The sequence below is a fragment of the Cytobacillus sp. EB106-05-05-XG126 genome (assembly GCF_058791715.1).
Genome location: NZ_JBYTDU010000003.1, coordinates 95,380 through 153,050, shown reverse-complemented (window position 1 = coordinate 153,050; position 57,671 = coordinate 95,380). Strand labels below are relative to the sequence as shown.

The window sequence follows — 57,671 nt, the reverse complement described above, 5'->3', positions numbered from 1 at the left end:
ATTCAACTGTTCAGTAGTCATATCCAAATCTAAATTATTTTTCACAATATCCAGAATGGCTGGACTTTTGATGATCACATTGTAGGTATTGATCAGCTGCAGATTGGTTTGAATTTCACCCGGATTGTAGACTGGCTGATCGTCTTTGGCCTGATTGACTAAGAACTGAGTAGAAGATTGATAGATAGGGGTTAAAAAATAAAAACTGACAATTCCGCTTACTAATACTGCAACAAAAGTTATGGAAAGAATCAGCAGCAGCCTTTTTCGTAAGGTTTGCAGCAATTCTTTCAGACTGATTGTTTCCTCCATGATTTCCTCCTGTATAGTGATAAAGGTAAAACAAAAATATTATAGCACAGTTTCTTACCTTTTTTGGCTAATACTGACAAAAAATAAAAGAAACCACCGAATTATGTAAGATTCCGTGATTTTTTTCTCTCTCTTTTTCTGCGACTCTCTTATTTTAACCATAAACTGTAACATTTTTGTAGCCTTTTTGTAATATTGGAAGGAATTACAACTTATTAGTCGAACCTTGTCAAGAGATGTTGAAAAATGGTAGGAATTTGGGATAATCTAGTTTATCATTATATAAGCATTCATACCTGTATTTATATTTCTTAGGAGGGAGCAACATGAAAGCATTTATTACCTTCTTATTGGCTGCCTGCTGTGTTTTTATATTAATAGCCGGAAATTTGCATTGGCAGAAAAAGATTGCTGGCAGTGCTGGACCAGAAAGTCCGCCTGCAGCTGAAAGCGAATCTGCAGAACCAGCCGATCCCGAACGAGATAGAATATTCAGTTTAGCAGCCAACTGGCCGGAAAGCAGCCGGAAGCAGCTTGAAAAAGCGGTGGATGAACAACGTGCTTTTACCATTACCATCCTCGGATCTAAATCACTTGGAGAAGGATCTGATTCCTGGCCGGAACTTTTAAAGACAGAGCTCCAGTCTGCGTACGGGAAAGATCTAATTGAAACTAATTCTCTTTCCTATGACATGACTTCAAATCAATTTGTTAATCAAAACATGGAAGAGCTTCTCAACAACCCTGGCGATTTGATTCTCTTTGAACCTTTCACCTTGAATGATAATGGTGAAGTTGGAACGAAAGCAGGACTGGAAAACCTTGCTTACGTTATGGCTGAAGTGAAAAGCAAACATCCGGACAGCACGTTTATCCTGCAGCCTCCTCATCCACTATACGATACGATCTACTATCCTAAAGATGTGGAAGAGCTGAAGGAATATAGTGAAGAAAACTCGATCCCTTATCTGGATCACTGGACTGCCTGGCCAGAGCTGGATGATCCTGAAATGAAAGAGTATCTATCCTCTGACAACAGCCAGCCAAGCAAAAAAGGCCATCGTATATGGGCTGACTATTTAATAGAGTATTTTATCCATAAAGAGTAGTCATCTAGACTAAGCCGGTTCGAACCGGTTTAGTCTAATTTGTTATATGAATATGCAGATTTCCATCTAATAATTTATTCTCCACTTCAAAAGAATCCAATATCTCCCCCAGCGGAAGGCCTTTAATCTCTCTTTTTTCAAAAAAGGCAGCTTTGTCTATTTTCAAACTCTCCTGTTTCACATCTATACTTTTGCCATTGAAAGCAACTTGCATTGATTTTCCGCTATTTTCTTTTACATCCATGTTTAAATAATCTCTTACAAACTTATAATCCACATATAGCTCTCCACCATAATAAAAGAAGAAATCCCTGTACGAATAAGTCTCACTCTTTGTTGGATCTTCCTCCACTTTTGATAGATACTGATCTGTTTTCACATTGGCTTTATATGCATTCAGGATGCTTTTTTTCTCCGTAATGGCATAATTATTGATTTTCCTGCCTTCCGGCGCATTCACAAGATTATTCACATCGAAATAGTAAATAAATTTAACGCGCGGATATAATTCAGGAAGGTGTTTATACATCCGGGTTATCTTTTCTACAGCGAATTCATCATGATGCTTCCCATCTGTCACGGTGTAATTGGTTACCCCGAATTCTCCAATGACAATCGGTTTTTTATGGCTATAGGTATTATAGACATAGTCCAATAAACGCAGCGGGTCTTCAAAATCTGACTTTTCTTCGATCTTATCATTATGATAGAAGACGTTATAAATATTGACGCCAACATAGTCGACATACTCATCACCCGGATAGAATTCATCTATCGTTGATTCCGGCATAGTGAAGACATTCCAGAGCATCATGACGTTAGGGGCTTCCTTCTCCATCACATCATGGACCAATTTCCACTTCTCGATGTATTGCTCGGAATGACCGGAATAAAACGTCCAGGTTCCATTCATTTCACTGGCGTAGCGCAAAAGAATCGGGACCTTTAGTTCACCTGCATCCTTTGCGAACTGTCTTAAATACTCATCATCCTTTACTTCTTCCAGGCCGTTATTCGGCTCCCATGCCACCTGCGGGAACCCGCCTGCTGCTATGACCTCTTCAGCCCACTCCTTAGGGAACGGCTTTCCATATCCGACATATTTGAAGTAGGAAGCATGTGTTTTCCCTGTAAGCTTGTTGAAGGTATTCATGCTTGTATCGATATATTCATCCTGCAAAACATAACCGCCCAGGTAAATCCCGCTTCTCGGTTCATATTTTTCAGAAGGAACATTTTCTTTATGTACAAAAATGGTTGAGCCCAATTCCTGGTCATGAGCCTTTTTTGCTTGCTCCTCCGGACTCTTGATAGAGACCGTATTCGTTTGTTTATCATAAAAAAATCCCATTTGAAATCCTAGGTATTTTTCGACAGACACCTCAGGAATATAGGCTGTGCCGTCAATTATTTCATATCCGCACAGCTTATCCTTTGTCAGACTGCACTCTTGAATAAATCCATTGTCATATGTCAGCTTTTTATCTTCATAGCGAATGGTAAGCTGATTCTCTTCTTCCACTGTTTTCACTGATGTAATAACTTCTAAATCAGGCAGGGAAATATAGAGAGTGCCGTTCTTTTCACCAAGAGGGTGAAGTAATTTATAATGATTGCCGTCATACACCACACTGTCGGAATAACCACCTTTAAGCTCTTCGCTGTTTTGTTTGATTCTATTCCAAATTTCAGCAGGCTCTATAATCACGATTCCAAATAGGATAACGATGAAAAATGCGGTCACAACCGAGAGTACTAGCTTTCGTTTCGACATTCTTTAAAATCCTTTCTTTACAAGTAATTGATCAAAAGGCTTACGGGTATTCTGCTTACCCTCATTCTACCAATGTGCCTGATGAACCGCTGTAAAGATTCTGTTAATTTATAGCAAATGTTTGTAAATAGGATGTTTCAATGCTGTTATCTTTATTCACCAAGGGTCGCGCACCGAAGACTTCTTTCAGTTTTTTTCCTATCAAAGTGAACACAAAAAAGAGAAAAGGCCTCTGCCTTTCCCCTTTCATTTATTATCTCTTCTTCACTGTTATTTTTACCGACTTCCCGGTATTGCCTGCCTTGTCTTTAGCATACACATAAAGGATTTTTCCTGTTTTCTGTTTGGCTATCTTTACAGAAAAGCTGCCTGATTTGGCCGCTTTAGCAGAACCAATTACTTTGGTGCCAGCTTTAACATATACCGTGGAATAAGCTTCAGCTTTTCCGGTAACTTTTGTTGATGAAGATGTGACCTTATTAACGGAAGGCGTTTTAGGCGGTGTTTTGTCCTTTACCGTGATTTTTGCTGCCTTGCTTGTGTTGTCCGCCTTATCCTTTGCCGTTACATATAGAACGGTACCAGCTTTTTGAGCCGATTTGATTGCGACTGTGAACTTTCCATCTTTAGCAGCTGTAGCTGTACCCAGTATAGAGCTTCCTTTTTTCACAGTTATCCTGGACCCTGCTTCTGCTGTTCCTGTAATTTTTTTATCAGAGTCCTTCATTGAATTTACTTTTGGTGCGGCTGGAGCTGTTTTATCTATTACCGTTACTTTAGTGGTTTTGCTTACATTACCGGCTTTATCTGCCGCTGTCAAACTCAGTACTGTGCCGGCTTTTTGAGCCGATTTTAAACTTACTGTGAATTTTCCGGACTTATCTGCAGTCGCCGTGCCGAGTGTACTGCTTCCTTTTTTGACTGCCACTTTGGAACCGGCTTCTGCTTTTCCAGTTATCTTTTTGTCATAATCTTTTACAGGATCTGCCTTTGGCGCTGCCGGGGCTGTTTTATCTATTACCGTCACATTAGCCGCTTTACTCACATTGCCAGCTTTATCAGCGGCTGTAATTGTTAAGACCGTTCCTGCCTTTTCAGCAGCTTTTAAAGCTACACTAAACTTTCCGTCACTTCCTGCTGCAGCCGTGCCCAGGACGGATGAGCCTTTTTTCACGGTCACTATTGAGCCCGCTTCTGCCTGACCTGTCACCTTTTTATCATAGTCTCTTACAGGATCTACTTTAGGTGTCGCTGGCTCAGTTGTATCCTCTTCTTCACCCACAAAGGTATATGTAATATCCGCCCCTTTGTCCACTGGAATCTCGCTTGATGCCTGGGTAACAATAGCACCGCCACCCCTTAAATAGGTAGATGTTCCTGAATATAACCGCGGCTGCAGCGCATTAAAAGCCTGCTCGCCTTTAAATCCATATTGTCCGTCCTGCTGCTTCAAAAGAAGCGCTCCACGGAAATTTGTCATCGTTTTCCCGAATGTAAGTGACGGATCCACATATTTCTTCATGACATTTTCTACTGCCTTATAGTCATTATTGGAATCCTTCAAAATTTCTTTAAAAATGGCATTGCCTTTGTTCGCCTGATATTTTACATACTGTCCAAATAAATAGGATAGTGAATAGTTAGCAAGCGTGTCGCCGTCATAGTCCCAATACAGGAGTGAGTGTCCTCTGGCAATTGAATTGGAATAGTTGTAATAATCAATTCTGTCAGTCAGCGGCTGTCCTGTGTACACTTGTTCTGCCGCCATGGCCAAGGCTTCATCAAGCCAGATATCCATGCCGTCTTCATCGCCTTCAATAAAGACATTCTGGTTGAAGTTGACCATATGCTGAAATTCGTGAGCCAGCGTTTCATAGGAAGCTGAAGGATCTTTTGCTGCACCAGTTCCCATTAGCGGATAGGTATCCACATAGAAGATCTCTGATTGATTTGAATACTGAATATTATACAGGTCCCCTGGATAGAAATATCCGGCTATATAACCTCCGCTTCCATTAAATCCATCCTGTATATCATAAGCAAGAATATTAATTTTCCCGTCCCCATTTACGTCCGATTCACCTGAGAAATGGTTCGTAATGACGGGATGAATGCCTGCATCAAACTCTTTGCCAAGATCTTCAGCCTGCTTTTGTGTCAGCTGGCTATTATTTACCCACACATTCGCTTTTGACCCGGAATAGAGCAGGGTTGCATTTATCTGGTAATCCGCATAGGAGGAAAAGTCGTACACCCAGAAATACTTTGATTGTCCCAGCTGATAAGCAGATCTTTTACTTTTATAGCTTCCCAGCTGCTTCCCTCTATTCTTCCTCACATCAAAGGGCTTCTTTACATCCAGTCTGTATGCATCCTGCTTCAGTTTTTTATTGGAAGCATATTTATCATTATTGATGGAGAACTGCCCCGTGCTTTGATAGGAATCCGCTAAAACGGATTCATTGCTGATGATGGTATATTTGTTCGAGGATCCTTCCTCTTCACCTTTATAGAAAGGATTTTTTACTTTTAACAAGAAGACATCTGAATAGTATTCTGAATAAACACTTTCAGAAACACCCATACGCATATAAATGTATGGCTGTTCTGCAAAATAGGATTTATCAATATATGACTCCAAATAAGCGTTCTGAATACCGTACAAATCATAGTCTACAGACCCCAGGAACGCAAAGCTGTCATTTTCTTCTTCATAAAATTCAAGGGAGACAATGGAATCTTTTGAATAATAAGCAGATGATTGATAATAGAATTCAAGCATCATTTTGGAATCGTTATATTCCATGACACCTTCAAACCAGATATGATGAAATGAATTCCAGCTATCCAGTAATGTACCAGCATAATCGCCAGGTTCCATTAAAGGAAAATCATCTTTTGTTACTGATTTAATATCTTTTGAGGCCTCTTTAACCTTTTTCGGAGCTCCTTCTTTATGGATCGTTTCCTTCAGACGGCCGGCTTTGGCCGTATTCTCTTTCTCCACTCCCAAAACTGTGATGGGCTGGAATGCCAGAAGCAATACCAGCAACAGGCATATCACACTTTTAAACTGACTCATCTCTTTTCCTCCGCTATTCAAATTCTATCACTCTACTCACTTTCAAATTAGTAGAATATGTATATTATATAGGGATATTTATCTAATGGATGTCGAAAAATAGGAATGTGAAAAAATTTTTTCTATAAAAAAAGTCCCCCTTATTAAGGAGACTCTGAATATCCCTTTATCTTTTGGATACGAGATGGGCAACCAGGATGTATCTTTGTGGTGCATCACCAATAAAATCAAATGGGTAGCAGGTTGTAACCGTCAGCATGGCACGCGGTTTAGGGACAATGACTGTCCTGTCGTCCGCATCCACAATCCGTACTTTATTGACACGGTACTCAAAGGTTCCGGCCTTTGTGGTTACTTCCAGAATATCGCCTTCGCCTACTTCACCCAGCCTTCTGAAGACCGTATCTCTATGACCGGAAAGGACAGAGTTATCTTTTTCCCCCGGCATCACACTGCCGGCATAATGCCCTACGCCTTTTTCAAGCTCATCTTCATCTGTTCCATGGATAATCGGCAGAACGGATTTGATTTTCGGGATGTACAGCTCACCGATTTCCTCTCCAATTTCCGGTTTATCCGGATATAAAACATCTTTTTCTTCTTCCACTTTTACCGCAGCAGAGACTTCTTTTTTTAGCTCCATTTCTCGTTCAGGCGCATTCATCTTATAAGAGATATACCCTTTTCCAACTTTATAGACGCTTGTCGTTGTAAACCAAACTCCCAGCACAATTAAGCTCAAACTAAAGAAAAGAAGAAGCAGCCGCTTTCTGTGGCTGACTTCTCTATTCTTTCGGCTTTTCTCCCGCCTCATATTATCTTTCCCTTACTCTGCGGAATAATGTCGTGCCGATCATAATACCCAGCAGTCCAAGCACCCCATACATAAGATTGTTTGAAGCTGTATTTGGCAGCTTTCCGCCTTTTACTGTTTTGTTTTCAGAAGAAGGCTTTTTCACCTTTTCTACTTTTTCGGCCGCATTTGTAATATCTTTTCCTGTTTCTTTAATTAAATCCGAATCAAACATTTCACCTGTGATAATAAGATCTGCCAGGAAATCGCCGGCCAGATTATAAATGCTGATTTTCAGCTTGGCATTAATCAATTCCTTCATATTCACAAGCTCAAGGAGGGTCAGGTTCTTTTCAGTATCTTTCGTAATCAGAGTATACTCTGCTTTTACCTGATAAATGGATAGCAGTTCATCAAAGATTGACAGCAATTCCTCTATCTGTTCGGAACTCAGTTCCCCTGTCTCGTCGAACTCTCCAATAGCCATCATTCTATAAGACAATTCCTCCATCCGCTCCATGGTCTCAGGGCTCAAAAGGTCATCTTCTATTGAAATGAGGTGATTCTTCAATCTCTCAATCTCTTCATCTGTTAAGTCAAACTCGGCTTTGAAAACTTCTAATAGTTCCAGGATCATATCCTCGTCGACAAACTCATCTGTCGTATAGAAAAACACGCTTTCCTCAAGGTCACCGACAAAAATGTAATCTTCCAGTTCCTCACCAAATTCTGCAAGCAAGCTTCTTAAAGACTCTTCAGTTAACTCATAATCATCATAGATAAATTGAATGTTGCTTAAATCAGCTTTGATTACTTCGCCAAGAGAATCACTTAGTTCTTGTACAGAATCATAATCTTCAACAGATTCATCATACATCGAAAGAACCATTTCAATGTCTTCCTTCGTAACTTCAAAACCCCTAGTTGCGCTAATGTCACTTAGATACTGCTGAAATTCTTCCTCAAATTCTGGACTCTGAGCTGAAGCGACAGGGCTGAACAAACTGAAAATTAAGACTAAAACTGATAAAAAAACGCCTAATTTCCTCATAATCTTCCTCATTTCACCATTTTTTCAATACTTCTATATTATATTTCCTGTTCCTATTTTTTACAATAAACAATTTAAGAGATTTAAATTGTCATTGAACTTCTGATGAAAACAATTTATATTTATTACAGATTCAGGAAATTAGGAGGGATCATTTTGAAAAAATTGTTATCAGCCATCATTACACTATGCCTTTTAGCCTCACTGTCTTTTAGCCCGGCAGCTTCCGCGAAAACTGCCAAAATCAAGACATATAAAAATTGCACAGAGCTAAATAAGGACTATAAAGGCGGAGTAGCCCGGACTGCGGGCATTAAAAATAAAGGCGGAAAAACCAAATATAAACCGTATGTATCAGCAAAACTCTACGATGCGAACAAGTCAAAAGACCGGGATAAGGACAAAATTGCCTGCGAACGATAACAAAAAGGGAAGCAGCCAGCTGCTTCCTCTCTGGGCAAAACAGTCTTGAGGCTTAACTTCTTTATTGCATCCGCCCAGCACTGCCAAGAATAGAATAGAAATAAGTAAAATCAACCATCTCTTCATGGTAATCCCTCGTTACTGCATTTCACCATTTATATTGAGAGCGATTCCATTCCTAACCCATTTATCTAAATAAAATTTATTCTAACTTAATGATAAGCTGAAGTTCTAAAGCTGCTTAACCTGCCGCTGCAGCATACTTGATTAGTTTTGTCTTGGAAAGATTAATAAGCAGCGGCAAATACAAGCAAGGTGAATTATTAGTGTGATATGTCAAGAAAGTCATCTAAAACAACTACTGAATGTTTTTTTGAAACTTTAAAGAGGTTATCGAGGCATTCTTTTTTTATACGATCGTGGCATGTGAAGTCATAACGAATTTCCTTTTCTAACTGTGAAACAATTCTTGCAAGGCGCTTTTTTTATTTTTTGTTCAAAATACTCAACCGTTCTGAATAAATGACTCAAATGGCTCACCTCCCTTGTTATGTTTATAGGCTATTTCCCTTGAAAAGGCATTCAAACAATAACTTTTATCTGTCAGTATTTAAATTCCATAAGTTTAAAAAAATTCCATAATAGTCTAGTTTCTCAAGAAACATTTAGGTATAATAGTCTAGTAATTATTACCTATTATCTTTTTAGAAGCTAAAAGTATGGAGGTGAAAGAATGGCAAAAGTATTATTGAAAAACCAAGGTGGTGTAGTGAAAGAGCTGAAGGTTGGATTTTCGTGGACTACATTCTTCTTTGGCGGCTGGGTCGCTATGTTTAGAGGACAGTGGGGAGAAGTGGCAAAGTGGTTCTTTTTAAATCCTATTACACTTGGTATATGGGGCTTGGCTCAATGCTGGACCACTAATAAAAAAACAGTTGTCAGCTTTATTGAAAAAGGATATGAGCCAGCCACTGACAACGATAAAGCTTTATTGGTTCAGAAACAAATTGTTGCATGATCTCATACTCAAATGAGCAAGATAAAGAGGATTAATCAATACATATTTGCTGTAAAATCCTATTCTATTGAATAGGATTTTCTTGATAGTTGAAACTTCAACGAGAGTTGGAACAGGGGGTACAATATGAAATATTGTAAAGAATGCGGTAAACAGCTGAAGGAGGGAGCGCAGTTCTGCGGTGAATGCGGAACTAGTTATTCTTCAAACCAGAAACAAGATTCCAGCACTAGAGTCACTAATTCTGTAAAATCCAAACCTATGGATAAAAAAACAAAGAGAATTATAGCTGCGGCCGGCGTTGCCCTCATCATTCTTTTTGGGGGATATAAAGCTGGAGAAGCATTGACTTCACATAACAGGCTTATTGAAAAATTTGAAAATGCACTGCTGGAAAAAGACGAAAAGGCAATATCCAAGCTGCTGACCTCTAACGATAAAAAGCTGGAGATTAATGAAAAATCTGTAAGTGGATTTATTGCTTATATTGAGAAAAACCCAGATCGAATAGAAGAGATTATACAAGGTCTTGAGAGTCAAGCAAAACTGATGGAGCAGCAGAATAATTCAAACAAGAACGAGCAGACAATGGCTGAAGAATTTTCCCCAGACAATATGGTGAATCTTGAGAAGGATGGAAAAATACTTTTCTATGATAAATTCGAGATTAACATCCCATCTGTCTATTTAAATCTTTCAACTAATTATAAAGACACGGAATTATTCGTGGATGGAAAGAAAGTTGGAAAGTCTTCAAACGCTGATTTTGAAAAGACTTTTGGACCTTATCTTCCTGGTATTTATAAGATTGAAGCCAAGTTAAAAACTGACTTTGTAGAGCTTACAACAGAGGAAGAAGTATTACTTAGCGGCTTTGACAATAAGGAATCAATTGGTTTGTACTTAGAGGGTGAAGACGTCACTGTCTATTTTGATGGTGATGATACCACCAGCCTTAAAGGGAAACTATTTATTAATGGTGAGGATGTTGGGGTTAACCCCTTTCAAGAGTCTACATTCGGACCTGTACTGACTGATGGTTCTATGAATCTCGAAGTGGAAGCAGAACTGCCTTGGGGAAAAATAAAAACTGCGAAGATTCCAATTGATACTAATGAAATACAAATAAATTTAGCAAACAATGAAAACTTCCAAAAGACCTTAATGGATACAGTTGTTTCCGGAGCTAAAGAACGACTGGAAGCATACACGAGCGGAGATATAGAAAAATACTCTGCCGCTTCTCCTTCTGAAAAGGATAGTCTTCAGGTAAAGGTTGATGAAGCTAAGGAATATGATATAAGTTTTAAAGGGAAATATTTAGGCTCTGCTTTTGATTTAAACTCTTTTTCCGTCTATTCTGAAGAGGGGAAATGGAAGGCGCAGCTGTCTGTAAATGAGAAGTATCAATCTGATGAATATTACGCAGGTGAGTCTCCAGATATGCAGAATAGTGAAGAGTATGTGGACTATACTTTAGTTTTTGATGATAAGGCTGAGAAATGGCTTGTAGACGGCAGATATTCTGCCTGGAGCTTTAATGATGAGCATATTAAAGAGTTTAAAGAAAAGAAGCCCAAGGAATATGTAACTAAGTGGGGAAATTCCACTGCCGCTTCTGCGACTGCCTCTAGTAATGAGGGAACTTCAGAAGAGGTAACCAAGTTAATGGACAACTACTTAAATCAATTGGTTTCCGCCATTAACAGCAATCAATTTGATTCCGTCTCTCCCTATCTTGCAGCTGACAGCCAGCTGTATAAAGACCAAAAGGCGCTTGTAGAAAGATTGGGTGAAAAAGGCACAACCGAGGAGCTGCTTGACTATCAAGTCAGTAATTATTCCCAGGAGGGCAGCGAAACTATTATTTATACTTGGGAGAAAATCAAAATTAATTACGCTGATGGCACTTCCGATACAAAAGAATATAATTGGAAATATACAGCAGTGTATAATGCTGATAATGAACTAGTATTAACTAATTTAGAAGCAGAATAATATGAAGAAGAGCTTGGTCAATCGACCAAGCTCTTCTTCATTAAAAACCGCCAAATAATCCGAGTAAATCAGAGAAAGCATCTTTCAGAGCATTAAATAGCATATCCCCCATAATGGCAATTGCAATAAAAGTTAATACATATGTAATTAAGGAACCATAGATTACATCTACTCCGTCCACATTGCTTTTTTTAAAAGAAGCAATGACTAGAGGAGGAACCATGAAAATTGACCCCACGAAACCAAGGAGTAAGAATAAGAAAAACAATTTCACTTTTAGAATTGACATAATAAGGGCAATAGCCAAGATTGCAACAAAAGGTATTAAGAAAGAACCAAAACGGGCAACAACTTCCTTGAAAGATACATTAATACGTCCGAGTTTGATTGATGCAAAGGTAAATACAGCAACTAACATGATGAAAATCGCATAAGCAAATGCAGGCTTAATCACAACATCAGTGAAAGGAGGATTAATTTGCATTTCTTCCCCAAAGAAACCAGCGCTCAAACTGTTCATATCCGCCAAAATACCCTTTAAAGCAAAATATAACATTAGAGGAATTAGAAAAGAATACAGGAGAATTGTAATCAGGCCGTTAATAAAATGTTCTGACCCTACTGCTTGTGAACTTGCGTAAGGTTTTTTGATTACCTCCATGAAGTACCCAAAATACATTTTTGAAATATTTTTGGTGGATTCTATGTATTTATTAGACTGACCTGGGGACAATGCACTTGAAGCTGTATTTTCTACTGCAGCAGCACTTTCAGTCCTTCCCCCGCCAGTTAGCGATGATCCACAGTTTTCACAAAACCTACCTCCTTCATTTGTATGAGAACAATTAGAACAAATCATTAAAAACTCCCTTTCTTTAAGAAAATAGTCATAGGATTATAGCACTATAATTATAATATAACTTTCCCATTTATGGTAATTTTTTTATAGAACTTGGAGTTTTTAATTGAAAGAGTACAATTTTCGAGTTGTTTGCATGCCAAAAAATAAAAAAGCGGGATTTACCCGCTTTTAGATAATACCTCTATTATTAATGCTCAGAAGGAATGCCCATTGTTGAATATGCCGGACTATGTTCGGAAGGAATACCAGCTAACTCAATCGTTTTGCCAACACTATGTTCTGATGGGATGCCAGCTAACTCTACAGGCTTGACAACACTATGCTCTGATGGAATGCCAGCCTCCTGGTTCCCTGCGAAAGATGCTCCAGCCCCAATTACCCCTAATGCCAATGCTCCGGCCAAAATTATTTTTTTCACGACATTGACTCCTCTCTCATTCATAATTTATTGAATATTTCTATATTAACATTTATTGAGTAATTTTTCCATTTCCGATTCGACAATTTGGATAAATTTATCATTTTTTTGCAGCTTCAGGATATAAATAGCTTTTTGAAGAAACTCTATTCCCTTTTCTTTATTGCCAAGTTTTATATGATTCTCTCCGCTTTGATAGTGCAGATTGGCAAACAGATATTGGATTTCTTCATGTATGCAAATATCAATTCCCTTTTGGCAATATACAAGGGATTCCTGGAATTCCCCTACCTCTGTCAAGGCCTGGGATAACCCAAATAGGATCCTGACTTTCCCTCTGCTTTCAAGGATATGCGGCAGCTTTTCCAAATCATTAAGTGCCTTTTTGAACATCGATATGGCTTCCTCATAGAGATTCATATCTTTATATAAAATAGCGATGCTTGCTAATATTTCGACTTCTCTTTCCGATAAGTTGACCCTTTTTTCATTTGTAAGGTCCAAAGCGCCGTGCAATAATTGGATCGCTTTATCAAAATCATTTTCAAGATAAAAAACGCAGATCCCCTGGTGCCAGACCAGGAATTGCTTCAGCATGACAGGCTGAAAAAGGGGATTATCCAGTTCCTTTTGAACAATTTCATAGATGGCCTTATAATTCCAATTCCGCTTGTGCTTATTAATAATTTGCATAACAGCTGTAGAATAATTTATGGTAGACTTCGAGGCAATATTAAAGAAGTACGTAAGATCAATATTCATTTTATTTGCTAATTGATTCAGCGTTTCCAGACTTGGATACGCTTTCTCTCTCTCAAAAGAAATAAGCTCTTCCTCAGAACATATGCCCTCTGCCAGCTCCTTAACACTTAACCCTTTATACTGACGAAAAGATTGTAAGCTGTCGCCAATTAAATACTCACTTAAATTCATCAGCTTTCCCTCACTTAGTATGATTAATAGTATTATTTTACCATAAAAGGTATTATATCGTTTAATAAAGTTTCAGGAGTGTTCAGGAACTGCATCAGTCTATGCTGTTTGTGATGAGCATGCTTTAAAGATATACTGATATGCACAAAAACATTTATGCAGCTACTTTAAAAATAGCCCCACTATATTATTATTCGATGTTTCCGGCAAATATCCTTTCATTAATTAAAAATTTTATAAATTACCGCATTCTGCTTATTGAATTTATTAATATACAAAATAAAAACCCTTCTATAAAAGGGTTATGTATACATCCATATTCTGTGTCTAGTTGATTTCGTTAATTGCCCACGATTTTTCTCAGGTCATTTTCAATCTCTGAAAGAAGCTGGTTTACACTCATTTCCTTTTCCCCAACTCCGATTTCATATACTTTTGTAAGCATCTCCAAAAAAAGTTCATTTATCGTTTTATGACCCTCATTGTCCAGCAACTTTTCTACTCCTCCTATTTTCCTAGCAATCTTATGACAACATTCTAGTTCTTTTTTTATCATTTGACAATATTTTTCCAATTAAAAAAATAAAAAGAACCGCTTCCTCAAATGGAACCGGCAAAAATTGGAGATTAAAAAGGATGTTACTTCAGATGCAGTTAGGGTTTCCTCCTAAATGCAATTCTCATCTTTATTAAAACACTTATATGCAATCTATGTATCATTGATAATTACTCATTTTTTATGAGTTTCAGAGAGAAACCTCTTGTTTATATGGATTTTCAATAGTAAATATAACTATAAGAATATTTTTAGGAGGGTATCATTTGGACTTCTCTGCAATTGGAAAAAAAATCAAAGAGTTAAGAAAAGCAGCAGGTTTTTCCCAAAAGGACCTGGCAAAGGATATATGTACTCAGGCGCAAATCAGCAAAATTGAAAAAGGCGATGTCCTTCCTTTGGCATCCACTTTATATTTTATTTCACAGAGGCTGGGTGTTGATATCAATTATTTTTTTGAGCACGGAACGACCCCGAGGCTTGATTATGTGCAGGAGGTTAATAACCAGCTTAGAATAGCCAGGCGCAACCTTGATTACCCCCTCATAAAAGAGATTGTGAAATCCGAAGAAAAGAATCCCCTCTTTACATCAAGCAAGAAAAATTTCCAGAACCTCCTCTGGCATAAAGGAATTTACAAATATCATGTCGATCACCAGCTCGAGCAGGCACTTTCATTTATCGATAGAGCCATCAATTTGACATTTGAGAAGGTGTGGAGTGAAAGGGAAATCGAGATTTTAAATAGCAAAGGAATATTACTATATGAAGCAGGAAGATACACGGAAGCCCTTGATATCTATCTTCAAGCAATGAATCATTTAGAGGGAATCCTCTATTTGAATGATGAAACCGTCCGAAGCAGGCTACTTTATAATACGGCCAAAACCTATACAGACTTAAAGGATTATGATCGCTCTACCAAGCTCTGCCATGAGGCCATCGAAAGCTGCTTAGAAAAGGATCAGTTATTTCTTTTGGGACATCTGCATTATCATATTGGATTTAATTATGAACTCCAGGAACAGTTTGTTTTGGCAAAAAAATATATGGAGCAGGCCCTTGATATTTTCCGTCTTCAAAGAGATGAACGATATAATGACTATATACGTGGTAAAGTGGCAATTTTCGACAGAAACATCCAATAGTCACCTCGACATAAGTCGACAGTCCTTCATTATTGTAAAATAATAGTTAGTTTTTTGTATAATGATGTAAAAATATGATCTTTTTGGACGATATATGTGGTAAAATAGTACAAAAATATGTCCAAGGAGTGATTCGGAAAAGTGAAAAAACAGATTGTCTCAATTGCTGCTGCAGCAATGCTCTCTTCTGCCTTTGCCTCTCAGGCTTCCGCCGATACATATACAGTTAAAAAAGGGGATACCCTGTTTCATTTGGCTATCAAATACAAAACGACTGTTACAGATATTAAAAAAGCCAATAATTTAAGTTCCGATTTTCTATCAATCAATCAAAAACTTGAAATACCAGGGGCTGCAGCAGCAGAGAAGCCTGAATCCAATCAGCCATCAGGCGGCTCCACAGCACCTGCACCAGCGAATACGGCTAAAACTTATACCGTTAAAAGCGGGGATACTCTATCTAAAATTGCCTTAAGCCATAAAATTAGTTTAAAAGATTTAATGAGCTGGAATGGCCTTAGCACGCACTTAATCTACCCTGGACAAGTCTTTAAGGTTTCAAAATCTGCTGGTAATACCACAGGAGATACCGGAGAGCAGGCAGGTTCAGCACCTGCACCGTCAAGCCCTGCAAACGGCAGCAGCTCAGAGGTATATATAGTTAAAAAAGGGGATACTCTAGGCGGCATTGCTGCTAAATACAAGACTACTGTTCAGCAGATTAAAGCGTGGAATAAATTAAGCTCTGATTTAATCCTGATTGGACAAAAGCTTAACTTAAGTGCAGACAAGGATTCAAATGAATCTGTTTCCAGCGGAAAGCCTGACAATAATGAGCAGACAAGCGGGGCAGCAGCGTCGGTTTTGGCTGAAGCCCAGAAGCATGTTGGTGTCCCTTATCAATGGGGCGGCCAAACTCCTTCAGGTTTTGACTGCAGCGGGTTCATTTATTATGTTCTAAAGCAGACAGGCTCCAAAATGGTACGCTACTCTTCAGAAGGCTACTACAGCCGTTCTTTTTACGTGAATACGCCGCAGCCTGGCGATTTAGTATTTTTTGAGAATACATATAAAAAAGGCATTTCACACTTAGGTTTCTATGTAGGAAATAATAAATTTATCCATGCCGGCTCATCAGGTGTTGAAGTCTCCAGTCTGGATAATTCGTATTGGAAGAAACATTTTGATGGATTTAAGAGATTTTACTAGGACACCTTTTTACAGGTGTCTTTCTTCATATTCTGGAAGGAATATACATATATTTTGAAGAATACTATAACTAGCGGGGTCTAAAGGAGGAGATCAATTGAACATCGTAGGCATTATTTCATTTTTGTCCTTATCTTTATTACTAATGAGTCTTCTTTTAATTTATTCCAAGTTCCAGCATCAGACGCCGGGCAAGCTGGCTGCGATTATTGTTTTTTTCCTTATGAATGCAGCCCCCCTAGTGTATATTGTCTATACCGAACAAAGCATGAATTATGCGAGCAACTCCTTTACACTTGGCTCAGCCTTTATGATTGTATGGCTGGTTACAGCCGTGGCTATGTTTATCGGCATTCTGTTCAGAGCCCGATCCGGTAACGAGGATCCTTATTATTAGGCATAAAAGAACCAGCAGCATATATGGCTGCTGGTTTTCTCTATCTGGAAAGAAGTCCTCTTGCTGCGTATTTCAGCATGTCTTTCTTTCTTAAATCCTTTAAGTCTTTCTTTTTAAGCTTTGCCACTTCTAATGGTGTGGCGAATGGAAAGCCCGTTTTGAGAAATGGCGGCCGATCGAGAAGAACCAGTTCCCCCTTTTCCACCCCTTCTTTCACTTCCTGGGTCTGTCCGATTTTCAGCCCTGTTTCAATTACCTTGCGTTCAAGCCTGCCGTTTTGCTGGATGGCATATGTATACGTGCCTTTTTTCGCCTTCTTCACCGCCTGGGCTGGAACCGTCATGGTATTCTCCACTTCATTTGTAACGATTCGCAAATCGACGTGTTCTCCATGGAAACTTTCAAACTCAGGTGATTCATTCAGGCTAATAGTAAATTCATAGCGGCTTTCTGTTTCCGCATGCGGTTCTGATGTTGGATAGTTTATGATTTTTTCAAGGGTACCGTCTATTTTTTTGCTGCTGCCTTTTGGAATGATGAATACTTTCATTCCTTCTGCGGCTTTATGAATTTCCTGCTCGGTAAAAATTCCTTCAACTTTCTGTTCATTCGAAATGATGGTTACAACCGGATTGGTAAGGTCATTCTGAATGCTTTTGACTGTTCCCGCTACTTCACTTTCCACCGTCAGATTAGAAAGACTTTCGTCCGCGGCTTCCATCAAATCCTCATACTTCTCGATTTCACTTTCAAGCCTGCTGACTTGCAGCTCCTTTTCAGCAATATCCCGCTCAACCGTTTGAATCATATATGCATTTGGATTGGGTTCATCTTCTTCCGCAGGTGTAAGGGCAAGCGTTCTCTGCATGCTTTCCAAATCTCTGATATGACTTTCTATGCCAGTTTGTTCACGTTCCAGTTTTTCTTTTTCTATCTGAAAATTTTCCTTCGTCATGGCTATGTCATCCGGTGAGTATTCGAATAAGCCTGTTCCTGCCTGGACCTCGTCCCCTTTTTCTACAAGAAATCCCTTAAATGTGCCTGTTGTATTCTCATAGTATAGGTGATGCTCTTCCTTCGGAGCGAGAACCCCCTTTGCTGGCATAGTTTCAAGAAGGTCCTGTTTTTTCACTGCCGTCCATTCATCAATATAGTAGGTTCTGCCGATTTTATCACTTTTCAGGAAAATCAGGGCAATATTGCAAGCCAGGAAAAGCGTTACACCAATAATCAGCAATCTCACTTTCCACATCATAGAAGATCCCTCACTTAAATTAACTTTTCCAATTGAATGGATGAGAGTAACGCTGAGACAATCACGAAAAACAGATGCGTTCCGATCAGCAGGAATATAAGGAAGCGAGGGCTTCTTTCGGAAACGGCTTTTAAGTACTTATATTGCAGGACAAATGTCCAGATTTTAAATAGTGTAATGGCGGAAAACGTGTAGATCAAAAGATCTGGAAATGAGGCTGCCTGAGCAATGACGCCGAATGAAAATAGTGATGATTCACTGTTTAATCCGAGAAAAAGAAAGAGCGGGATGTTAATAGCTTTTTCTATTAAGAGAATCAGCATAACCATCAGCTGAATGCTTATCAGCTTTTTGTATTCAACATCAACCAGCGTCCAAAATAACAGGGAGGGTACGAAAATGATCATGGCAGCATAGATGATGCCGTAAACGATTTGTCCGCCGCCAAAGAACAGCTTGTACAGCTCATACTCGCTTCTGGACATATCAGTCAGACTTTTTGATGTCTGCTCACTCCCAATGCCAAAGTAAGCACTGAGTCCAAATATCAGTGCACTCAGCAGCATGACCAGCAGAATCTGCTTCCATAAGCCTGATAGTCTCTCCTCTTTTCTCAGCTGATGTGAAATCATATAAGGTTCCTTTAACCCTCTCAGCAGCGGTACCCGATAGCCCATAAAGAATCCCCCAAAAATATTATCTATTATTCTTTTATTTTAACTTAAAATCAAAATATTGGGAAATAGGTAGAATTGTGGAGAAACGGGTCCTATAACGGTTCAAATTATAGCAAAAGACCCTTAATACCCCATTTTCCCTGATGGTTAGTCTTTATTTTACAAAAATAAGTGTCGGAATTTGCAAAAACTTTTGTTGTTTCAAGTGACTAGAAAGGCGGTATAGTTAAGTAAGAATTTTACATCTATGTCCTTGTCACGAGAGAATTAAAAATCGAGGAGGGCTTACTAATGAAAATAAAAGCTGGAAACTGGACAATGCTGAGTGAGCAGGAGAAATTATTTATTTTGGAAGCTGTCAGCTTTTTTCAGTCTAGAACGAAGAAGAAGTCATAAGCTTTATGGGAATCTGTATCTTAAAAATAAATAGCAGTTAAAAGGGCACCTTTCTATTTGAATACGAAAGGTGCCTAAATTTTTGTGGCTTAGCCGGCTCCGCACTCCACACCGCTGCTAAAGCCAATTCATTATATAAACATACAAAAAGGCCATCGCCGTAACAGAGAGAAAGTATGCCCCATTCCATCTGAATGCAACGGTCAGCCCGTTTTTTTGAACACATTGGCTGATGATGATATTCATGGCGTTAAGAGGTGAAATGGAAGAAGAAAGCATCCAGGTGAATATGCACATAAATGCCACACTGACTACCGTAATATCAGGCATTTCCGCAAAGTTCAGCGAGGTTAGGATCAGCGGAATGACTATTATTTGATGGACTCCCAGAAAGGCCATAAACGTTACAAAAAGGATGATGAAGGAGAATAAAATCCCGATAGACTGCTGAGCTGACCAATGCATGGACCATTCCAGCAGCTGTTTTACAGGTGTGTGTGATACAGCGTTGCCAAAAAGGCCCGCGCTTAAAAACAGGCAAATCTCCATCTTCTGTGCCAGTATTTTACTCTTATATAGTGAAATCTCTTCTTTTACAGCCTTCTTTTGATTCCTCAGAATCATCCAGCCTGCCGGCACAATGCAACAGACCATGCTTACCAGCAATAGCATCGATTTTTGGGTAACCTGCTCCATGACTATCAGCAGGAACACCAGGCCAAAAACAAAGCCCGCCAGAGTGTATAAATCCCTTCTTCTGCCTTTTTCAGGCACTGAAATTTCCGCTTCTCTCTCCATTGCAGCAGCCGTCTCCACAGCTCCAGCAGGACGGAACAGAATCATCCCTACTGCCATCTGCAAAACCGCAAAAAACACACCAAAAGCTACATAAGAAAGATACGTGATATCTAAATAAAACAACACAATTCCTACTGAAGCAAAAAATGGTGACCAAATAACAGCCGGGGTAAATCCTGCATAGTAAGACCTTGATAATAACTTGGACGGAATTTTGATGTTTTCGACAAAGCCGTGTACAATCCTTAAGGCCCCCATGTTCAAAATGGGAGCCAGAGTCAGCATAAATGAGGTAATGCCATAAAAAGTATGGGCGGGGCTGTTTTTCAGCTCATTTAAATACGTTATTACTGTGTCGATGATCCCTTCTCTTCTTAAAGGAATGGACAGAAGCGGAGCCAGGATGAGAATGGCCAGCAGTGCCATATTCTGAGTGATGCCCTCGATCAGCAGCATGCCCCTGTCTCCGACTGCATAATGAATGAAAATCCCCGCAGTGAATAGTCCCAGTGTAAATATCCTGCCCTTCCTATCCAATAAAGGCATCATGGTGAAAAATACAGCTGCAGCTGCCATTTTAAAAATGAGGCTAATGTACATATTGGGCATAAATGCCTCAAGAATATAAAGAAAACACATACTTAATACGAGAGAAAACCGTATCATAGGAACCCTTCTCTCTATTATTTAACTCCACTGGAAGGACTTTTAACCTTAGCTGGAGCATGACTGCTTAAAAGATTCATAAATTCATTGCCAAGCTGATCAGTTGAAGCTTTCCCGCCAAGATCCGGAGTTAGTGCACTCTTATGATGAAGCAGTTCTTTCATCGTTTTCAGGATGGCGCTTCCCCAAGCCGGTTCTCCAAAATGATCCATCATCTGGCTGACGGACCAGATGGCAGCAAGAGGGTTGGCAAGACCTTTCCCGGCTATGTCCGGTGCGGATCCATGAATAGGCTCGAACATGGATGGAAACTCCCTTTCAGGATTGATATTCGCTCCCGCAGCCAGCCCGAGTCCACCTGTAATCGCAGCTCCCAGATCGGTTAGAATATCCCCGAATAAATTGGAGGTAACGACAATCTCAAATCTTTCCGGCTGCAGAACAAAGTAGAGGCTTGCAGCATCCACCAAATAGGAGTAAGTTTTGACATCCGGATATTCTTTCCCCACTTCAATAAATACCTCATCCCAGAACACCATGGAATAATTCAGCGCATTTGCTTTACTGATGCTTGTTAAGGTCTTTTTCTGTTTGCGGGCTTCTTCATATGCGTAGCGAATAATGCGTTCTGTTCCTTTCCTTGAAAACACACCGGTCTGCAGGACCACTTCCTCAGGCTTTCCTTTGAATAGCCAATCTCCTGCTCCTGCGTATTCCCCCTCGCTATTCTCCCGTATCACCAAAAAGTCGATCTCTTTTTCCCCTTTGTTTTTAAGCGGTGTCAGCTCCGGGTGCAGAAGTTTAATAGGACGAATGTTTACATACTGATCAAATTCCTTCCGGATCTTCAGAAGCAGGTCCCACAGTGAAATATGGTCCGGTACACCCGGGTAGCCTACTGCCCCTAAATAGATCGCATCAAATTCTTTTAATTGGTCAATCCCATCATCAGCCATCATTTTTCCATTATCCAAATAATACTCGCAGCCCCATGGGAACTCCGTAAACGAAAAGGATAGACCGGGATCCAGCTCCTCCATTTTTTTTAACACTTTTACTCCTTCTGCCACAACCTCAGGACCGATTCCATCCCCGGGGATCAGGGCAATTTTCCAATGCTTCATCTCTTAACCTCCTATGCTTTTGGGCCACCGGTAACATCTAAGACCTGACCGCTTATAAATGAGGATGCCGGACTAGCAAAAAAGCTTGCGGCCTGTGCGATATCCTCTGGTGTACCTGACCTATTAACCTGAATTTGCTTAACTTTGGATTTAATCTATTCCTGAAAGCTACCCAGCCGTTCTGCGACAGCTTTTGCCATAATAAATCCAGTTGCACTGGCATTCACAGTAATTTTGTATTTTTCCAGTTCATGATATTTCCTACTTTTTGTAATATTCTAACTATATATTTAGTAGATAAATGTTGCAATACCTTATTAGGTGTTGCGGCAACGCATTAAAGGGTGAAGAGAAGAAAGTTTGCAAAAGGGAAAAGCAACACAACACTTCTTGAATTTAATAAAACATATAATATAGTACGGACAGTGTCGCCCGAGATAGGCCTGCCCAAATTTTTTGGAAAAACAAAAAGAGGACTCCACATCAAAGTGAAGTCCCAATAATAACTAGATTAAGAAAATAGTTTAATAAGGAAGCTCAAGAGTATCCCCACAACCCCAAAGTCCGAGTCTCCAAAGGTAGTTCCTTCAAATCCAAGTGATCCAAGAACCGGCAGCAATAAGGCCGGAAGGAATGAGATTAATAGACCGTTGGCAAAAGAACCGATCATCGCTCCCCGCCTGCCTCCAGTCGCATTACCGAATACCCCTGCCGCCGCACCTGTGAAGAAGTGCGGAATCAGACCTGGCACGATAATTTTCAATCCGAATAATGGAAGCAGGAACATGGAAAGCAATCCAGCTACGAAGCTGAATAAGAATCCGATAATAACTGCATTCGGCGCAAAAGGGAACACTGCCGGACAATCAAGGGCAGGCTTTGCATCTTTTACCACTTTATCAGCGATTCCTTTAAAAGCTGGCACGATCTCTGCAATAAGCATCCGCACACCGGCAAGGACCACATATACACCAGCTGCAAACGTAATCGCCTGCATGAGCGAGAATACAAGGAAGTTCACTCCGCCGCTCAATTCAGATTCCACATATCCTTTTCCGGCAATCGGCGCCACAACCAGGAAGAGAATCGTCATTGTCAGAGACATCGCAACAGATGTATCACGCAGGAATCCAAGTGATTTTGGCACTTTGATATCCTCCGTCGATTTGGATTTATCCCCTACACGCTTCCCGATAAAGCCGGAAACAAAGTAGCCGAAAGATCCGAAGTGGCCGACAGCTATACTGTCATTGCCAGTGATTTCGCGTACATATGGCTGGACAAGCGCAGGCATGAATACCATTAATAATCCCAGAATAATAGACCCGATAATGATCAGCGGAAGCCCTGTCACTCCGCCGGTTGCAAATACAGCTGAGATCAGGCAGGCCATGAATAAAGTATGATGTCCTGTAAGGAAAATATATTTAAACGGTGTGAAACGGGCAATGATAATGTTCATGACCATCCCGAAAAGCATGATCATTGCTGTTTCTTTCCCAAATGTCTGCTGGGCGATCGCAACGATGGCCTCGTTGTTCGGAATGACACCCTGGATATGGAAGGCCTTTTCAAACATTTTTCCGAAAATATCAAGTGAGCCTATTAAGATGCTTGCTCCTCCATTCAGGATGAGAAAGCCCATGATCGTTTTAAGTGTGCCTGATATGACATCGGCAATACCTTTCTTCTGCAGAAGCAAGCCAAACAAGGCGAATAAGCCAACCAGGATGGCGGGTGTGCCCAATATATCATTCATGATGAAATCAAACATGTTAACCCCTCCTTTTTAAATCCTCTGTATCTCTCTTTAATCTAACTAGTTTTCAGGTTATACTGTATTTGTTCTTTTTATTTTTCAGCGGGCGGATTTTTCCGCCTGCTCTTTTTTTCTCTATTAGGATAAATGTGATTCCAATGCCGCTTTTAGTTCATTTTGATCAAGGATGTTTGTCAAACCAATGATCGTTCTTGTTCCGTCATCCAAAGTGGAAATCAGGTCTTTAGATCCCAGGTAGATGTCCGCTTTTTCGGATTTAGCCGTTGTTAAATCGGTATGTGAAACATCTGCTTCCACTCCCATCTGGCTTAAAACTGTTTTTACGTTCATTTCTACGATAAAGCTGCTTCCAAGTCCATTTCCGCATACTACAAGAATTTTTTTCATGTTTATTTCCTCCTTAGTCTTGTGAATATTGATTAATAATTTCCAATACGTCAGCTGCTGTATCAGCATTCTGGAGCTTTTCAAGGTTATCGCTGTCAGACAGCATTTTGGACAGCTGGGATAATGCTTTTAAATGGGTTTCATTATCGATGGCTGCCAGCACAAAGAATAATCTAACCTGATGTTCCGGCTTTTCCGAAAAAGCACAGCTCTCCTTTAATTGCAGAAAGCTCATTCCCAGCTTGTTCACACCAGCTTCAGGGCGGGCATGAGGAAGGGCAATTCCAGGTGCGATGACGATATACGGCCCCATTTCTTTCACATTTTCAATCATGGCATCAATGTAATTCTGGCTGATGGATTGATCAGCCAATAGCGGCTGTGACGCCATTTGCAGTGCTTCCTGCCAGCTTGCAGCAGAATCTGCAAATTGAATTTTATCGGCGGTGAGAACTTCATTTAACATTGGCTTTTGATCCACCTCACTTTTTGCTTCTTTATTTGATTGATAGTAAACTTTCAATTCCTGGATCAGCATGCTTTCGTCTTTGATATCTGCATGCTTCCGGATAATGTTCATCAATGCGTCTATGTTTTCAGATTTCGGCCTTTTTTCTGATGCCTGAACCTGCTTAAGCAGGGATTCCTTCTCAGACGGGTTAAGAATCGGATTTACAATAAACACCGGTACCTTTTTCCGGGATACTGGCGTGGTCGAAATGACAAAATCCAAATCAGCCAGGGACGCTTTCTCATATTCACGGACAGTGTATACATGTGCCACATCCACAAACGGCATGAGATCTTCAATTTGCTTCTGCAGGATTCGGGACGTGCCGATTCCGCTGGCACACACCACAGCCGCTTTTTTGCGGGCTTCCACCCTTACGCCTTCTTTATCAATCCAGCCTCCAAAATGCATCGCAATATAGGCCGCTTCATCATCCGATACTTTTTTGCCAAGCACGTATTCAAAATGATGAACCACTTTTTTGGTTAGAATATACAGGTCCTGATAAGACTCCTGTACAGATTTAGATAATGGATTCTCCAATTCGATCCCATATTTGATTCGGAAATAAGCCGGTTTTAAATGAATCAGTAAATTTCGTTCAAGTTCCTTCCGATTTTGAAAAAATACGCACGCATACTTTTGAAAATCATCGACCATTCTTACAGCCATTGATTTGAGGATATCAAGGTCCTGGTTTTCCAGCTCATGTGTATCATAGTCGCTTATTTTTGCACCCAACAGGTAGGTTGCAAGATAGCAGGCTTCATCATCGGGAACCTCAATATGGAAACCGCTTTCAATTTTCCGGCAAATAAATTGAGCAGCGGTGTACTCTTTTGTTTCTTTAATGACCTGTTTTTCAACAGGATCCATCTTGATGTATTTTTCCTGGTTAAACCTTTTGATGAGCATAAATATATGGGCGCTTAGCGTCTCCATCACTTCATCTGTGTAATGAACGCCAGAAAAAGATTCACTTTCATTCAGAATCTCATAAATCGTCTCTAAATCAGTACGCTGAAACATTTCAGGTGACAGTCCAGGCGTGTCCTGGATGGTTAACTGGACTTCAGATAATAGATCATTCCAGCCGCGATTGGTTAAGACCTGTGATAGGAAGTGTATCAGCATTTTCCTCTTATCCTGCTCTTCGCCGGCAATAAAGTAGCCTGAAGGTTTATGGAAATTCAACTGAACCTGGAACTGGCTTAGCTGCTTTTTTAATTCCTTGATATCTGCCAGAAGCGTACTCCTGCTGACACCCAGCTTATCCATCAGGTCCTGAAGATAAATGGTTTTCTCACGGGTCAGGATAAGGATGGCAGTCCAGGCCATTCTTTCTTTGCGCGAAAACTCATAACTGCCAGCTTTATCAAACGAATGCAGCCGCTGTTTAATCTGCTGCTTTTCTTCTTCATCGAGAAAAAATCCAGCAGCACGAACATACTGCAATTCATCTAAACCCTGGTCTTTTAGCCAGCTATTAATTTTGTCAACATCATAATAAACAGTCCGCTTGGAAATCTGTAATTCTTCCATCAGCTCCTGCGGAGAAACATGTGTAGGCGCATGGACCATTTTCGTCAAAATCGCCATGCAGCGCTGGTCAAGAATCATCGGGAGCGCTCCCTCCTTTACCTGATTCTAAAATAGTAAGTTTGCAAAAGTCAGACTCTAAATTCATCGAATTGTCTGCTTACTACGTATTATACTCCTGTATTACACAAAATGAAGTCCGAATTATGTAAGGGGGTTTTTGCAAAGACTGGACTCAAGGAATAAAAAAACTTCCTAATAGAATAGGAAGCGGGGGTTATACTTATTCATTTCCCTTAACAATGTGGCCTTCTGCATCATAAACTGTAACCTCAACCGGCAGTTTAATTTCATCTTTCTCGAAAACAGCATACCAAACCCACAGGTTATCCCGAACCAAAAAGCGGGTTGGCTGGATATTGCCTTCACTGTTAATTATGATGGTCTTCGCATGATCCTCCGCAAATCCATATATGATGGAAAAACCCTTCTCAGACTTTTTATCTGCCCGCCAGTCAATAGGTCCCCTATCTGTTTTTTCCTCGCTGAACTCCTGGAAATCCATCATCGGATAGATGAACTTCTTAAACTCTGCAAACTCCTGATTGGTCAAAACAGGGATAATTCCCGAGTTGGTTTCCGCAAAAACCAAGCGTGAATGGGGGTCAAACAAAAGAATCCGCTGGCAGGCTTCGCCAAATTGCTCTGATACTTTTTCGCAGATGCTCTTTTCCAGGGAAACAGCAGGGATAACCGGCTTTGCAGGTTCTGCAGTACGTGAAGCAAATAAATAAACAACAGCGAATATTAATCCTAAGCTGAGTACAGCGAGTAAACTTTTTTTCATCTCACTCACCCCTTTAATTCTTATCATATTATACTTTTCAAGAAATAAAAGCTTAAAAAAAGCGAACCCCGCAAGGTCTGCTTTAAAAATTAAATTTTAAAGGTATAGCAGGTTCTGCATTACGTGAAGCAAATAAATAAACAACAGCGAATATTAATCCTAGGCTGAGTACAATCAGGGAACTTTTTTCATTTCACTCCCCCCCCCTCTAATTGTGCTAAACCAATATTCTATATGTAGCATCTCGTGCTAAGTTCCTATCTAATTCGTAAAGTTGGTATAACCAAGTGTATTCTTTTATATGGGTGTATACATATTCAGCATCTATGATAATCGGGTATAAAGGATTACCCAAATTAGATCTAGTTATTTTTTTGCCGAATTTTTTAATTGGAATATTATATGTGTTTCTAAGAGCCACATATAACATCGGGTTCATTATACCTATAAGGTATTTAATCTTGCTTTTTCTTGTGTGTTCGGCCATGGTATATACTAGCCTATCTAAGTTTTTATCTTTTCTGTGTTCAGGATGTATGGATATGCAATCTATCTCAGCGATTGATGATATATTTTCCTGTATTATCTCTTGGTCTTTGAAAGGAAAATATGTGTCTATATCTGAGGATGCTCCAGAATGCCCATAAGGTATAACTTCGGCGGTTCCTACTGGAATATGGTTGTGATTATAAACAAGGTATCTGCATACATTACCTAGGGGACATTCCAAAATGTAATTTTGTTCCAACCATGAAGGAATAAGAATTTGATAAAATTCCTCAAAGTCACCCTCTGTTTCTACTCTCTTATAAATTGTGTTCATTTTAACCTCCTACTTTTAGTCTAAGCATATTTTACTATGTTCGTGTTAGCGAATGCTGTAGTTTTTTGTCGTAATTATCAAACGAGTTGCCGATATGTAAAAGTATTATAAGAGCAGATAGAAGCAGTAACGGAGGGGGAGCATGAGTCCAAACCAAAGACAGTTAGGCGATATTTTTTTGTTATCGACAGAATTCCATTCTTCGAGGATAAAATTAATTCATATGGACAGGTGAATTTAATACTGTGATGATGATGGCAAAAAACTGCTGCATAGAAGAAGACTTTAGCTTAATAAAAATAACGCTTGGGACAGCATCCCTAAGCGTTATTTTATGTTTAGGCGTTCTTTGTTGTTCTTGGAACTCTAGCTTCTTTCCTTTGGATTCGTGCCCTTTCTTTTTCATTTCTATAATTGTTTACTTTTGCTTTTACCTCAGCAGGATTCAATTTTTTTGCTATAGCTTTAACTAATAAATCTTCAACTTTATAACAGATGTTTTGGTATATTCCCATTCCTATCCCCCTTAACGGATCATTTTCCTCGCAACATAAAGTCTTCTCCCTAACCAACTAAGAGCAATAACTCCTGCCCCTCCAGCTGCTGTAGCCTGATTTTGTTTTTGTTCCTCTTCATATTGCTTATAACCTTTTTTATAGTAATGTTTATAGATTACTTCAGCCTTTTCATACTTGGACGGAATAAAATACTTTTCACCATTTTCTCCTAAAGAATTGGCAGACTTTTGGATCTCAATTATTTCTTCATTCGAGTCAAATCCATCTTTGTACCACTGAATAAGTTTGGCATTATTTAGATTAGGATCTTTGTATTTCAACATTGTAAAGGCCGCCTGATACCCCATATCATAATACTCTTGTTTCAATTCATTCTGCGCCTTTTCGTAACCTTCTTGATATACCTTTATGAAGAGGCTATTAACATTTTCAGGTGGTGAATGAGAATCCTTTTTACCATCTTTGTAACCTAAGTCTTGGTATTCTTTTTTCATAATCTCGATTCGTTCTTGTAAAGCCTGATTAAAACCACTTTCAAAAGAGGCTTTTAGGCCAGGGTGCTTTAAATAACTTTCAGGAATTGCAATTTCATCTTGTTTCTTCCCTTGAGCATTCCCTTCATTTAGAGCCTTTATTTTTTCAGCTTCTATCTTTTTCTTTCCTTCTTCATAACCTTTGTTATAGCCAGAAGAATAGCCTGATGTGTATGCATTTGAGCCCTCGGAAGTGGAATCGTCAGCATCTGAATCTTCATACCCATCCTTTAGTCCTTGGATATATCCATTTTCTTCTCCACTCTTTGTATCAGCTTGTTCTTGTTTAAATTGGACCTGTTCTGGACTATTGTTGATTTTTGTTTTATCGTAATTACCCGGAGCTTCACAAGGAATTCCATCATCTACTTGGCCGTTGCCCCAACCATCTAATTTCTCCGGGTCATAAGTTGCAGAGTACCCCTTTGAATTCCAATATTCTACGACTTCATCATATGTGGCAAATTCAGAACAGTCCTTGTCGCTGCTGGCCGCCGGCTTACTGGTTGTCGATGTTGAACTTCCAGAGGAAGAGCTGCCTCCATTATGGTAGTGATATCCCGAACATAACCCCTTTGCCTGTGATTTTGGACTGCAATTATGTCCGCCATTAGAATCTGTCCGGCCACTATGAGCATATGCGCTTGCACCAAAAAGTAAACTAGTAGATAAAACAATAAATAATACTTTTTTAACCATCATTTCCTCCATTTGTATATTTTCTATGTATATTATAGTATTTATGGTAAAAATTAATAGAGTTATATTTTTCCATTAAATATAAAAAAAGCGAACCCTGCAAGGTCCACTTTTAAAATTAAATTTTAAAGTTAATCAGATTCTCCCGCTTCTCCTTAAGCCCTCTTACAGCCCCTTCATAGCTGAGCAGATCCCCTGTGAGGGTTTCATTCCGATCCTTGATCATTCTCGAGACCTCATCCGGATTCGGTCCTCCCTGGAGGCTGCGGATTTGAACAAAGTATTCAGGAGAAATGATTTTCTTCCACTCTTCCTCTGACAGGGAAACCGGAACATATCCCTGAATAACTTGATTTACATCCTCCACTTTCCAGTCGCATAGCTCTTTCTGTTCTTTCACGGTTTGTTTCGAAATATAGCAGGCAATCGAGTGGGCTTTCCGAAATGGGATGCTGTAGTCTCTTGCCAGGGTGTCAGCCAGTTCTGTGATCGTGATGCACGACTTTTTGGCCATTTCTTTCGCATGATCTTTATTGACCTTTAAAGTGGCAATCACGGCATACATCAGCTTTAATACCCGATTCGCATTATTAAAGGCGCGATACAGATGGGGCTGCAGATCATCCTCAGTATCGACGATATCGCCGAATGGTGTGTTATGGACCATGTTCATGGCTGCATATGCTTCACCGTAAGCACTGCTGGCAATGGACCTGGAATGTTCAATAGAAACCGGGTTCCGCTTTTGCGGCATAATGCTGCTCACCTGTACGTAAGGATCCGCTACCTGGAAGGTGCCAAACTCCCTTGTTACATGCTGAAGGAAATCCTGAATCCACCGGCCGGTATTCACCATGCAGGTCATCAGGGCAGAGGACGTCTCCAGCAGGTAATCGGCTCCCGCAATCGAGTCGTATGAATTCTCGATAAGTTCCTCAAATCCCAGCAGTTCGCGCGTGCGTTCCCTGCAAATCGGGAAGCCGGTCGTTGTAAGGGCCGCTGCGCCGAGCGGGGATTTGTTTACGGTTTTATAGGCAGCCCACAGCCGGTTGATATCCCTTTGAAGGACATCATATACAGCAAGCAGATAATGTCCCAAAGTGGTCGGCTGGGCCGGCTGTGTATGGGTATACCCGGTCATATAGGTCACTTTATGCTCATCCGCCTGCTCAAGCAATGCCTCACTAAGCTGATAGGCACTGCCCAAAAGCTGAAGCAGGTGTTCTCTCAGGACCAGCCTGTACATAGCGATCCCCATATCATTCCGGCTCCGGGCAATATGGATTTTTCCGGCCAGTTCATCACCGATCTCTTCTCCTATTTTCGCTTCCATCATAAAGAAGAGATCTTCAAATTGTGGCTGATAGGATAATGAGCCGGTGTCTGACATTGCCACTTTATTAATACCTTCCAGCATGGTTCTTGCTTCTTCTTCCGGAATGATTCCCTGTTCTGCCAGCATGATCACATGTGCCCGGTGGATATCGAACATGACATGGAACAGATAGTCACGCTGATCATTAAAAACGGGCATTAGCAGTTCTTCTGCATACGTCTTGCCGGGAAAAACATGGCCTTCATTTTTAATAAACTCTTCTAATTTGCTCATTTTTTCAACTCCATTTTATGACAATGATTCCGACCAAAGCATCTGGAGGCTTCTTCAATGAAATAAGCTATGGAAATATATATATCTTAGTATATGCGTGGGCAATTAAAATGCTGATTTTGCAGCTATTGTAAAAGGCACTTCATCCAGTCTTTAACTGGATTGGGATCTATCCGGGTTTCCATTGAATAACTTTTGTCCCCTCGCCCCTTGGTGATAGGCACTACCCGAAATTTGTCGATTGTGAACTTTGCAAATAGAGTGGGGAAGGTTGCAAATAGATGAGTGATTTTGCAAATAGAAGGGGATTTTGCGCAAATAATACGGGAAAATTGCAAATAGCTACCTGCTTCCTGCAAATAGAGAAACCGTGGAAGTGCCCGCGGCTAATAGAGGTGGAGAATCTGCAAATAGAGCACGAAAACTTGCAAATAGACTCCCATCTAAAAAGAGGTATATAGACATTTATATCGAAAATAACTAAGTAAACACAGAAAGGAGAGCTATACTTGATTAGTAAAAGTCTGAAAGTCCCCGAAATAAACCTCCAGCTTGAAGCGTTGGTAAGAAGAATCCCCGAACAGCACCCCTCACGTGAGAAAGTGATCTCAGAATATAAAAAGAGAAGCGCGGGATTTAAGGGAGAAGAAAGATTATTTTATTACTTAAGCTTTCTGGAACCTAAAAAGTATTGGATATTTCATGATTTGCGGTTATCAAACGGATCGCAATTTTTTCAAATCGATGCATTGCTGCTCACGGCAAATTTTGCACTCATATTGGAAGTTAAAAATTGGACAGGCACCTTGATTTTCAACCCTCATTTCCAGCAGGTCATCCGCATCCAAAACGACAAAGAAGAAGGATTTCCAGACCCCATTTCACAAGCCCGGCATCAGACGAACCAGTTTAGAAACTGGCTTGATCTTAATGGGTTTCCTCGCATTCCTCTTGATTTTTTAGTTGTAATCAGCCATCCTTCCACCATAATTAAGGCAGAGACAGATCCGCTGCAAATATCTAAGAAAGTATTACACTCTCATCACCTTTTATCCAAAATGAATGGCATTGAAAATAAGTACCCTCAGGAAAAAACTGATTCTAAGGAGATTCGGAAGCTATGCCGGACTTTGTTAAAAAAACATACCCCGGTACAATCCGAGATTCTCGAGCAATTCAATGTCTCAGCTGAAGAAATTCTGACTGGTGTCAGCTGTCCTAAATGCACTTCCCTTCCGATGATATTCCATTGGGGGAAATGGCACTGTCCAATGTGTTTATTCTCCTCTCCCTTAGCCCATGAGGCTGCAGTCCAAGACTACTTCCGGCTTATTAAGCCGTCAATTACCAACTCGGAATTCCGCTCATTCACCCATATCCCATCCCCCTATACTGCTTCAAGAATACTCTCCAGGATGAACCTTTCTTTTAAAAGAAATAAAAGACACCGTATCTACGAAAAAACACTTGAACAGTGATACACCTCACAATTTTTTCCAACAAGTTAATTTATAATTAAGCTGAATTGAGGTGCTAATATGGAAAAGAACTGGTCTATTTCACTTGAGCATGGTAATTACACTAGTGATGTGGAGCTTCTGATCAACGATGCGATGGCGGCAGTAAGCCAGACAGCTAAAGGGTATTATGTCAATATAGTTACACCAGCTGAATTAGGAAATCCCGATAACTACCTAACTGAAGCACTGCTCATATTCTTCGGAAATAAAGTGGACTCTCAATTTATCGATCAATGCGGATGCGGGGGGTATGTTTTGAGGGTATGGAAAAACAAGTGAGGGACCTGACCATTTTGTGTGATTATAAGAACCGGCATGTTATTTTAAATTACTATTATGAAGAGGAACTTATCGATCGGGATGGGATTAGTTTTAATGAGATTTATGTTCATCACGGAACGATTTACTTTATCAAAAATAAAAAACGGATCGTAACCATCAATTCGAAGAAATATCGGAATATGTTGATAGGCGAGGATTTTCAAAATTACTATATTATGCGGAGAGATAAGAATCGTCTTGATATCTATTTTCCTTAAACAGAGCTGCGAAAGCGTTTGGATGCGCTTTTGCAGCTTTTTTTATTTGGGAGGAGTGATCTCTATTTGCAGGAAGCCTGCGTCTATTTGCAGAATCTCCGGTTCTATTTGCAGAATCTATGACTCTATTTGCCAGTTGATAATCGTATACTGTTCCCGGATCTTTTGCTGCTCGTCTATTTGCAGGAATCAGCTTGCTATTTGCAATTTTATAGTTCTATTTGCAGAATTCAGCCTGCTATTTGCAGCTTACTCTGTTCTATTTGCAGAATCCACGGTTCTATTTGCACATCTGATATGGGTGCCGTTTCCTGTTCAGTATCCAGTTCTTCTTTTTGCAGAATCCAGCTTACTATTTGCAGCTTACTCCGTTCTATTTGCAGAATCCACGGTTCTATTTGCAAATCTACTAAGCGAGCCGTTTCCCGTTCAGTATGCAGTTCTTCTTTTTGCAGAATCCAGTCTGCTATTTGCAGCTTACTCTGTTCTATTTGCAGAATCTCCGGCTTTATTTGCAAATCTACTAAGCGAGCCGTTTCCTGTTCTTATGCAGTTTGTCTATTTGCAGAATCGAGCTAACTATTTGCACTTAACCTGTTCAATTTGCAGAATTCCTGGCCCTATTTGCAGGTTAAAGCATCTATTTGCAACTTTCCACTCTCTATTTGCAACGTTCACATTCCAAACCCGCGGCCACATAAAAACAGACCCGCCAAATCCTGGCGGGCCCAACCTATTTACTCCACTTTAAACCTCTTAATAGAATCCAGCAGTTCCTCTGCCATCCCTGAAAGTGATGCAGCCGATGCCGCAATTTCTTCCATGGACGCCAGCTGCTCTTCTGTAGCAGCTGATACGTCCTGGCTTTCGGCAGTCGTGACAGCGGCAATTTCTTCGATTGCGCTGACGAGTTCCACCACCTGGTCGGCTCCTTCGGCCATGTCCCTGATGGATGATGACACTTCTGCGATCTGGCCTGAAACGGTGTCGGCAAATTGCTGGATGTGGCTAAAGGCATCTCCGGCATTGTTCACCAGGTCGATTCCTTTTTCCACTTCAGCTGTTCCCTTTTCCATGGAAGAGATGGCTTTGTTTGTATCCGTTTGGATCGTTGAGATCAGTTCGCGGATGCTTTCGGTTGACTTGGACGATTGCTCTGCCAGCTTGCGGACTTCATCGGCTACAACGGCAAAGCCTCTTCCGTGCTCGCCTGCTCTAGCAGCTTCAATAGCTGCGTTTAGTGCGAGCAGGTTCGTCTGGTCTGCAATGGCAGAAATAACATTGACAATCTGGCCAATTTCCTCCGAACGCTTCCCTAAAGTATCGACAATTGAACCCAGTTCAGAGACTGTTACATTAATATTTTTCATCTGGTTTGTTGAAAGGTCGATGGCTTCATTTCCTTTTACCACAACTTCATTTGTCTCATTGGCCGTTTTGGCCACGACATTGGTGTTACTCATAATTTGCTGAATGCGGCCGGACATTTCTTTGACGACAGAGGTGCTTTCTTTCACCTTTTCTGTCTGCTGCTCAGTTGCCGAAGCTACTTCCTGGATGGAATTGGCCACCTGCTCTGTTGCCATGTTGTTCTGCTCAGAGCTTGCTGTCAGCTGTTCCGATGAGGATGCCAGGTGGACCGCTTTTTCGCTCACCTGGTTGATCAGCTGCTGCAGCGATAGGACCATCTTATTAAAACTGACACCCAGTTTGCTGATTTCATCGTTGTTCTTGACAATAAACTTCTGGGTCAGATCCCCTTCGCTGACTTTATCGGTTGCGGCGATGAGCTGATTGAGCGGGCGCGTTATCGAACGGACAATAATGTAAGAAACAAGTGCACCCACAAGGACGAAGATGGCAATAAATATGATTGTCGACACTAAGATAGGCTGGACAGCTGACGTCACTTCTCCCAGGTTCATCGTGCCGATTACCTTCATGCCTGTCAGCCCATTGGTGGTGAAGTGCATTTCTTTCTCTACGCCTTCAAGCGTGTACTCAACCTGTCCCTTTTCCTTTTCCAGGACTTCCGGCAGCCAGCTGCCTTCTGCCTGGGTGCCCGGCTTCTCCAGCGGATGTACTAAAAAGCTTCCCTCCGCGCTTAAAATGGCAGGATAGCCCTCTTTTCCAATTTTAATATTATTGGATAGCTCGCTAAGAGCAGAGAGACTTAAGTCAATCCCAATAACACCTGAGCTGTCGCCAAGCTTTTGGGCTACAGTGATGAGGATATTTCCACTTACAGCATCAACATATGGCTCTGTAATGAAGGCTTTTCCTTTTGCCTCCATTGCTCCCTGATACCAGGGGCGTGTGGTGGCATCAAAGTCAGCTGGCAGATCTGCACGGGGGTAGATAACCAAATCGCCATTTTCAGAGCCTGCATAAATAGCCACTGCCTCCGGATGGAGCTCTTTATACTGGCTAAAAGCATTTGTTGTTTTATCTAATTCTTCCTCTGTATAGAAATCTTTTTTGATCCGCTTGGAAAAATAATTTGTATCCTCCATCTTAGGTTTAATAAAGTTCATAATAAATTGATCAAGAATTTTAACATTTTCATCTGCACTCATGGTAATTTGATTCTTTATCTCATCATGTGCCTTCTGATAAGATATGTATCCGATTGAAATAGAAGGAATTAATAGAATAATAATAAATGAAAGCAATAATTTTTTTCTAATCGTAAATGAGAACAGCGACCCTTTTTGTTTCTGTCTTTTCTTTTTCATAGTTTTACCCCTTTTAGTAATTTACAGCTTTAACCTGCGAGATGGCGCCTTCCAGTTTCTCGTCAACCACCCTGGCATCGTCAATATGCCTCTGGATCAGTTCGTTCACTTGGTCAAAAACAGATTTTGTATCCGCAATCTCATCGGCCACCTCCTGGGAATACCCCTTCTGAATGTTTATCATTTCAATCACTTCACCAACTTCGGATTCAACTGTATGGATCAGGTTCGTAATCGAATCAATTTTGCTGGTTGTTTGGCCGCTCAGGGACATGCCATCTTTAATTAATTCGGTGCTTGCTACTGTTGAATTCAATGTTGCTTCAATATCGTCCTGAATATTTTTCGTCAGGGAACTGATATTCGCGGTGCTTGTCGCTGTGCTTTCGGCCAGTTTCCGGACTTCATCCGCCACGACTGCAAATCCTTTACCCTGCTCGCCTGCTCGTGCCGCTTCGATGGATGCATTCAATGCAAGAAGGTTCGTTTGGTCTGCAATATCTTTAATGACCTGAACAATCATCTCGATTTCTTTTGACCGTTTGCTCAGCGCCTCCATTTTCTGTGAATTCACTTCCAGCTGCTCTCCCAGCTGCTTGATCAACTGCTCAGACTTGCTGACGGATCCGCGGCCTTCCTCCGAGCTTTTTACCATCTCTTTTGCAGATTGAATCAGATTCCCCCCTTTATCTGATAAAGTGAGGCTGTTTGAAAAAGTAGCTTCGCTATGTCTTTTTACATTTTCAAAACCGTCTTTTATTTTCAGAACCAGGTCGCCCAGTATATAATGCTGACCATTGACCATCTCATGCTGGCTTACTGTAGTCGTCAAATCTTCATTAAAAGAATTTATAAGTGTCTGGTAATATTTTTCTCTGCGCTGAAACTCTTCTTCAGCAACCTGGAGTTTTGCTTCCAGTTCCCGCTTTTCATCTTCCAGCTGCTTCAACTTTCCTTTTCCGAACATCATTGATCTCCCCATCTCTTATATACTCCTTTATTATATCGACAGAAAACGCGAAATTTTGTGACCTTTTTCACTCTTTTTTAAAATATCTGGGTCTATGTGTTCAAAAAAAGAGACACCCGCCTTTTATGGCAGGTGTCTCATCTCTCTTATTTTTTACCAGCGTGCAGTCAGCATCTTTCTTCTTGTATAGAATTCCACTCCATCCGTTCCGTTTGCGTGAAGGTCTCCATAGAAGGAGTTTTTCCAGCCGGAGAATGGGAAGAAGGCCATTGGTGCCGGTACTCCGATGTTCACTCCGAGCATACCGACCTCGATGTTTTCTCTGAAGTAGCGGACACTGCTTCCGCTGTCAGTGAATAGGCATGCACCGTTTCCAAAGTCGGATTTGTTCGTAAGCTCGATTGCTTCTTCAAGATTTTTTACACGCACCACAGAAAGTACCGGTGCGAAAATTTCTTCTTTCCAGATTTTCATTGATGGATCCACATTATCAAAAATCGTTGGCCCGATGAAGTAGCCGTTTTCGTGGTATGCTTCGTCTTTGCGGCCATCACGGACAAGTTTTGCTCCTTCTTTTTCGCCAATTTCAATGTAGTTGCTTGTGCGTTCCTTGTTTTCCTGGCGGATGACTGGGCCAAGGAATACATTTTCATCCAAACCGTTTCCGATTGTCAGCTGACTCGCCTGTTCATTTAACCTCGCAACAAGCTCGTCGGCAATGGAATCCACGGCTACTACTACAGAGCAGGCCATGCACCTTTCACCAGCTGAACCGTATGCAGCAGCGATAATTTCCTTAACTGCGCCATCAAGGTCTGCATCAGGCAGCACGATCGAGTGGTTCTTAGCACCAGCCAGCGCCTGGACGCGTTTGCCTTTTGCTGTAGCTGATTTATAGATGTACTCGGCAACAGGCTGGGAGCCAACGAATGAAATTGCCGGTACATCCTTATGGTCGATCAGGCTGTTTACTACGTCATGGGCACCATGAACAATATTGAATACGCCAGCCGGAAGGCCCGCTTCTGTGAACAGCTCTGCCAGGCGGTTAGCGAGGATTGGCGTTCTTTCAGATGGCTTTAATACAAATGTGTTGCCGCAGGCAATCGCTAGCGGGAACATCCAGCATGGAACCATCATCGGGAAGTTGAAAGGTGTGATGCCGCCAATGACTCCGACCGGATAGCGGTACATGCCTGATTCAATGTTTGTCGCAATATCAGGAAGCTGCTTGCCCATCATGAGAGATGGAGCACCTGCAGCGAATTCCACACATTCTATTCCGCGCTGCACCTCGCCATAGGCTTCTTTATAGTTCTTTCCGTTTTCCTGAGTAATGAGCTTTGCCAGCTCGTCCCAGTTATCTATTAAAAGCTGCTGGTATTTAAATAGAATTCTCGCTCTTTTTGGCACCGGCGTTTTACTCCAGACTTTAAAAGCTTCCTTGGCTGCCTGTACAGCATTGTCGACATCTTCACGTGTGGAAATCGGTGTACGGGCAAGCTCCTCGCCTGTTGCTGGATTTGGCACCACTTCAAATTTATCAGTATTGGCGTCCACCCATTCGCCATTGATAAAGTTTTTTAATACCGTTGTTGTTGTCGCTGTCATAAGTAAAATCCCCTTTCGAAATTAAAAGATTGAATATAAGAATATTGCCAGGAATAGTACAGCCGTTGGCATTGCTACACTTAGAATGAATATTGGCCAATAGGAGCGTTTATGGGTTTCTCCGCATATCGCCCGGATTGTTGTCACGACATAGCCATTATGCGGCAGTGAGTCCAGTCCGCCGGATGCAAGGGCCGAAATTCTATGCATGGCACCAGGGTCCAGTCCTTGCGACAGATACATTGGCGCCAGAATCGGCAGCGCAATTCCTAAGCCGCCTGATGCCGACCCGGTAATACCGCATATCAGGGTAACGGCAATCCCCAGTCCCATTAACGGCGGTCCCGGGATATTTACCAGTGCATCTACAAAGGTGTCAAACGCAGCAACCTGAGCCGCAACACTTCCGAAGCCTACAACCGCACATGTATTAGCTGCGGCAACTAAAGCATCCTGGGCACCCTTGGCAAGCGCCTCCCAGAACCCTACTAAATATTTCATCATCAATACACATGCCAGAACGATGCCGCTTGTCAGAGAGATTAATGCGGCCGCCGTCGAGGAAGTTAAGTTGGCTGCCGTATTTAAAATCACAATTACTGAGGCCAGCGGTAAGATGGCCATGATCACATGCGGATAGTCTTTCCCTGCTGGAGCAGCATTTGGCCTTTGCATTTCCAGCTCCGATTCAAGAGCTGCTGCCGACTCATTGGCACCGGACGGCTGATTCGGCAAGGAGAATACCTCGCCATTTTTGACCGCTTTTTTCACCATCCGGCTAAGCAGAATACCGCCTATTACCATGATCAAAAGGGCCATTAACACCCCGATGATTCCGCCCGCTGTCGGCTTTGTTCCGAAAAACTCTGTCGGAATTAAATTTTGGATTTCAGGCGAGCCCGGTGCTGTCATCGTAAAAGATATGGATCCGAACACCAATGCCGCCGGGATAAAACGATGCGGCAGGTTGGCCACTTTAAATAGTGACACAGCAATTGGATAAACGGCGAAGCCTACAACAAACAAGCTGACGCCTCCGTAAGTCATGATGGCTGCTGCCGCCACGACTGCAAATACCGCTCTTGATGGCCCAAGTGTATCCTTGACCCAATTCGCAATGCTGTCAGCCGCCTTGGTTACCTGCATGATTTTTCCGAATATGGCACCCAATAAAAAGATGAGGAACCACGAGTAAAAATAGCCTGTAAAGCCTGTCATGTAATGCTCTGTCAGGGCTGTCTCAAGGTTAAGCCCTCCTGTAAGAGCAACCACAACTGCACTGATGATGGCGGCAATAATAATATTTACGCCTTTCATAGTTAAATACATTAATAGAAGCAGTGAAGCGATTAACCCCAGCATTCCGATCATCTGTTTATCCCCCCTGTTACACTTTCTCGGTTTCAGAGGAAAACTGATAATCATAGCAAACATGGTAAAGCTCTTCGAGTTCGCTCTTAGCCGGAACCCTTGGATTGTTGCCCGGGCTGCCGCTGTCGATCGCGTCGTCTGCCATTTTGCCAACCGCATTCGTAAAGGCTTCCTCGTCTATTCCCCATCCCCTTAAGTTAGGAATATTTAATTTTCGGCAAAGCTCTTTGACGGATTGAACAGCCACTTCTGCAGCTTCTTCATTAGTAAGGCTTTCATTATCTGGCTGAAAAACTCTTCCTATGTCCGCTAAGCGGTCCACACATGCTTCCTGGCTGAATTCAAGAACAGCCGGCAGAAGCATGGCATTCGAGATTCCATGAGGAACATGGAATAACGCGCCAATTGGACGGCTCATTCCATGCACAAGGCATACAGATGCGTTTGAAAACGCCATTCCAGCCTGCAGGGACCCAAGGCTCATTGCCTCCCTGGCATCGACATTGTCCCCCACATTGTAAGCGGTTAAAATATTTTCCACGATCAGTTTCATGGCCGAAATCGCTATTGTGTCTGTCATCGGATGTGCCTTTTTGGAGAGATACGCTTCAACCGCGTGGCTTAGGGCATCAACCCCGGTTGCGGATGTTACATTCTTCGGTGATGAAAGGGTAAGCAGCGGATCGACAATTGCCACGCTCGGCATAAACGCAGGCTGTTTGATCATCATTTTGACATCATTGGATGAATTTGTGATGACGGTTACATCTGTCGCCTCAGAGCCAGTCCCGGCTGTTGTCGGAATCGCTATGTGAGGAACCGGTGCATTCTGTGCAAGTTTCTTTCCTCCCATATACTCGCCGATATAGCCGCCATTTGCTGCTAAAACCGCTATGGCTTTTGCCGTATCGATACAGCTGCCGCCGCCTACTGAAATAACCAGGTCACATTGCTGTTTTTGTAATAGCTCGAGCGCTTCTGCTACATACTCGTCAGTAGGCTCTGATGCGACCCCCAGATAGACCTCACTTTGTACGCCCGCCTCCTGAAGATAGGTTCTGCATTCACTTACATATCCAAGCTGATCCATTATTTTATCACTGATTATTAACGCGTTTTTCCCTCTAGCCGCCGCTTCAGCACCAACTTTTTCGGAAGAGCCCCTTCCATAAAAAATCGCTTCCGGCACCCGGAAAACTGCTGGTTTCTCCATTGGACATTCCACCCCTTTTGTTCTATTACTACTTATACTTGCAAGGAGCGTGCCAACTTTGAAACCCAGTAAAGTCAGTGTTTTCTATCTGCAATAGTGTAGCCACTACACTACAGTTGTAGATTTTTTGTAGCGAAGCCACTACACTGCATTCAGGTTATTCTATGCTTTTTCAGTTTTTGATAGAGAGTTGTCCGATGAATTCCAAGCAAATCGGCAGCTCTCGATTTATTTCCTCCTGCTCTTCTTAATGCATCCAGAATAATTTCAGACTCTCTTTGGCTGCCCAGTAATTTAGCTTCCTCAATAGACCCTGCAGCCCGATTCACTTTTTGCAGAGTGGGTTCCGGCTTTCTCAGCATCTCCGGTAAATGATGATAGTCAATGACCTTCCCATCAACCAGTGTCACCAGCTGTTCCACCGTATTCACCATCTCCCGGATATTCCCTCTCCACGGATGCTGGACAAAAGCGTTCACCGCCTCAGATGTAAATAGTTTTCCAGGTGTCTGGTACCGCTCACAGATTTCCTTCAGATAATGGACCAGCAGGACAGGAATATCCTTTTTCCGTTCCCGCAGCGGAGGGATATGGAGCTGGATGATGTTCAGCCGGTAATAAAGATCCTCCCGGAATTCCCCGGTTTCAACCATTTGCATAAGGTTGCGGTTTGTCGCGGCAATAACTCGGACATTTATCTGATACTTTTTCACACCGCCGACACGTTCAGCTTCCTTTTCCTGCAGGACCCGCAGCAGCTTGGTCTGCATGACAAGCGGCATCTCTCCGATTTCATCGAGAAAAATCGTGCCGTTGTCTGCAAGCTCAAACTTCCCGGGCTTTCCGCCTTTTTTCGCCCCGGTAAAGGCGCCTTCTTCATAGCCAAACAGTTCAGACTCGAATAAATGCTCCGGAATGGCCCCGCAGTTAACACTGATGAAAGGCCCGGTGGAAAATGGGCTGAGGTGATGAATGCTCTTGGCGAACATCTCTTTTCCCGTCCCGCTTTCTCCTGTTATAAGGACAGTAGCCGCAGTCCTGGCAGCCTTCCGTGCCATCCGCTTCACTTCCGTAATTCCTTCACTTTTCCCAATGATCTGGTCAAGGGTAACACGGCTGTCATTTTCCTTTTTCTTTGTGAAAAGATCCGGCTTGGCCTCTTGATTTTCCTGCAGTTTTTCATAGATTTTATAAACTTCTGTGACTCCCTCAAAAATCAGCATTCCGATGGCGCCGGCAATCCGTCCTTCCTTCCAGAGGGGAATCCGGTGCACCACCATGTCATGTCCCTGGATGTTCTGCAGAACCCCCCGTTCAGCAATTCCGGTCTTTACCGTTTCATGAAGATGTGTGTTATCAATTACCTCTGTGACATGCCTGCCAATTGCATCCTCCCGCGTTATGCCGGTAAAACGGCTATAGGCTTCGTTAAATTCCTGCAGAATGCCGTTTTCATCGACAACCGCTATTCCCTCATAGGCACTCTCCAAAATGGCGCCAAGTGCACCCGCGGAATTATGCTGCTGCCTTAGCTTATACAGGTATTTGGAGAGCCCATCCAAAATATCTCTGGCTGTCAGAATGCCAAGGAGCTCGCCATCTTCGCCCGTGACAGGAAGCTGGTCGTACGGAAGCGACATAATATCAAGAATGGAATCATCCGGCCGGACAGCTGCCTGATTCGATTTGGGAATGCTGCCAATTAAAGCATCACCCGGGTTGCCCTGGGCGAAGTAGTTAAGCAGCTTCCTGGAAGTGATCATTCCAACCAAGCGATTGCTTTCATCTGCGACAGGCAGGCTTTCCAGATGAAGATCCGCCATCATTTTTGAAGCCTCTGCCAGAGTCTGCCCCGGCTGAATACAAAACGGGCTGGGTGTCATCCAGTTTTTCACTTTAAGGTGCTCATCATTTAGTAAGTCCTCTTTCTTATCAGAAATGGATTGAGGCATACGGAACTCCTCCGGTAATTTTAATTTTCTAAATTATAACACTTTTGAAGAGATAGATAGGTTCCAGTGTGGTGCCTGAGTGTGAACATACATTACTAATAGGGATGGGAAACCTGTAAATAGAGATGCTTGTTTTGCAAATAGAGATGCTATATCTGCAAATAGAGCATTCCGCAAAGTCGATGCCGCCGAGTTTTATAGAAAATAAACTTTTTAAAATTAAACTGATTCCAGTTTCGGAGTTTTGAACATTATTAATAGAAACGGGAAACCTGCAAATAAGGAAGCTTATATTGCAAATAGACTGGTTGAACCCGCAAATAGCATGTCCCATCTTGCAAATAGTGATAGAAATTCTGCAAATAGAGCATTCCGCACAGCCGATGCCGCCGATTTTAAAAGAAAATTCACTTTTAAAAATTCCAGTTTCGGAGTTTTGAACATTACTAATGGAAACGGGAAACCTGCAAATAGAGATGCTTATTTTGCAAATAGACGGTTGAACCTGCAAATAGCATGGCCCTTCTTGCAAATAGTGATAGAAATTCTGCAAATAGAGCAATTCCGCAAAGCCGATGCCGCCGATTTTAAAAGAAATTCACTTTTAAAAATTCCAGTTTCGGAGTTTTGAATATTACTAATAGAAACGGGAAACCTGCAAATAGAGATGCTTATTTTGCAAATAGACGGTTGAACCTGCAAATAGCATGGCCCATCTTGCAAATAGTGATAGAAATTCTGCAAATAGAGCAAGCCTGCACAGCATTTGCCGCCAAGTTTTATAGAAAATAACACTTTTAAAAAGTAAACTGATTCCAGTTTCGGAGTTTTGAACATTACAAATAGAAACAGGAAATCTGCAAATAGAGATGCTTATTTTGCAAATAGACCGGTTGAACCTGCATATAGCATGGCCCATCTTGCAAATAGTCCCAGAATTTCTGCAAATAGCGCAAGCCTGCACAGCAGATGCCACACGATTTTAATAGAAAGAAAGACAGAGAGCCTGAACCCCTCTGTCTTTCTGCTATGCACTTTAGAAAATCGAGAATAAAATGACCGCTAAAATAACACCAAGTATCGGCACAATCACTGTCAATGCGCCAAATGCCGGATAGGCATCTTTATGGGACTCGCCGCAGATCGCCCGGATGGTTGTCACAACGTAACCGCCATGCGGCAGGGAATCAATTGATCCGGATGATATCGCTACAACACGGTGTAGTTCACTTGCATTGACACCCATATCCAGATAGTGCGGAGCCAGAAGCGGCAGGGCAATCGATTGGCCGCCGGAAGCAGAGCCGGTCAGACCGGCAATGACTGCAACAGCCAGGGCTCCTCCGATTAAAGGGCTTCCCGGAATGTTGGTCATGGCATCAACCGCACTTGCAAAGGCAGGGGTTGCTTTTGCCACACCGCCAAAGCCGACAACTGCAGATGTATTGGCAATGGCAATCAATGCGCCGATGGTTCCTTCTGATACGGCTCCCCATACATTCGTGAAATACTTACGGTTAAGAAAATAAGTTGCAAAACAGCCGCTCAATAAGGCAATAATCAAGGCTGACTGTGCCAATGAATCATGGAAAATAAATGAAATGACAAGGACGACCACTAGCGGAATCATACTTAATAATGGGCTTGGCAAGTTTTCACGGATTAGTGCAGAGTCTGTTTCTCTTGCCTCAAATTTTTCTCCATTGCGGATCGCCTTGTTAATCATTTTCTTCAGCCACCAGTATCCAAATGCCATCATAAAGACAGCAACAATGAAGCTGACTTCCCAGGCGGCATATGGGGAAGTGCCCAGGAACTCAATCGGAATCCAGTTCTGGATCTCCGGGGAACCGGCAGATGTCATGGTAAATGTGGTCGAACCGAAGGCAAGAGCTGCCGGAATGAATCTTCTTGGCAGATTGGCTTCCTTAAATAGGCTCAATGCCATTGGATAGACGGAAAAGGCTACAACAAACAGACTTACGCCGCCATAGGTTAAGACCGCACAGGCTATGACAACGGCTAACGCTGCCCGCTTCATGCCAATTTTATCGATAATCCATTTGGAAACACTGTCGGCTGCTCCGCTGTCTTCCATAAGTTTTCCGAAAATGGCCCCGAATAAGAACATCAAATACCACGATGTGATAAATCCGGCAAAACCGTTCATATAGTTGGTCAGAAAATTGACCTCACCCTCGCCTGCCAGCTGAGGGAAAATCGGCAATCCACTGAATATTGCAACAATAAAAGCTGAAAGAGGGGCAGCAAGCAGCAGGTTCATCCCTCTCATCGTTAAATAGATGAGAAGCCCGATTCCCCCTAGCAATCCAATCATACTTAGCATAAGTTCCTCCTATCCCGAAAACCCCTGCCTTCTCTCCATTACCTTCTGTCCTTTACGGATCCTCTCTCCACCAAATGGCCTTCTAATCTTTGGATTTCAGGGGTGTCCGTGTCCCCATTAATATGCTCCAAAAGAAGGTTAATCGAATAATCGACCATTTCGTCTACCGGCTGGTGCCAGGTGGTTAATTCATAAGATGACCAATCTGACATAGCCACATTGTCAAAGCCTACAACAGAGATATCCTCAGGGACTCTGATGCCCTGTTTTTTCAGATAATCCATTGCTCCAAAAGCGGATATATCATTTGCACAGAAGATGGCATCTATCTTTTTACTGCGTTCCAGTAATTTTTGGGCTGCAGCAAATCCTCCTTCATATGAATAAAGGCCGTTTTCGGTTAAAAAGGAAGAGATGCCGTGTTCTGCCAAAGCTTCCTGGAAGCCATTTTTTCGATCAACTGTTGTTGATGTATTCATCGGTCCGGAGATAAAGGCGAGATTTTCATGTCCTTTTTCTATCAAGTAGTGCCCAATCCTTTTCCCGGCAGCAAAGTTATCGCATACAACAGCACTGCTTAAGGAATCGTTCACATATCGGTTAAACAGGACGACCGAGATGCCATTGCGTGTAAATTTCTGCACAGTCGATGAGGTCAAAAGCGCATCGGTGATGATGGCCCCCTCAACGCTGTACTCAATTAAATGGCTCACTTCATCCTCTTGGATTTCGTTATTCTGGGAGTTGATAAACATCACCTTGTACCCTTTTTCGGCCAGCCTGCTGTAAAATTTATCGAGGATTTCCGGATAAAAAGGGTTCTGGATATTTCGCATGACAACACCAATGATGCGGGACTGATTGGTAATCAGGCCCCGTGCTATGGCATTCGGCTGATATCCAAGCTGTTCGGCAGCATCCAGAATAAGCTGTTTCTTTTTTGATGAGATACTTGAATTTTCACTAAAAGCCCGGGATACGCTCGATTGGGAGACGCCTGCCAATCGAGCGACATCCATGGCTGTCACTTTTTTATTTTTCAACGCATGTTCCTCCTGCCCGAGTCTAGACAGAGAAATTATATCAGATTTTACTTACTTCACGAGACTGCTGTAGCGTTTTACACGAAGATCTGCCTGTGCCTGGTGGCCTTTAAAGCCTTCAAGGTCACATAGGCGGGATGCATATTCACCGATTTTCGCACTCGCTTCCGGAGTTGTTCTCTGGTATGTGCATGTTTTCAGGAATTTGCCCACCCATAGTCCGCCAGTGTAGCGGGCTGCTTTTTTCGTTGGAAGCGTATGGTTTGTTCCGATTACTTTATCACCGTAAGCCACATTTGTTTCAGGCCCAAGGAAAAGTGCACCGTAGTTAGTCATGTTCTCAAGGAAGTAGTTTGGATCTTCAGTTAAAACTTCCACATGCTCATAAGCCAATTTATCCGCTTCTACTACGGCTTCTTCCAGGCTGTCTACTAAGATGATGGAGCCGTAGTCTTTCCATGCCGCTCCTGCAACATCGGCTGTTGGAAGAGTCTCCAGCTGGCGTTCGATTTCTGTTACTGTTTCATTCGCTAATTTTTCAGATGTTGTAATTAGACATGCCGGAGAGTTTGGTCCATGCTCTGCCTGCCCTAAAAGGTCTGTTGCAATCATTTCCGCATCGGCTGTTTCATCTGCAATAACAAGGACCTCTGTTGGACCGGCGAACAGGTCGATTCCGACTCTTCCGTATAATTGGCGCTTCGCTTCCGCCACAAACGCATTTCCTGGTCCAACAAGCATATCAACCGGCTCGATAGTTTCTGTTCCGATTGCCATTGCACCCATCGCCTGGATTCCGCCAAGAAGGTAAATCTCGTCAGCGCCTGCAAGATGCATCGCAGCAACCGTTGCAGAAGGAATTTCCCCTTTAATCGGAGGTGTGCAGGCAATCACGCGCTTAACACCTGCCACTTTAGCTGTCAAAACACTCATGTGGGAACTTGCAACCATTGGGTAGCGACCACCTGGGATATAGCAGCCAACACTGTTTACCGGAACATTTTTATGGCCAAGGAACACACCAGGCAATGTTTCCACTTCAATGTCCTGCAATGCTGCTTTTTGATGTTCAGCGAAATTGCGGATTTGTTCCTGCGCAAACTTGATATCGTTGATTGTTTGTTCAGGTACAGATGCCACGATCTCCTGGATTTGCTCTTCAGTTAATCTGAATTGCTCCGGTGACCATTTATCGAACTGCTCGGAAAGCTTGCGGACTTCTGCATCTCCGTTATCCTCGATATTTTTAAGAATGGCGCTCACCGATTCTCTTACTTTTACATCTGCTTCCTGTACCTCTTGATCATTTTTGCCTTGTTTTAAGAAAGTTGCCATTTTGTTATCACTCCTGTTTTTATTTTTGAATACGTATGCAAAATTGAGGAAAAAAATTTATATGGCTGTCCAGCCGCCATCTACTTTTATTGTATCGCCTGTAATGAACTTTGATAGGTTGGAAGAAAGGAATAGAGTTGCGGCTGAGACATCCTCGGCATCCGCAAGCTTTCCAAGCGGAATTCTGCCGTAGACTTCCTTTTCAAATTCCTTGTCCTCGAACATTTTTGAAGTAAGCTCGGTTTCGATAAAAGTGGGGGCCACTGCATTTACATTGATGCCATGTGATGCCCACTCCACCGCGAGCGCTTTTGTCAGCTGCACCATGCCTCCCTTGCTGGCACAATAGGCCGCCCGTTTGTAGTAGCCGACAAACGCCATCTGGGAAGCAATATTGACAATCTTGCCGGACTGATTCGGGATCATATACTCGGCTGCTTTCTGGCTGCAGAAAAATGCTGCCTTCAAATTGGTATCAAGCGTCAGGTCCCAGTCCTCTTCGGTTACTTCCATGGCAGGCTTGGCCCGGTTAATTCCGGCGTTATTGATCAGCACATCGAGAGAGCCCATATAATCCACTGCTGCTTCTGTCATTCTTTTAATCTCTGAGACATTATTTAAATCAGCGGAAACATAATAGCTATTGTTGTTAATTTTTTTCAGTTCATCGGTAGTCTGGCGGAGTGCGTCTTCATTTCTGCCCACGACCACAACCTTCGCTCCGTTTTCGGCAAAGGACATGGCGATATCCCTTCCGATTCCTTTGCTTCCGCCTGTCACGATTACCGATTTATTCTCCAGATCAGGAAAGTTCTTCATGCCATTCCTCCATCAGCTTTATTGGATTCCCAGATCCTTCTTTAGAAAACGGATCAGCTCAGCTTCCCTTTTCTGATTGTACTCTTTGGAAAAAGCCTCATCCCACTTGTAGTAGCCTTCACCCGTTTTATCGCCGAGCTTCTGTTCAGACACAAGCTTCTTTAGTGCCGGCAAAGATTCCTCTGCACTGGATAAGTGCTGGAACAAATAATCAGATATGGCGGAGAAGACATCCAGTCCGCCCATATCGGCCGTCATCAACGGGCCTGAAACAGGGAGCCTGCGTCCAATGCCGTAAGTAACGGCATCATCAATATCTTCTTTGCTCGCGATGCCTTCCTCCAGAAGGTATTGGGCTTCACGGAAAAGTGCATATTGAAGGCGATTGCCGACAAAACCGGGAACCTCTTTTTTCACTTCAATCGGCTTTTTCTTCATTTGCTTTAAAAGCTGAAAGGATCTTTCCACTGCTTCATCGCCGGTCTTCTCACCGCGAACAACCTCGACAAGTGGAATTAAATGTGCCGGGTTCCAGAAGTGTGTCACTACCGTGCGTTCCGGATGGGCAGTCTCTGAAGCAATCTCCGTTGGACTAAGGCCTGAAGTATTGCTTGCGAGAATGACATCGGGGGCACAAAGAGCGTCAAGACGCTTAAATAAGTCAATCTTTAATTGAATGTTTTCCGGTACAGCTTCAATCACGAAAGTAGCACCCTGAACTGCTTCTTCAACAGAGACAGTCATTTTAATATTTTCCTGAATGTGGCCAGCTTCCGATTCGGATAAAATACCGTTATTGAGCATAACCTCAAGCTTCTTCAGCATGTTGGTCCAGCCCTGTTCCAGGTCGGCGTCGCTGATTCCCTGCATGGTTACGTTCAGTCCGGCCCAGGCCGCATTAAGCGCAATTGAATGGCCCATCGTGCCGCACCCAAGTACAGCTATTCTCTCCAATCGCTCACCATCTTTCTGAAATTTCTAGTATTTGAATACGTATTCAATATACAATGTAAGCGCTGTAATTTCAACATAAAATTATAAATTGTTAAAATATTCATTTGTTTTTAGCTATAAATTTAATCAAACGTTTGATGGATTTTAATAAAGTGAATGACAGATTAATCCCAGTCGGGCCGCCCTCTTCCCGTGAATGTGAACATTACTAATAGAATCGGGAATGTTGCAAATAGAGGAGCTTATTTTGCAAAAAGATTGCTGGAACCTGCAAATAGAATGGCTAATCTGCAAATAGAGGGAGAAATTTTGCAAATAGAGCAATCCAGCACGGCAGATGCTGCCGTTTTAATAGAAAATAACACTTTTAAGAAGATAGACTGATTCCAGTTACAGGGTTTGGCAGATGTGATGTGTGAGTGTGAACATTACTAATAGAATTGCGAAACCTGCAAATAGAGGGGGAAATTTTGCAAATAGAGCAATCCAGCACGGCAGATGCTGCCGTTTTAATAGAAAATAACACACTTTTAAGAAGATAGACTGATTCCAGTTACAGGGTTTGGCAGATGTGATGTGTGAGTGTGAACATTTCTAATAGAATTGCGAAACCTGCAAATAGAGAAGCTTATTTTGCAAATAGATTGCTGGAATCTGCAAATAGAATGGCTAATCTGCAAATAGAGGGAGAAATTTTGCAAATAGAGCAATCCAGCACGGCAGATGCTGCCGTTTTAATAGAAAATAACACTTTTAAGAAGATAGACTGATTCCAGTTACAGGGTTTGGCAGATGTGATGTGTGAGTGTGAACATTACTAATAGAATTGCGAAACCTGCAAATAGAGAAGCTTATTTTGCAAATAGATTGCTGGAATTTGCAAATAGAATGGCCAATCCTGCAAGTAGAGGTGGGAATTTTGCAAATGGAGCAATCCAACACGGCAGATACTGCCGGTTTAATAGAAAATAACACTTTTAAGAAGATAGACTGATTCCATTTTGGCAGATGTGATGTCTGAGTGTGAACATTACTAATAGAATTGCGAAACCTGCAAATAGAGAAGCTCATTTTGCAAATAGATTGCTGGAATCTGCAAATAGAATGACCAATCCTGCAAATAGAGGGAGAATTCCGCAAATAGTCCGTTTCGAACGGCTTTTTTTATAGAAAAAAGACAAAGAGCCTAAGCCCCCTGTCTTCTCTGATAAGATTAAGTATCCAAAAACGTCTTCCCCTTCAGCTGATCCAACGTCACCACAAAGTCGTGCAGCAGTTTGTAGGAGTTTTCCATATCGTCCAAGTCGACTACTTCAATCGGCGTATGTGTATAGCGGGATGGGATGGAGATAACCCCTGCTGTGACGCCTTTGTTTGTCATATGGATGGCGCCTGCATCTGTTCCGATTCCCATGAAGACTTCATGCTGATATGGGATATCTCCTTCTTCGGCCACTTTTTCAAGGTGCTGAGTGACTAGCGGGTGGGCAATCAGTGATTTATCAGCAATTTTGATGCAAGGGCCATTGCCAAGGATTCTCGTGCCTGTCATGAGCACGTCTAATGTATCGCTGGTTGGCGTTGTATCAAGTGCCAGCGCAAAGTCAGGCTCTACAGCAGCAGAAACAACGGATGCTCCTCTTAACCCAACTTCTTCCTGAACCGTAAAGGCACCGTAAATGTCGCCATGCTGAGTCCCATTTCCTCCGATATTTTGGAGCAGATGAATCAATAGGGCACAGCCTGCCCGGTCGTCCAAAGCTTTGCCCGTAACGCGGTTTTTTCCTATTTTCTTAAACTCGGTGCCATAGCTGATGGGCTGCCCAATCTTGATTCCCATTTCCGCGGCTTCTTCTGCTGTACGGGCTCCGATATCAATATAAAGATCGCGGTGGCTGGAAATGCGTTTTGGATCATCCCATTTCACATAGTGGGCTGAAATGGTTCCGATTACTCCATCAATATTGCCTTTTTCAGAGCGGACCTTAACCGGCAATGATAAAAGAATACGATCATCGAATCCGCCTAATTTCTCAAATCGAATTAACCCATTCTTTTCGATTTTTTTCACGATAAACCCAATTTCATCGGTGTGGGCCGCAATGACTAACGAAGGATAATCCGGGTTATTCCCTTTCTTTTTCACAATCAGGTTCCCGACTGAATCGACGTGGTATTCATCTACATAATCCTTCACTTCATTTAAGATAAATCGTTGGACGTCCTGTTCAAAACCGCTTGGACCTACGATAACACATAAACCTTTTAATAATTCATACACAGTGAAACCCTCCCTTAGATATGAAAAGAGTCCCCCGCAAACGCAGGGGCTCTGGCTGTTAGTTCGTCAAGTAAACCTTTGTAAAGTCATCATCTTCCATTGGGTGTGCAGTGAATCCCTGGACATAGGCTGCCATTGCGATTGGCGGTGTTGTATGTGCAAGCGTCACCCATGGGGCATCCTTGTGGAAAATTTCCTGGGCCTGCTGGTAAAGCTTTGCCCGTTCGTCCTGGTCAAATGTTACACGGGCATCCTGCAAAAGCTTCGTGAATTCTTCGTTTTCATAGAACGCACGGTTGCTGGCAGGTTTCTCCGTATTCGTTGCACTCAAGTTCGGGAACAGGAAGTTATCCGGATCGGCCATAACGCCTGTCCAGCCGTATAAGCCCATTGGATGTTCCCCGTTTCCAGACTTTTGAAGGTACGTTGCCCATTCATAGGTTACAATTTCGGCTTCAATGCCAACTTTCTTCAGATCGGACTGGATGGCTTCTGCCACCTTCATCGGCTGCGGCATATACGGCCTTGGGTTGCTCATCGCCCAAAGCTGGGTCTTGAATCCATCAGGATATCCTGCTTCCGCTAATAATTTTTTCGCTTCTTCCACATTAAATTTGTAGTCCTCAATGCTGTCATTATAGCCCCATAACACAGATGGGAATGGGTTTTTCGCCACTTCGGCATAGCCGTTATAAAACGCATCCACAATCGCCTGTTTATCAATGGCCATATTGACTGCCTGGCGGACTTTAACATCATCGAAAGGCGCCATTTGTGTATTCAGAACCATGTAGCCGATGTTAAAGCTTGGGCGCTTGACAAGACTTAAGTTTGAATCAGCTTCAATGGTCGTGGCATCATCCGGATTCAGCCCATCAATGATATCAACTTCACCCGCTTGAAGAGCAGTAAGACGTGAGGAATTCTCCGGTATTACACGGAAAATCAGCTCATCCAGATACGGACCTTCGCCTGCATAATTTTCATTTTTCTTTAGGACGATTTTGTCATTAGTTTTCCAGCTTTCAAATACGAACGGGCCAGTTCCCACTGGATGTTGATAGAACTTGTCACCATGCTTTTCGATCGCCGCCGGACTTGCAATTCCAAACATAGGAATAGCCAAGTAGCTGATAAATGGAGCTGTCTTTTCAGTTAATTTAAACTCTACTGTTGATTCATCAACTGCTTTTACATACTCGATCTTATGGTTCGGGTCTCCTTTAAAGCCGCCATACAAGAAAGGGTAGTATGGAAAATCCCCTTTGTGGTACGGGTTTTCAGGGTCCATCCACCGATCGAAGTTAAACACGACTGCATCTGCATTAAAATCGGTTCCATCCTGGAACTTGATGCCCTTTTTCAGTGTAATGGTCCATGTCAGTCCATCGTCAGAGACTTTGTGAGATTCCGCTAATCCCGGCTGGACTTCAAGATTTTCGTCATATACAAACAGTGTTTCAAAAATATTGCTAGTTACACGGATGGATTCGCCATCCGTTACATTGATGGGATCGAGCCCAATCGCATCAGCACCGCGGGCATAAATGAGTGAACCGCCCTCTTTTGGATCGCCGCTGCTGCCGCCTGATGCTTCTTCACCACTGCCGGAACATGCAGAAAGCAGCAATGAAAGAATCAGTAAAATGCTTAAAACTAGTGAAGACTTGCCTTTCATTGTTTTTCCCCCTTGTGATTTTTATGTAGATGAAAGTAAGATACAGTCTTATTTTTAGACTTTTCATACTTTTTAATAAAAATTAGTATATATTAGATTATCGAAATATTCTACTATATTTTTAGAGTCGAAATGTTTATTTTGAAAAGCTTGTCTTTTCAGCTTCTTTACTACAAGGAGTGTAAGCGATTACATTAATTTCTGGACTTTCTAATAATTTTCTGGATACCAAAAAAACTGACCCAGTCAGTCTGAGCCAGTCATTCTATCATTTATGAAAATCCACATTCATTCTTTCTTCACCAAACACCACTGAGGTCTGGCTGGGTTTCGTTTCAGCAATTACTTTTCCATTTCTAACTGAATACTTGACAGCTGCCTGCCTCCTGATCGCTTCATACTCATTTTCCGCATCAAGAATAATCAGGTTGGCCGGCTTTCCTTCTTCAATTCCATACTTCTCATCAATGTTTAAAGTTTTAGCACTGTTAGTTGTTATCAGGTCAAACGAGTTAACGATTTGCTCATACCCCATCAGCTGTGACACATGGATGCCCATATGGAGCACCTGCAGCATATTGCCGGTGCCAAGCGGATACCATGGATCGAAGATGTCGTCATGGCCGAAGCTAACATTCAGCCCTGCTTCAAGCAGCTCTTTTACTCTTGTAATTCCCCTGCGTTTCGGATACGTATCAAAGCGTCCCTGCAGATGGATGTTTACGAGCGGGTTTGCGACAAAGTTTATGTTTGATAGCTTTAACAGTCTGAACAGCTTGTAGGTATAAGCATCATTATAAGAACCCATTGCCGTTGTATGGCTGGCTGTTACCCGGCTGCCCAATCCGCGTTCATAGGCTTCCGCAGCCACCACTTCCACAAAGCGCGACTGTTCATCATCGATTTCATCGCAGTGGATATCGACAAGGCGGTCATATTTTTCTGCAAGATCAAAGGCCGTTTTCATTGAAGCAACGCCGTACTCCCTTGTGAACTCGAAATGAGGAATGCCTCCTACCACATCAGCTCCCATTTTCAGCGCTTCCTCCATGAGCTCTGCGCCGCTTGGATATGAATTGATTCCTTCCTGCGGAAAAGCTACCAGCTGGAGGTCCACATAGTCAGCCATTTCTTCTTTTACTTCCAGCAGGGCTTTTAATGCAGTCAGACTGGGGTCCGTTACATCCACATGTGTGCGGACATGCTGGATTCCCTGTGCAATTTGCCATTTGAGAGCCGTTTTCGCCCTTGTTTTTACATCTTCATGTGTCAGGGTTTCTTTTCTTTGTGCCCATCTTTGAATGCCTTCGAATAATGTTCCGCTCTGGTTCCATTCCGGTTCTCCTGCTGTCAGGGTTGTATCCAGGTGAATATGGGGTTCGATGAAGGGTCCCGAAACGAGGGATCCGGCAGCGTCCAGAATTTCCTGGCCGGCATCCACTTCCCCTTGAGTCAGGCTATGAATCTTTCCATCTTGTATCGCTATATTCCATAAGCCTTCCCGGCCTCTAAGTTTCGCGTTTTTAATAATCACTTCTTAGTTCCCCTTCCTGAATTGAATTTCTGCCTTGTAATGAAGCAGCCAATTTTGATACCAGGACAAATATGATTGCTGAACCTAACAGCGAGTTGACTGGCGGGATCCCCGGCACGAAATTTGCAGCGGCTACCCCGGCTGCCCAGGCAAGAATGGCGATCCAGTTTACAGCCTTAAACTTCATATCTGCAAACTTCTTATATTCTCCGCGATTTACGATAAAGTAATCTGCCAGGATGATAGCTCCGATGGATGGCAGCGTCGATCCCAGAATCGTCAGGAATCCGACAAAGTTGTTGTACAGCCACATGGCCGCAATCGTTCCGACAATCCCGTTGAAGATGACAACCTTTCCTTTTCGGATTTTCAAAATGCTCGCAAATCCTAAGCCTGATGCATATAGAGCGTTATCGTTCGTTGTCCAGATGTTTAAACCAAGAACCAGAATCGCCGGGAAAATCAGCTTCTGGATGAACATGACTTCTGAGATATCCGATTGCCCTGTTGCAATTGCACCGACTGCACCGAACAGGAACATGATCGAGTTTCCGATGAAGAAGGCGATGACAGTTGATACTACCGCTGAACGCTTTGTATTTGAGAAACGTGCAAAGTCCGGAGTCAGCGTGCCTGCACTGATAAACGAGCCGACGCAAATTGTTAAAGCCGCTGCCAGACTAATGGCCTCTGTTGGCTGATATTGCATAAGCCCTTCCAGTCCGCCTGCAGTTTCGGTTGCTTTAAAAACGGAGAAGCTTCCCAGAATAGTGATTAAAGGTACTGCTATGAAGCTTAAGATTGCCAGTGCCTTCATGCCGAAGAAGGCTGTGCCTGTCATCAGGAGGCCTGCCACCGCAATCAGAAGATACGCATCAATGCCTGTTACTTTTTGAACCGGCAGCGCAAACATCGCTACCCCAACTCCGAACCAGCCAACCTGAGTGGCAGCAAGCAGGAAGGATGATAGGTAGGATCCTTTTTCACCGAAGGCATAGCGGGTAAGCAGATGTGTGGATAAGCCGGTTTTTGCTGCGATATAGGCAAGTGCTCCTGTATAAGCACCTAAAATCAAGTTGCCTGCCAGAACGATTCCGATAAATTGAATGAACGTTAATCCTGTTCCAAGCGTTCCGCCTGACCACATGCTGGCCGAGAAGAAGGTCAGGCCGAGCATCACCACAAGCATTTTCCAAAATCCATTGCGATGCCCTTGAGGTACCGCTTCTAACGAAAAATCCAAATCTACTTTTTTCATACCAATTCCTCCAATCGTTTTTTGAACTGGTACCGAAGGATCTTCGATAGTAAGTGGATGGAAAAAGAAAAAGGCTTCTCGCCGTTTTCCGACAAGAAGCCTTTTTCCTGTATGAAGAACCATTGGGCAGGATACACCTCACCCATTGGTCATCATACTTCCGCTGTCCTTGTCAGCCTCACGGGACTGAATTAAAGGTACCAGTATTTAATTGTCTATTATTATTTCAGAAAATATCGGTGGTGTCAAGGTGGGGAATTTTAGGGGGACTAGTGTAGCAGGTTGCGAACCCTGTTGTCACTGCCCGATATTCTGCGATCGAAATAGCCCTTATTAGGCTATTTCAATATCCAGGCCCACGCTTCTTCCAGCTGATGGCCTTCAAAATATTCGACTGTAATTCCAGGCAGGTAGTTCGTGAGCTTTGATACAGTGCCAATCCAGTCTTTATCACTGACAACAGCAAATTTATTAAATTGCTTCCACCTTTTTATATCAAATTCCATTCCTTCCGTTGCTCCCTGGAAAGTTGTTCCGTCTACATCCGTCATGATGGCCAGGATATTGAATTTCTGGTCATCTTTAAAATTTTCTCTTACGTATTGATCCAGCTTTTCAGCATCTTCCTTTGTTGCATTGCCATTGAAAGCGAGGGCGATGGTAGAGGGAGAGCGGGATTCTATGAATTGAAGCATACTGGTTACCTCCAAGTGGTTTTATTGAGGTAATTTCCCAATTAAGCGGGCTGTAAAACTAACAGTGGGGAGTTTTTTATTGGAAATGGAGTGTGCTATTTGCAGAATGAGAACCTATTTGCAAGTTTGCAATTCTATTTGCAGTATGAAGAACCCTATTTGCAAGTTTGCGATTCTATTTGCAGAATGAAGAACCTATTTGCAAGCTTGCGATTCTATTTGCAGAATCAAATACTCTATTTGCAAGTTGGCAATCCAATTTGCAGAATGAAATACTCTATTTGCAAGTTTGCGATTCTATTTGCAGAATAAAGAACTATTTGCAAGTTTGCGATTCTATTTGCAGAATCAAATACTCTATTTGCAAGTTTGCGATTCTATTTGCAGAATCAAATACTCTATTTGCAAGTTTGCGATTCTATTCGCAGAATGAAAAACTCTATTTGCAAGTTTGCGATTCTATTTGGAGAATCAAATACTCTATTTGCAAGTTTGCAATCCAATTTGCAGAATGAAATACTCTATTTGCAAGTTTGCGATTCTATTTGCAGAATAAAGAACTATTTGCAAG

At 42.2% G+C, this 57,671-nt stretch carries 51 protein-coding genes (1 of these 51 running past the window's edge); 12 read left to right on the top strand and 39 right to left on the bottom strand.

Annotated elements, in window-relative coordinates:
• Positions 1–312: the 5' end (the start) of a YveK family protein gene (locus AC3WTL_RS13810; RefSeq protein WP_492369563.1), read on the bottom strand. Its footprint begins 426 nt before the window's first position; the window shows 312 of its 738 coding nt (coding positions 1–312); its start codon is at positions 310–312; its stop codon lies off the left edge, out of view.
• 326 nt (positions 313–638) lie between these two features.
• Here AC3WTL_RS13810 and AC3WTL_RS13805 point away from each other — a divergent pair, with 326 nt between their 5' ends.
• Positions 639–1,421 (top strand): SGNH/GDSL hydrolase family protein, encoded by a 783-nt coding sequence (locus AC3WTL_RS13805; RefSeq protein WP_492369562.1) that lies wholly within the window; start codon positions 639–641, stop codon positions 1,419–1,421.
• Positions 1,422–1,455: 34 nt separating this feature from the next.
• Here the strand turns inward: AC3WTL_RS13805 and AC3WTL_RS13800 are convergent, their stop codons facing one another.
• The 4 genes from AC3WTL_RS13800 to AC3WTL_RS13785 all read right to left on the bottom strand — a co-directional run bounded on the left by AC3WTL_RS13800 (position 1,456) and on the right by AC3WTL_RS13785 (position 8,121).
• Positions 1,456–3,195: a glycoside hydrolase family 26 protein gene (locus AC3WTL_RS13800; RefSeq protein ID WP_492369561.1), complete on the bottom strand. Its 1,740-nt coding sequence runs from the start codon at positions 3,193–3,195 to the stop codon at positions 1,456–1,458.
• Positions 3,196–3,448: 253 nt separating this feature from the next.
• Complete coding sequence (locus AC3WTL_RS13795; RefSeq protein WP_492369560.1) at positions 3,449–6,277, bottom strand: Ig-like domain-containing protein; 2,829 nt, start codon at positions 6,275–6,277, stop codon at positions 3,449–3,451.
• Between the two features lie 166 nt (positions 6,278–6,443).
• On the bottom strand, positions 6,444–7,091 hold the full coding sequence (gene srtD, locus AC3WTL_RS13790) for a class D sortase, LPxTATN-specific (protein ID WP_258751324.1): 648 nt from the start codon (positions 7,089–7,091) through the stop codon (positions 6,444–6,446).
• A gap of 1 nt (position 7,092) precedes the next feature.
• Complete coding sequence (locus AC3WTL_RS13785) at positions 7,093–8,121, bottom strand: processed acidic surface protein (RefSeq protein WP_222499411.1); 1,029 nt, start codon at positions 8,119–8,121, stop codon at positions 7,093–7,095.
• Between the two features lie 165 nt (positions 8,122–8,286).
• On the opposite strand from AC3WTL_RS13785, the gene AC3WTL_RS13780 reads away from it, so the two are divergent.
• The 3 genes from AC3WTL_RS13780 to AC3WTL_RS13770 all read left to right on the top strand — a co-directional run bounded on the left by AC3WTL_RS13780 (position 8,287) and on the right by AC3WTL_RS13770 (position 11,560).
• Positions 8,287–8,544 (top strand): excalibur calcium-binding domain-containing protein, encoded by a 258-nt coding sequence (locus tag AC3WTL_RS13780; protein ID WP_457990198.1) that lies wholly within the window; start codon positions 8,287–8,289, stop codon positions 8,542–8,544.
• A 733-nt stretch (positions 8,545–9,277) separates the two neighbouring features.
• A complete protein-coding gene (locus AC3WTL_RS13775; RefSeq protein WP_197246670.1) occupies positions 9,278–9,562 on the top strand; it encodes a DUF2628 domain-containing protein in 285 nt (94 codons plus the stop codon).
• A 126-nt stretch (positions 9,563–9,688) separates the two neighbouring features.
• Entirely contained in the window at positions 9,689–11,560 is a 1,872-nt protein-coding gene (locus AC3WTL_RS13770) for a zinc ribbon domain-containing protein (protein WP_492369559.1), read from the top strand.
• Positions 11,561–11,600: 40 nt separating this feature from the next.
• Here the strand turns inward: AC3WTL_RS13770 and AC3WTL_RS13765 are convergent, their stop codons facing one another.
• From AC3WTL_RS13765 to AC3WTL_RS13750, 4 genes are all read right to left on the bottom strand, one after another.
• Positions 11,601–12,419, bottom strand: a complete 819-nt coding sequence (locus tag AC3WTL_RS13765; protein WP_197246666.1) for a DUF6574 domain-containing protein — start codon at positions 12,417–12,419, stop codon at positions 11,601–11,603.
• Positions 12,420–12,609: 190 nt separating this feature from the next.
• Complete coding sequence (locus AC3WTL_RS13760) at positions 12,610–12,840, bottom strand: hypothetical protein (protein WP_492369558.1); 231 nt, start codon at positions 12,838–12,840, stop codon at positions 12,610–12,612.
• Between the two features lie 45 nt (positions 12,841–12,885).
• Positions 12,886–13,773, bottom strand: a complete 888-nt coding sequence (locus AC3WTL_RS13755; RefSeq protein ID WP_197246664.1) for a helix-turn-helix domain-containing protein — start codon at positions 13,771–13,773, stop codon at positions 12,886–12,888.
• Positions 13,774–14,113: 340 nt separating this feature from the next.
• Positions 14,114–14,266: a YwzD family small protein gene (locus AC3WTL_RS13750; protein WP_492369557.1), complete on the bottom strand. Its 153-nt coding sequence runs from the start codon at positions 14,264–14,266 to the stop codon at positions 14,114–14,116.
• A gap of 329 nt (positions 14,267–14,595) precedes the next feature.
• On the opposite strand from AC3WTL_RS13750, the gene AC3WTL_RS13745 reads away from it, so the two are divergent.
• From AC3WTL_RS13745 to AC3WTL_RS13735, 3 genes are all read left to right on the top strand, one after another.
• The gene (locus tag AC3WTL_RS13745) at positions 14,596–15,477 is read left to right on the top strand and encodes a helix-turn-helix domain-containing protein (protein WP_262174992.1); all 882 of its coding nucleotides are present in this window, start codon (positions 14,596–14,598) and stop codon (positions 15,475–15,477) included.
• Positions 15,478–15,618: 141 nt separating this feature from the next.
• Complete coding sequence (locus AC3WTL_RS13740) at positions 15,619–16,686, top strand: LysM peptidoglycan-binding domain-containing protein (protein ID WP_492369556.1); 1,068 nt, start codon at positions 15,619–15,621, stop codon at positions 16,684–16,686.
• Positions 16,687–16,783: 97 nt separating this feature from the next.
• A complete protein-coding gene (locus AC3WTL_RS13735) occupies positions 16,784–17,083 on the top strand; it encodes a hypothetical protein (RefSeq protein WP_492369555.1) in 300 nt (99 codons plus the stop codon).
• A 40-nt stretch (positions 17,084–17,123) separates the two neighbouring features.
• On the opposite strand, the gene AC3WTL_RS13730 is transcribed toward AC3WTL_RS13735, so the two are convergent.
• The 13 genes from AC3WTL_RS13730 to argH all read right to left on the bottom strand — a co-directional run bounded on the left by AC3WTL_RS13730 (position 17,124) and on the right by argH (position 31,245).
• Positions 17,124–18,338: an efflux RND transporter periplasmic adaptor subunit gene (locus AC3WTL_RS13730; protein ID WP_492369554.1), complete on the bottom strand. Its 1,215-nt coding sequence runs from the start codon at positions 18,336–18,338 to the stop codon at positions 17,124–17,126.
• A gap of 14 nt (positions 18,339–18,352) precedes the next feature.
• Positions 18,353–19,015 carry a hypothetical protein gene (locus AC3WTL_RS13725; protein ID WP_222499395.1) on the bottom strand — a complete coding sequence of 221 codons (663 nt, stop codon included), beginning with the start codon at positions 19,013–19,015 and terminating at the stop codon, positions 18,353–18,355.
• A gap of 513 nt (positions 19,016–19,528) precedes the next feature.
• Entirely contained in the window at positions 19,529–20,875 is a 1,347-nt protein-coding gene (locus AC3WTL_RS13720; protein WP_492369553.1) for a hypothetical protein, read from the bottom strand.
• A 17-nt stretch (positions 20,876–20,892) separates the two neighbouring features.
• Complete coding sequence (locus AC3WTL_RS13715) at positions 20,893–21,999, bottom strand: tartrate dehydrogenase (protein ID WP_492369552.1); 1,107 nt, start codon at positions 21,997–21,999, stop codon at positions 20,893–20,895.
• 11 nt (positions 22,000–22,010) lie between these two features.
• Positions 22,011–22,133: an SDR family oxidoreductase gene (locus tag AC3WTL_RS13710; protein ID WP_492369653.1), complete on the bottom strand. Its 123-nt coding sequence runs from the start codon at positions 22,131–22,133 to the stop codon at positions 22,011–22,013.
• 377 nt (positions 22,134–22,510) lie between these two features.
• On the bottom strand, positions 22,511–23,773 hold the full coding sequence (ulaA, locus tag AC3WTL_RS13705; RefSeq protein ID WP_048009154.1) for a PTS ascorbate transporter subunit IIC: 1,263 nt from the start codon (positions 23,771–23,773) through the stop codon (positions 22,511–22,513).
• Between the two features lie 123 nt (positions 23,774–23,896).
• Complete coding sequence (locus AC3WTL_RS13700) at positions 23,897–24,166, bottom strand: PTS sugar transporter subunit IIB (protein WP_197246648.1); 270 nt, start codon at positions 24,164–24,166, stop codon at positions 23,897–23,899.
• Positions 24,167–24,179: 13 nt separating this feature from the next.
• Entirely contained in the window at positions 24,180–26,297 is a 2,118-nt protein-coding gene (locus AC3WTL_RS13695; RefSeq protein ID WP_492369551.1) for a BglG family transcription antiterminator, read from the bottom strand.
• A gap of 202 nt (positions 26,298–26,499) precedes the next feature.
• Positions 26,500–27,063 carry a hypothetical protein gene (locus tag AC3WTL_RS13690; RefSeq protein WP_492369550.1) on the bottom strand — a complete coding sequence of 188 codons (564 nt, stop codon included), beginning with the start codon at positions 27,061–27,063 and terminating at the stop codon, positions 26,500–26,502.
• Positions 27,064–27,280: 217 nt separating this feature from the next.
• A complete protein-coding gene (locus AC3WTL_RS13685; protein WP_248349851.1) occupies positions 27,281–27,886 on the bottom strand; it encodes a hypothetical protein in 606 nt (201 codons plus the stop codon).
• A gap of 338 nt (positions 27,887–28,224) precedes the next feature.
• Positions 28,225–28,401: a hypothetical protein gene (locus AC3WTL_RS13680; RefSeq protein WP_492369549.1), complete on the bottom strand. Its 177-nt coding sequence runs from the start codon at positions 28,399–28,401 to the stop codon at positions 28,225–28,227.
• An 11-nt stretch (positions 28,402–28,412) separates the two neighbouring features.
• Positions 28,413–29,639 carry a YHYH domain-containing protein gene (locus AC3WTL_RS13675; protein WP_492369548.1) on the bottom strand — a complete coding sequence of 409 codons (1,227 nt, stop codon included), beginning with the start codon at positions 29,637–29,639 and terminating at the stop codon, positions 28,413–28,415.
• Between the two features lie 115 nt (positions 29,640–29,754).
• Complete coding sequence (argH, locus tag AC3WTL_RS13670) at positions 29,755–31,245, bottom strand: argininosuccinate lyase (protein ID WP_248349857.1); 1,491 nt, start codon at positions 31,243–31,245, stop codon at positions 29,755–29,757.
• A 509-nt stretch (positions 31,246–31,754) separates the two neighbouring features.
• Here argH and AC3WTL_RS13665 point away from each other — a divergent pair.
• Genes AC3WTL_RS13665 through AC3WTL_RS13655 form a run of 3 tightly spaced genes read left to right on the top strand, consistent with a single transcriptional unit; the run spans position 31,755 to position 33,304 of the window.
• On the top strand, positions 31,755–32,723 hold the full coding sequence (locus AC3WTL_RS13665; protein WP_492369547.1) for a nuclease-related domain-containing protein: 969 nt from the start codon (positions 31,755–31,757) through the stop codon (positions 32,721–32,723).
• A gap of 60 nt (positions 32,724–32,783) precedes the next feature.
• Entirely contained in the window at positions 32,784–33,044 is a 261-nt protein-coding gene (locus AC3WTL_RS13660) for a CGCGG family putative rSAM-modified RiPP protein (RefSeq protein WP_492369546.1), read from the top strand.
• Positions 33,029–33,304: a hypothetical protein gene (locus tag AC3WTL_RS13655; protein ID WP_252220191.1), complete on the top strand. Its 276-nt coding sequence runs from the start codon at positions 33,029–33,031 to the stop codon at positions 33,302–33,304. The genes AC3WTL_RS13660 and AC3WTL_RS13655 overlap by 16 nt, the downstream gene beginning before the upstream one ends.
• 230 nt (positions 33,305–33,534) lie before the next feature.
• Here AC3WTL_RS13655 and AC3WTL_RS13650 read toward each other — a convergent pair whose 3' ends face one another.
• The 7 genes from AC3WTL_RS13650 to AC3WTL_RS13620 all read right to left on the bottom strand — a co-directional run bounded on the left by AC3WTL_RS13650 (position 33,535) and on the right by AC3WTL_RS13620 (position 43,156).
• Positions 33,535–33,822 (bottom strand): hypothetical protein, encoded by a 288-nt coding sequence (locus tag AC3WTL_RS13650; RefSeq protein ID WP_492369545.1) that lies wholly within the window; start codon positions 33,820–33,822, stop codon positions 33,535–33,537.
• 219 nt (positions 33,823–34,041) lie between these two features.
• On the bottom strand, positions 34,042–36,039 hold the full coding sequence (locus AC3WTL_RS13645; protein ID WP_492369544.1) for a methyl-accepting chemotaxis protein: 1,998 nt from the start codon (positions 36,037–36,039) through the stop codon (positions 34,042–34,044).
• Positions 36,040–36,052: 13 nt separating this feature from the next.
• On the bottom strand, positions 36,053–37,021 hold the full coding sequence (locus AC3WTL_RS13640) for a methyl-accepting chemotaxis protein (protein ID WP_492369543.1): 969 nt from the start codon (positions 37,019–37,021) through the stop codon (positions 36,053–36,055).
• 141 nt (positions 37,022–37,162) lie between these two features.
• Positions 37,163–38,620 (bottom strand): CoA-acylating methylmalonate-semialdehyde dehydrogenase, encoded by a 1,458-nt coding sequence (locus AC3WTL_RS13635; RefSeq protein ID WP_197217825.1) that lies wholly within the window; start codon positions 38,618–38,620, stop codon positions 37,163–37,165.
• Between the two features lie 21 nt (positions 38,621–38,641).
• A complete protein-coding gene (locus AC3WTL_RS13630) occupies positions 38,642–39,991 on the bottom strand; it encodes a GntP family permease (protein ID WP_492369542.1) in 1,350 nt (449 codons plus the stop codon).
• Positions 39,992–40,007: 16 nt separating this feature from the next.
• Complete coding sequence (locus tag AC3WTL_RS13625; protein ID WP_492369541.1) at positions 40,008–41,204, bottom strand: iron-containing alcohol dehydrogenase; 1,197 nt, start codon at positions 41,202–41,204, stop codon at positions 40,008–40,010.
• 152 nt (positions 41,205–41,356) lie between these two features.
• Positions 41,357–43,156 (bottom strand): sigma 54-interacting transcriptional regulator, encoded by a 1,800-nt coding sequence (locus AC3WTL_RS13620; RefSeq protein ID WP_492369540.1) that lies wholly within the window; start codon positions 43,154–43,156, stop codon positions 41,357–41,359.
• Between the two features lie 244 nt (positions 43,157–43,400).
• Here AC3WTL_RS13620 and AC3WTL_RS13615 point away from each other — a divergent pair, with 244 nt between their 5' ends.
• A complete protein-coding gene (locus AC3WTL_RS13615; protein WP_492369539.1) occupies positions 43,401–43,787 on the top strand; it encodes a hypothetical protein in 387 nt (128 codons plus the stop codon).
• Between the two features lie 405 nt (positions 43,788–44,192).
• Here AC3WTL_RS13615 and AC3WTL_RS13610 read toward each other — a convergent pair whose 3' ends face one another.
• From AC3WTL_RS13610 to AC3WTL_RS13590, 5 genes are read right to left on the bottom strand one after another with little or no spacing between them, the layout of a single operon-like run.
• Positions 44,193–45,503 carry a GntP family permease gene (locus AC3WTL_RS13610; protein WP_252220213.1) on the bottom strand — a complete coding sequence of 437 codons (1,311 nt, stop codon included), beginning with the start codon at positions 45,501–45,503 and terminating at the stop codon, positions 44,193–44,195.
• A 38-nt stretch (positions 45,504–45,541) separates the two neighbouring features.
• Positions 45,542–46,546 (bottom strand): LacI family DNA-binding transcriptional regulator, encoded by a 1,005-nt coding sequence (locus AC3WTL_RS13605; RefSeq protein WP_252220216.1) that lies wholly within the window; start codon positions 46,544–46,546, stop codon positions 45,542–45,544.
• Positions 46,547–46,597: 51 nt separating this feature from the next.
• Entirely contained in the window at positions 46,598–47,881 is a 1,284-nt protein-coding gene (gene hisD, locus AC3WTL_RS13600) for a histidinol dehydrogenase (RefSeq protein WP_252220219.1), read from the bottom strand.
• A 57-nt stretch (positions 47,882–47,938) separates the two neighbouring features.
• Positions 47,939–48,700: an SDR family NAD(P)-dependent oxidoreductase gene (locus tag AC3WTL_RS13595; RefSeq protein WP_492369538.1), complete on the bottom strand. Its 762-nt coding sequence runs from the start codon at positions 48,698–48,700 to the stop codon at positions 47,939–47,941.
• An 18-nt stretch (positions 48,701–48,718) separates the two neighbouring features.
• On the bottom strand, positions 48,719–49,654 hold the full coding sequence (locus AC3WTL_RS13590) for a 3-hydroxyacyl-CoA dehydrogenase family protein (RefSeq protein WP_492369537.1): 936 nt from the start codon (positions 49,652–49,654) through the stop codon (positions 48,719–48,721).
• Positions 49,655–50,232: 578 nt separating this feature from the next.
• On the opposite strand from AC3WTL_RS13590, the gene AC3WTL_RS13585 reads away from it, so the two are divergent.
• The gene (locus AC3WTL_RS13585; RefSeq protein ID WP_492369536.1) at positions 50,233–50,424 is read left to right on the top strand and encodes a hypothetical protein; all 192 of its coding nucleotides are present in this window, start codon (positions 50,233–50,235) and stop codon (positions 50,422–50,424) included.
• Positions 50,425–50,867: 443 nt separating this feature from the next.
• Here the strand turns inward: AC3WTL_RS13585 and AC3WTL_RS13580 are convergent, their stop codons facing one another.
• The 5 genes from AC3WTL_RS13580 to AC3WTL_RS13560 all read right to left on the bottom strand — a co-directional run bounded on the left by AC3WTL_RS13580 (position 50,868) and on the right by AC3WTL_RS13560 (position 57,100).
• Entirely contained in the window at positions 50,868–51,935 is a 1,068-nt protein-coding gene (locus AC3WTL_RS13580; protein WP_492369535.1) for a M42 family metallopeptidase, read from the bottom strand.
• A gap of 58 nt (positions 51,936–51,993) precedes the next feature.
• Entirely contained in the window at positions 51,994–53,613 is a 1,620-nt protein-coding gene (locus AC3WTL_RS13575; protein ID WP_248349889.1) for an ABC transporter substrate-binding protein, read from the bottom strand.
• A gap of 268 nt (positions 53,614–53,881) precedes the next feature.
• The gene (locus tag AC3WTL_RS13570) at positions 53,882–55,147 is read right to left on the bottom strand and encodes a cytosine deaminase (RefSeq protein WP_492369534.1); all 1,266 of its coding nucleotides are present in this window, start codon (positions 55,145–55,147) and stop codon (positions 53,882–53,884) included.
• Entirely contained in the window at positions 55,137–56,405 is a 1,269-nt protein-coding gene (gene codB, locus AC3WTL_RS13565; protein ID WP_492369533.1) for a cytosine permease, read from the bottom strand. Before codB ends, AC3WTL_RS13570 begins: the two co-directional genes overlap by 11 nt.
• 338 nt (positions 56,406–56,743) lie before the next feature.
• Positions 56,744–57,100: a SpoIIAA family protein gene (locus AC3WTL_RS13560; RefSeq protein WP_048009177.1), complete on the bottom strand. Its 357-nt coding sequence runs from the start codon at positions 57,098–57,100 to the stop codon at positions 56,744–56,746.
• Positions 57,101–57,671: the final 571 nt, after the last annotated feature.

What these genes read in the sequence shown, in the direction of transcription:
- AC3WTL_RS13660 (WP_492369546.1), top strand. Translation starts at nt 32,784, where the DNA reads ATGGAAAAGAACTGGTCTATTTCACTTGAGCATGGTAATTACACTAGT.
- AC3WTL_RS13575 (WP_248349889.1), bottom strand. Translation starts at nt 53,613, where the DNA reads ATGAAAGGCAAGTCTTCACTAGTTTTAAGCATTTTACTGATTCTTTCA.
- AC3WTL_RS13595 (WP_492369538.1), bottom strand. Translation starts at nt 48,700, where the DNA reads ATGAAGAACTTTCCTGATCTGGAGAATAAATCGGTAATCGTGACAGGC.
- srtD (WP_258751324.1), bottom strand. Translation starts at nt 7,091, where the DNA reads ATGAGGCGGGAGAAAAGCCGAAAGAATAGAGAAGTCAGCCACAGAAAG.
- AC3WTL_RS13655 (WP_252220191.1), top strand. Translation starts at nt 33,029, where the DNA reads ATGGAAAAACAAGTGAGGGACCTGACCATTTTGTGTGATTATAAGAAC.
- AC3WTL_RS13795 (WP_492369560.1), bottom strand. Translation starts at nt 6,277, where the DNA reads ATGAGTCAGTTTAAAAGTGTGATATGCCTGTTGCTGGTATTGCTTCTG.
- AC3WTL_RS13695 (WP_492369551.1), bottom strand. Translation starts at nt 26,297, where the DNA reads ATGATTCTTGACCAGCGCTGCATGGCGATTTTGACGAAAATGGTCCAT.
- AC3WTL_RS13730 (WP_492369554.1), bottom strand. Translation starts at nt 18,338, where the DNA reads ATGATGTGGAAAGTGAGATTGCTGATTATTGGTGTAACGCTTTTCCTG.
- AC3WTL_RS13775 (WP_197246670.1), top strand. Translation starts at nt 9,278, where the DNA reads ATGGCAAAAGTATTATTGAAAAACCAAGGTGGTGTAGTGAAAGAGCTG.
- AC3WTL_RS13755 (WP_197246664.1), bottom strand. Translation starts at nt 13,773, where the DNA reads ATGAATTTAAGTGAGTATTTAATTGGCGACAGCTTACAATCTTTTCGT.
- codB (WP_492369533.1), bottom strand. Translation starts at nt 56,405, where the DNA reads ATGAAAAAAGTAGATTTGGATTTTTCGTTAGAAGCGGTACCTCAAGGG.
- AC3WTL_RS13785 (WP_222499411.1), bottom strand. Translation starts at nt 8,121, where the DNA reads ATGAGGAAATTAGGCGTTTTTTTATCAGTTTTAGTCTTAATTTTCAGT.
- argH (WP_248349857.1), bottom strand. Translation starts at nt 31,245, where the DNA reads ATGAGCAAATTAGAAGAGTTTATTAAAAATGAAGGCCATGTTTTTCCC.
- ulaA (WP_048009154.1), bottom strand. Translation starts at nt 23,773, where the DNA reads ATGTTTGATTTCATCATGAATGATATATTGGGCACACCCGCCATCCTG.
- AC3WTL_RS13680 (WP_492369549.1), bottom strand. Translation starts at nt 28,401, where the DNA reads ATGGGAATATACCAAAACATCTGTTATAAAGTTGAAGATTTATTAGTT.
- AC3WTL_RS13690 (WP_492369550.1), bottom strand. Translation starts at nt 27,063, where the DNA reads ATGAAAAAAAGTTTACTCGCTGTACTCAGCTTAGGATTAATATTCGCT.
- AC3WTL_RS13640 (WP_492369543.1), bottom strand. Translation starts at nt 37,021, where the DNA reads ATGGGGAGATCAATGATGTTCGGAAAAGGAAAGTTGAAGCAGCTGGAA.
- AC3WTL_RS13630 (WP_492369542.1), bottom strand. Translation starts at nt 39,991, where the DNA reads ATGATCGGAATGCTGGGGTTAATCGCTTCACTGCTTCTATTAATGTAT.
- AC3WTL_RS13610 (WP_252220213.1), bottom strand. Translation starts at nt 45,503, where the DNA reads ATGCTAAGTATGATTGGATTGCTAGGGGGAATCGGGCTTCTCATCTAT.
- AC3WTL_RS13805 (WP_492369562.1), top strand. Translation starts at nt 639, where the DNA reads ATGAAAGCATTTATTACCTTCTTATTGGCTGCCTGCTGTGTTTTTATA.
- AC3WTL_RS13675 (WP_492369548.1), bottom strand. Translation starts at nt 29,639, where the DNA reads ATGATGGTTAAAAAAGTATTATTTATTGTTTTATCTACTAGTTTACTT.
- AC3WTL_RS13800 (WP_492369561.1), bottom strand. Translation starts at nt 3,195, where the DNA reads ATGTCGAAACGAAAGCTAGTACTCTCGGTTGTGACCGCATTTTTCATC.
- AC3WTL_RS13645 (WP_492369544.1), bottom strand. Translation starts at nt 36,039, where the DNA reads ATGAAAAAGAAAAGACAGAAACAAAAAGGGTCGCTGTTCTCATTTACG.
- AC3WTL_RS13765 (WP_197246666.1), bottom strand. Translation starts at nt 12,419, where the DNA reads ATGATTTGTTCTAATTGTTCTCATACAAATGAAGGAGGTAGGTTTTGT.
- AC3WTL_RS13560 (WP_048009177.1), bottom strand. Translation starts at nt 57,100, where the DNA reads ATGCTTCAATTCATAGAATCCCGCTCTCCCTCTACCATCGCCCTCGCT.
- AC3WTL_RS13635 (WP_197217825.1), bottom strand. Translation starts at nt 38,620, where the DNA reads ATGACAGCGACAACAACAACGGTATTAAAAAACTTTATCAATGGCGAA.
- AC3WTL_RS13720 (WP_492369553.1), bottom strand. Translation starts at nt 20,875, where the DNA reads ATGATACGGTTTTCTCTCGTATTAAGTATGTGTTTTCTTTATATTCTT.
- AC3WTL_RS13620 (WP_492369540.1), bottom strand. Translation starts at nt 43,156, where the DNA reads ATGCCTCAATCCATTTCTGATAAGAAAGAGGACTTACTAAATGATGAG.
- AC3WTL_RS13625 (WP_492369541.1), bottom strand. Translation starts at nt 41,204, where the DNA reads ATGGAGAAACCAGCAGTTTTCCGGGTGCCGGAAGCGATTTTTTATGGA.
- AC3WTL_RS13715 (WP_492369552.1), bottom strand. Translation starts at nt 21,999, where the DNA reads ATGAAGCATTGGAAAATTGCCCTGATCCCCGGGGATGGAATCGGTCCT.
- AC3WTL_RS13770 (WP_492369559.1), top strand. Translation starts at nt 9,689, where the DNA reads ATGAAATATTGTAAAGAATGCGGTAAACAGCTGAAGGAGGGAGCGCAG.
- AC3WTL_RS13725 (WP_222499395.1), bottom strand. Translation starts at nt 19,015, where the DNA reads ATGGGCTATCGGGTACCGCTGCTGAGAGGGTTAAAGGAACCTTATATG.
- AC3WTL_RS13700 (WP_197246648.1), bottom strand. Translation starts at nt 24,166, where the DNA reads ATGAAAAAAATTCTTGTAGTATGCGGAAATGGACTTGGAAGCAGCTTT.
- hisD (WP_252220219.1), bottom strand. Translation starts at nt 47,881, where the DNA reads ATGGCAACTTTCTTAAAACAAGGCAAAAATGATCAAGAGGTACAGGAA.
- AC3WTL_RS13685 (WP_248349851.1), bottom strand. Translation starts at nt 27,886, where the DNA reads ATGAACACAATTTATAAGAGAGTAGAAACAGAGGGTGACTTTGAGGAA.